At 58.3% G+C, this 57671-nt stretch carries 52 protein-coding genes and 3 pseudogenes (2 of these 55 cut by a window edge); 44 read left to right on the top strand and 11 right to left on the bottom strand.

Annotated elements, in window-relative coordinates:
* A protein-coding gene (gene nodU / locus A3AS_RS0120250; protein WP_018319389.1) for a nodulation protein NodU crosses the window boundary here: on the bottom strand, positions 1 to 337 show its 5' portion. It extends 1472 nt beyond the left edge of the window; only the first 337 of its 1809 coding nucleotides appear in the window; the start codon lies at positions 335 to 337; the stop codon falls past the left edge of the window.
* A gap of 1135 nt (positions 338 to 1472) precedes the next feature.
* Between nodU and A3AS_RS0120245 the strand changes: the two genes are divergently transcribed.
* From A3AS_RS0120245 to A3AS_RS0120215, 7 genes are all read left to right on the top strand, one after another.
* Positions 1473 to 1850, top strand: a complete 378-nt coding sequence (locus A3AS_RS0120245) for a nuclear transport factor 2 family protein (protein WP_018319388.1) — start codon at positions 1473 to 1475, stop codon at positions 1848 to 1850.
* A 545-nt stretch (positions 1851 to 2395) separates the two neighbouring features.
* On the top strand, positions 2396 to 3910 hold the full coding sequence (locus A3AS_RS0120240; protein WP_026202173.1) for an amidase: 1515 nt from the start codon (positions 2396 to 2398) through the stop codon (positions 3908 to 3910).
* 205 nt (positions 3911 to 4115) lie between these two features.
* Positions 4116 to 5291 (top strand): sugar ABC transporter substrate-binding protein, encoded by a 1176-nt coding sequence (locus A3AS_RS0120235; protein ID WP_018319386.1) that lies wholly within the window; start codon positions 4116 to 4118, stop codon positions 5289 to 5291.
* Positions 5292 to 5357: 66 nt separating this feature from the next.
* Positions 5358 to 6320, top strand: coding sequence for an ABC transporter permease (locus A3AS_RS0120230; protein WP_018319385.1), 963 nt, complete (start codon positions 5358 to 5360; stop codon positions 6318 to 6320).
* Complete coding sequence (locus A3AS_RS0120225) at positions 6317 to 7858, top strand: sugar ABC transporter ATP-binding protein (RefSeq protein ID WP_018319384.1); 1542 nt, start codon at positions 6317 to 6319, stop codon at positions 7856 to 7858. The genes A3AS_RS0120230 and A3AS_RS0120225 overlap by 4 nt, the downstream gene beginning before the upstream one ends.
* Positions 7859 to 7898: 40 nt before the next feature.
* Entirely contained in the window at positions 7899 to 8867 is a 969-nt protein-coding gene (locus A3AS_RS0120220) for an ABC transporter permease (RefSeq protein WP_157644331.1), read from the top strand.
* A 928-nt stretch (positions 8868 to 9795) separates the two neighbouring features.
* Positions 9796 to 9999, top strand: coding sequence for a hypothetical protein (locus A3AS_RS0120215; RefSeq protein WP_026202170.1), 204 nt, complete (start codon positions 9796 to 9798; stop codon positions 9997 to 9999).
* Between the two features lie 399 nt (positions 10000 to 10398).
* On the opposite strand, the gene A3AS_RS0120210 is transcribed toward A3AS_RS0120215, so the two are convergent.
* Entirely contained in the window at positions 10399 to 10971 is a 573-nt protein-coding gene (locus A3AS_RS0120210; RefSeq protein ID WP_020508706.1) for a hypothetical protein, read from the bottom strand.
* A 140-nt stretch (positions 10972 to 11111) separates the two neighbouring features.
* Here A3AS_RS0120210 and A3AS_RS0120205 point away from each other — a divergent pair, with 140 nt between their 5' ends.
* From A3AS_RS0120205 to pyk, 5 genes are all read left to right on the top strand, one after another.
* Positions 11112 to 12365, top strand: a complete 1254-nt coding sequence (locus A3AS_RS0120205) for a Tm-1-like ATP-binding domain-containing protein (protein ID WP_018319381.1) — start codon at positions 11112 to 11114, stop codon at positions 12363 to 12365.
* Positions 12352 to 13182 (top strand): phosphoenolpyruvate hydrolase family protein, encoded by an 831-nt coding sequence (locus tag A3AS_RS0120200; protein WP_018319380.1) that lies wholly within the window; start codon positions 12352 to 12354, stop codon positions 13180 to 13182. The genes A3AS_RS0120205 and A3AS_RS0120200 overlap by 14 nt, the downstream gene beginning before the upstream one ends.
* 28 nt (positions 13183 to 13210) lie before the next feature.
* A complete protein-coding gene (locus tag A3AS_RS0120195; protein ID WP_063707587.1) occupies positions 13211 to 14989 on the top strand; it encodes an FAD-dependent oxidoreductase in 1779 nt (592 codons plus the stop codon).
* A gap of 354 nt (positions 14990 to 15343) precedes the next feature.
* Positions 15344 to 15814, top strand: a complete 471-nt coding sequence (locus A3AS_RS0120190) for an Lrp/AsnC family transcriptional regulator (RefSeq protein ID WP_018319378.1) — start codon at positions 15344 to 15346, stop codon at positions 15812 to 15814.
* A gap of 117 nt (positions 15815 to 15931) precedes the next feature.
* A complete protein-coding gene (gene pyk / locus A3AS_RS0120185; protein WP_026202169.1) occupies positions 15932 to 17344 on the top strand; it encodes a pyruvate kinase in 1413 nt (470 codons plus the stop codon).
* Between the two features lie 492 nt (positions 17345 to 17836).
* On the opposite strand, the gene A3AS_RS0120180 is transcribed toward pyk, so the two are convergent.
* A complete protein-coding gene (locus tag A3AS_RS0120180; RefSeq protein WP_018319376.1) occupies positions 17837 to 18502 on the bottom strand; it encodes an RraA family protein in 666 nt (221 codons plus the stop codon).
* A gap of 21 nt (positions 18503 to 18523) precedes the next feature.
* Positions 18524 to 19732: an aspartate transaminase gene (locus A3AS_RS0120175; RefSeq protein WP_026202168.1), complete on the bottom strand. Its 1209-nt coding sequence runs from the start codon at positions 19730 to 19732 to the stop codon at positions 18524 to 18526.
* A 142-nt stretch (positions 19733 to 19874) separates the two neighbouring features.
* Here A3AS_RS0120175 and nac point away from each other — a divergent pair, with 142 nt between their 5' ends.
* The 15 genes and pseudogenes from nac (at position 19875) to A3AS_RS0120105 (ending at position 30862) form a co-directional block, all read left to right on the top strand.
* Positions 19875 to 20813, top strand: coding sequence for a nitrogen assimilation transcriptional regulator NAC (gene nac, locus A3AS_RS0120170; protein WP_018319374.1), 939 nt, complete (start codon positions 19875 to 19877; stop codon positions 20811 to 20813).
* A 110-nt stretch (positions 20814 to 20923) separates the two neighbouring features.
* Complete coding sequence (locus A3AS_RS0120165; RefSeq protein ID WP_018319373.1) at positions 20924 to 21364, top strand: acetyl-CoA carboxylase biotin carboxyl carrier protein subunit; 441 nt, start codon at positions 20924 to 20926, stop codon at positions 21362 to 21364.
* Positions 21365 to 21367: 3 nt separating this feature from the next.
* Positions 21368 to 22720 carry an acetyl-CoA carboxylase biotin carboxylase subunit gene (gene accC / locus A3AS_RS0120160; RefSeq protein ID WP_018319372.1) on the top strand — a complete coding sequence of 451 codons (1353 nt, stop codon included), beginning with the start codon at positions 21368 to 21370 and terminating at the stop codon, positions 22718 to 22720.
* Entirely contained in the window at positions 22717 to 23376 is a 660-nt protein-coding gene (gene pxpB, locus A3AS_RS0120155; protein WP_018319371.1) for a 5-oxoprolinase subunit PxpB, read from the top strand. The genes accC and pxpB overlap by 4 nt, the downstream gene beginning before the upstream one ends.
* On the top strand, positions 23373 to 24359 hold the full coding sequence (locus A3AS_RS0120150; RefSeq protein ID WP_018319370.1) for a biotin-dependent carboxyltransferase family protein: 987 nt from the start codon (positions 23373 to 23375) through the stop codon (positions 24357 to 24359). The genes pxpB and A3AS_RS0120150 overlap by 4 nt, the downstream gene beginning before the upstream one ends.
* Positions 24356 to 24775: a hypothetical protein gene (locus A3AS_RS0120145; protein WP_018319369.1), complete on the top strand. Its 420-nt coding sequence runs from the start codon at positions 24356 to 24358 to the stop codon at positions 24773 to 24775. Before A3AS_RS0120150 ends, A3AS_RS0120145 begins: the two co-directional genes overlap by 4 nt.
* Positions 24772 to 25566, top strand: a complete 795-nt coding sequence (locus A3AS_RS0120140; protein WP_018319368.1) for a LamB/YcsF family protein — start codon at positions 24772 to 24774, stop codon at positions 25564 to 25566. Before A3AS_RS0120145 ends, A3AS_RS0120140 begins: the two co-directional genes overlap by 4 nt.
* 83 nt (positions 25567 to 25649) lie before the next feature.
* Complete coding sequence (locus A3AS_RS0120135; RefSeq protein WP_018319367.1) at positions 25650 to 26417, top strand: SDR family oxidoreductase; 768 nt, start codon at positions 25650 to 25652, stop codon at positions 26415 to 26417.
* Positions 26418 to 26448: 31 nt separating this feature from the next.
* Positions 26449 to 27132: an amino acid ABC transporter permease gene (locus A3AS_RS0120130; protein WP_018319366.1), complete on the top strand. Its 684-nt coding sequence runs from the start codon at positions 26449 to 26451 to the stop codon at positions 27130 to 27132.
* A gap of 2 nt (positions 27133 to 27134) precedes the next feature.
* A pseudogene (locus tag A3AS_RS0120125) lies at positions 27135 to 27407 on the top strand (ABC transporter permease subunit); the annotation flags it as partial.
* Entirely contained in the window at positions 27394 to 28170 is a 777-nt protein-coding gene (locus tag A3AS_RS43630) for an ABC transporter substrate-binding protein (protein WP_049814932.1), read from the top strand. The pseudogene A3AS_RS0120125 and the gene A3AS_RS43630, both read left to right, overlap by 14 nt.
* A gap of 151 nt (positions 28171 to 28321) precedes the next feature.
* A complete protein-coding gene (locus A3AS_RS47430; RefSeq protein WP_157644329.1) occupies positions 28322 to 28615 on the top strand; it encodes a hypothetical protein in 294 nt (97 codons plus the stop codon).
* Between the two features lie 654 nt (positions 28616 to 29269).
* On the top strand, positions 29270 to 29863 hold the full coding sequence (locus A3AS_RS45300) for a DUF6088 family protein (protein ID WP_084674866.1): 594 nt from the start codon (positions 29270 to 29272) through the stop codon (positions 29861 to 29863).
* Positions 29853 to 30533, top strand: a pseudogene (locus A3AS_RS45295) (nucleotidyl transferase AbiEii/AbiGii toxin family protein); the annotation flags it as partial. The gene A3AS_RS45300 and the pseudogene A3AS_RS45295, both read left to right, overlap by 11 nt.
* 128 nt (positions 30534 to 30661) lie before the next feature.
* Positions 30662 to 30862 (top strand): annotated as a pseudogene (locus tag A3AS_RS0120105) (cold-shock protein).
* A gap of 176 nt (positions 30863 to 31038) precedes the next feature.
* On the opposite strand, the gene A3AS_RS0120100 reads toward A3AS_RS0120105, so the two are convergent.
* Positions 31039 to 31872: a hypothetical protein gene (locus tag A3AS_RS0120100; protein ID WP_157644328.1), complete on the bottom strand. Its 834-nt coding sequence runs from the start codon at positions 31870 to 31872 to the stop codon at positions 31039 to 31041.
* Between the two features lie 124 nt (positions 31873 to 31996).
* On the opposite strand from A3AS_RS0120100, the gene A3AS_RS43625 reads away from it, so the two are divergent.
* The 3 genes from A3AS_RS43625 to A3AS_RS0120085 all read left to right on the top strand — a co-directional run bounded on the left by A3AS_RS43625 (position 31997) and on the right by A3AS_RS0120085 (position 33014).
* Positions 31997 to 32194, top strand: a complete 198-nt coding sequence (locus tag A3AS_RS43625) for a hypothetical protein (RefSeq protein WP_018319360.1) — start codon at positions 31997 to 31999, stop codon at positions 32192 to 32194.
* A 119-nt stretch (positions 32195 to 32313) separates the two neighbouring features.
* Positions 32314 to 32685 (top strand): type II toxin-antitoxin system RelE/ParE family toxin, encoded by a 372-nt coding sequence (locus A3AS_RS0120090; protein WP_018319359.1) that lies wholly within the window; start codon positions 32314 to 32316, stop codon positions 32683 to 32685.
* Positions 32685 to 33014, top strand: a complete 330-nt coding sequence (locus tag A3AS_RS0120085) for a DNA-binding transcriptional regulator (protein WP_049814935.1) — start codon at positions 32685 to 32687, stop codon at positions 33012 to 33014. The genes A3AS_RS0120090 and A3AS_RS0120085 overlap by 1 nt, the downstream gene beginning before the upstream one ends.
* A gap of 1583 nt (positions 33015 to 34597) precedes the next feature.
* Here the strand turns inward: A3AS_RS0120085 and A3AS_RS43620 are convergent.
* On the bottom strand, positions 34598 to 34984 hold the full coding sequence (locus tag A3AS_RS43620; protein WP_018319356.1) for a hypothetical protein: 387 nt from the start codon (positions 34982 to 34984) through the stop codon (positions 34598 to 34600).
* Between the two features lie 1938 nt (positions 34985 to 36922).
* Between A3AS_RS43620 and A3AS_RS0120050 the strand changes: the two genes are divergently transcribed.
* Complete coding sequence (locus A3AS_RS0120050; RefSeq protein ID WP_157644327.1) at positions 36923 to 38497, top strand: hypothetical protein; 1575 nt, start codon at positions 36923 to 36925, stop codon at positions 38495 to 38497.
* A gap of 10 nt (positions 38498 to 38507) precedes the next feature.
* Positions 38508 to 39188, top strand: coding sequence for an HAD family hydrolase (locus A3AS_RS0120045; protein WP_026202166.1), 681 nt, complete (start codon positions 38508 to 38510; stop codon positions 39186 to 39188).
* Positions 39189 to 40260: 1072 nt separating this feature from the next.
* Here A3AS_RS0120045 and A3AS_RS0120040 read toward each other — a convergent pair.
* From A3AS_RS0120040 to A3AS_RS0120030, 3 genes are all read right to left on the bottom strand, one after another.
* A complete protein-coding gene (locus A3AS_RS0120040) occupies positions 40261 to 40845 on the bottom strand; it encodes an aminodeoxychorismate/anthranilate synthase component II (protein ID WP_018319351.1) in 585 nt (194 codons plus the stop codon).
* The gene (gene pabB, locus A3AS_RS0120035) at positions 40842 to 42236 is read right to left on the bottom strand and encodes an aminodeoxychorismate synthase component I (RefSeq protein WP_018319350.1); all 1395 of its coding nucleotides are present in this window, start codon (positions 42234 to 42236) and stop codon (positions 40842 to 40844) included. Before pabB ends, A3AS_RS0120040 begins: the two co-directional genes overlap by 4 nt.
* A 113-nt stretch (positions 42237 to 42349) precedes the next feature.
* Positions 42350 to 42709 (bottom strand): Dabb family protein, encoded by a 360-nt coding sequence (locus tag A3AS_RS0120030; protein WP_018319349.1) that lies wholly within the window; start codon positions 42707 to 42709, stop codon positions 42350 to 42352.
* 834 nt (positions 42710 to 43543) lie between these two features.
* On the opposite strand from A3AS_RS0120030, the gene A3AS_RS0120020 reads away from it, so the two are divergent.
* The 11 genes from A3AS_RS0120020 to A3AS_RS50080 all read left to right on the top strand — a co-directional run bounded on the left by A3AS_RS0120020 (position 43544) and on the right by A3AS_RS50080 (position 55281).
* Positions 43544 to 44179, top strand: a complete 636-nt coding sequence (locus A3AS_RS0120020; RefSeq protein ID WP_018319347.1) for a dethiobiotin synthase — start codon at positions 43544 to 43546, stop codon at positions 44177 to 44179.
* A gap of 395 nt (positions 44180 to 44574) precedes the next feature.
* The gene (locus A3AS_RS50085; RefSeq protein ID WP_084674864.1) at positions 44575 to 44796 is read left to right on the top strand and encodes a hypothetical protein; all 222 of its coding nucleotides are present in this window, start codon (positions 44575 to 44577) and stop codon (positions 44794 to 44796) included.
* Between the two features lie 161 nt (positions 44797 to 44957).
* Positions 44958 to 48020: a TrlF family AAA-like ATPase gene (locus A3AS_RS0120015; protein ID WP_018319346.1), complete on the top strand. Its 3063-nt coding sequence runs from the start codon at positions 44958 to 44960 to the stop codon at positions 48018 to 48020.
* A gap of 64 nt (positions 48021 to 48084) precedes the next feature.
* Positions 48085 to 49350 carry a DNA repair exonuclease gene (locus A3AS_RS0120010; protein ID WP_018319345.1) on the top strand — a complete coding sequence of 422 codons (1266 nt, stop codon included), beginning with the start codon at positions 48085 to 48087 and terminating at the stop codon, positions 49348 to 49350.
* 3 nt (positions 49351 to 49353) lie between these two features.
* Positions 49354 to 51783, top strand: coding sequence for an AAA family ATPase (locus A3AS_RS0120005; protein WP_245283231.1), 2430 nt, complete (start codon positions 49354 to 49356; stop codon positions 51781 to 51783).
* Positions 51755 to 52618: an ATP-binding protein gene (locus tag A3AS_RS49105; RefSeq protein ID WP_245283230.1), complete on the top strand. Its 864-nt coding sequence runs from the start codon at positions 51755 to 51757 to the stop codon at positions 52616 to 52618. The genes A3AS_RS0120005 and A3AS_RS49105 overlap by 29 nt, the downstream gene beginning before the upstream one ends.
* A 49-nt stretch (positions 52619 to 52667) precedes the next feature.
* The gene (locus A3AS_RS49100; protein ID WP_245283229.1) at positions 52668 to 52850 is read left to right on the top strand and encodes a hypothetical protein; all 183 of its coding nucleotides are present in this window, start codon (positions 52668 to 52670) and stop codon (positions 52848 to 52850) included.
* A 264-nt stretch (positions 52851 to 53114) separates the two neighbouring features.
* Positions 53115 to 53282, top strand: a complete 168-nt coding sequence (locus A3AS_RS0120000) for a DnaB-like helicase N-terminal domain-containing protein (protein ID WP_157644326.1) — start codon at positions 53115 to 53117, stop codon at positions 53280 to 53282.
* A gap of 109 nt (positions 53283 to 53391) precedes the next feature.
* Positions 53392 to 53979, top strand: a complete 588-nt coding sequence (locus A3AS_RS0119995; RefSeq protein ID WP_018319342.1) for a hypothetical protein — start codon at positions 53392 to 53394, stop codon at positions 53977 to 53979.
* A 69-nt stretch (positions 53980 to 54048) separates the two neighbouring features.
* Positions 54049 to 54957, top strand: coding sequence for a restriction endonuclease (locus A3AS_RS0119990; protein ID WP_018319341.1), 909 nt, complete (start codon positions 54049 to 54051; stop codon positions 54955 to 54957).
* Between the two features lie 33 nt (positions 54958 to 54990).
* Positions 54991 to 55281: a GIY-YIG nuclease family protein gene (locus tag A3AS_RS50080; RefSeq protein WP_371260688.1), complete on the top strand. Its 291-nt coding sequence runs from the start codon at positions 54991 to 54993 to the stop codon at positions 55279 to 55281.
* A 165-nt stretch (positions 55282 to 55446) separates the two neighbouring features.
* On the opposite strand, the gene A3AS_RS47425 is transcribed toward A3AS_RS50080, so the two are convergent.
* On the bottom strand, positions 55447 to 55725 hold the full coding sequence (locus A3AS_RS47425; protein ID WP_157644324.1) for a hypothetical protein: 279 nt from the start codon (positions 55723 to 55725) through the stop codon (positions 55447 to 55449).
* A gap of 34 nt (positions 55726 to 55759) precedes the next feature.
* On the opposite strand from A3AS_RS47425, the gene A3AS_RS45280 reads away from it, so the two are divergent.
* The gene (locus A3AS_RS45280; RefSeq protein ID WP_084674863.1) at positions 55760 to 55945 is read left to right on the top strand and encodes a hypothetical protein; all 186 of its coding nucleotides are present in this window, start codon (positions 55760 to 55762) and stop codon (positions 55943 to 55945) included.
* Between the two features lie 503 nt (positions 55946 to 56448).
* Here the strand turns inward: A3AS_RS45280 and A3AS_RS0119980 are convergent.
* Positions 56449 to 57671 carry the 3' portion of a hypothetical protein gene (locus A3AS_RS0119980; RefSeq protein ID WP_018319338.1) on the bottom strand. Its footprint extends 145 nt past the window's final position, so the window shows 1223 of its 1368 coding nt (coding positions 146–1368); its start codon lies beyond the right edge, outside the window — the gene reads right to left on this strand; its stop codon occupies positions 56449 to 56451.

Below are 57671 nucleotides of genomic sequence, written 5' to 3'. Positions count from 1 at the left end.
CATCGAGCCTAAGGCCAAAGCCGTCGCGTGAGGTGAGAAGGCCCTCGGCATGGCGTTCAACATAGGACGCGCCTTTGAGTGTGACAGGTGCCGTTCCGCTGAGGACCTGGTACTGAGACTCCACCTGCCCCACCCAGCCGTCGACGACGAATTGATCAATGTCCTGCACATCTAGACCGTGTTCCGCCAAAGCCATGACGATTGCATCGAGATTGTCGATCGTTTGATAGCGCGGATTGTTGTTCCGCTTCTCCTGCTCGATGCAAAAGATGAGCCGTCCGTCCTCGATCAGCGCGATCGCTCCGTCATGCGTCAGCTTGATACCGCAGATGCGCATAATACCTCCACTTTAATGCCAGCAATTCGATCAGTTAAAGATCAAGTCTGGACCGAGAGCACGCGAGTAAGCAATCGTCGTGGCCAGACTCTTCCTCGCGCCGCACGGCGGGATCCCTTCGTAGTTTCAAAGAGCGTGCCAACAGCCAGTGCTGCTTTCTTTTGCTTATTCCTATCCAGGGCGTGTCGCGTAGAGAACGGGATGTCCTGACACCGACAGTGGCGTTGCAGATGCTCCGTCTTGCTTCGATGACGCATCGCAATTTTTGTCAGCGCGCGAAGCCGCGTTATTTAATGCGATGGAGAGCCGTGGATTCGAGATCGGCTGTTTGCGGCCTCTCCGGCCAACGCCCTCCGCGCTTAGGCGCCAAGCAGCGTGATTAAGGAGGGCGATGACGCGTCAGGACACCCGCGCTTGCGTGGAATCTCCGATAGGCGCTGGGGAGCGGGACGGTACGCAGCTTGTCCTAAGAAGCGGCAGCTGCTCGGGGATACGTTGATGCGTCGCACGGAGCTGCGCGCCGAGTAAGTTCGAACGCCGCGAATACTTCAGGCCACACCCGTCTTGATCGAGGCATGCTATGTATCGCTTACGACTGTGCTGCGATTTGAGCGAGCTGAGCCTCTCTGCGCCTGGAGTCTACACGGCGCGAGACGACTGCAATTCCCTTTCGCCGCGTTCGGACAATCTCGCCTGAGACAATCGTACCCAGACTATAGAATGTCACATCGACTATGAGATCTGGTCACCGTATGCAACGATAGAGTTAGAAATCTGGCTTCGCCCGGCCAATTGGGTCACCGACGAACTCCAGCATACCGGGCGTCACGCAGTTGCATCGCGGTGCGCTTTGTGCACTGTTCCTGGTCGAGAGTATCCTTGCGCGCTCATCATACATTGTGATGCCTAAGGTGCTTTTTGCCCTGAAGCCGCACTGTAGCTCGATGCGATCGTGTGCCTCACTGTTCCTCGACAACGCACGCAATATTGTCAGCCTTTACTCCTCCCGCTAAACTGGTACGTGCTCCTCAGCATGAGTGAGAAAGCTCAGGTCAGGCGCTTTATCGCGAGCAGACGGTCTTGCCGTTACCGGAACGTGCGTTCTGGCAATCAACTTCTCAGATCGAGATTCATAGTGAACGACGACTGCTTGATGAGGGACATCCGCGAGTTTCTAGGCCTCTGGCAGCGAACCTTCAACGGGCATACGCCGGATCGCCTGGTTTCGTTGTACACAGATGATGCGATCCTGCAGGGTACATCGAGTGCTAAGCTCTACATCGGGGCCAAAGAAATAGGCACTTACTTTCGCGGCGGCGCTACCGTGAAAATGGAAGTATGGCACTCTGTCACGTTGGCGCACAACGTTGTCCTGGTTGTGGGAAGCTATGTCTTTTCACAGGTATCGAAAGGCCATCAGAAATCGACGCCGGCGCGGTTCACCTTCGTACTACGCCGTCAGGACGGCACGTGGAAGATCGTGCATCATCACTCATCTGCCAGCCCAGATTGAAAGCCGAACCAAGCTACGCGGTGTCGCAGAGTTTGGGACTGGAGTAACAAGCTCAAGCGCTTCTCAGGATTCTACCCATACAGCTGTAGGGGTAGTCTTGCCGCTCGCGCTCAGGGGTTTTTACGAACTTGCTAGGTTGTAGGCGGTTCCTCTTTAAGACGAGAGGCGGCTATACAAGTTCTTCGGCTCTTCATTTTCGCTATGTGATCTGACGACCATCACGTAGCGGAGGGAGCCTACCTGCCGGCTATTGCTCTTCTTTTTGATTGATGCGTTCACGTCGGCAGCGCAAAGGAGCGGCAGTAACGCTTCTGCCGAGCCAGTTATGGCACCGCACCTACGATCCGACCCAATGCGCAAACAAGCGCTCTAGATGGCATGCGTGCGAAAACTTCTGCTCTGCTTCGCCACTTTCTTGGCAAAATTACCCAGATTTACCCAGTGTGAGCAACTGACGTCAGGTTCGACCAACCTGCAGTCGACTAGGCTTGCCGAATTGAGCCCATCGCAGAGTGGGTCTGCCCTTGAAATTACAGGAGCGCCCAGTGTCAGTTGTCCCGCCCACACCCGCCCAGTTGCGAGATATCGCCTCACAATGCGGCCTTTCACTTACCGAGAAGGATATCGTTTCCTTCCGCGGACTTATCAACGAATCTCTCGAGGCCTACAGATACATCGAGGCCGTCCCGGACGAGCTGCCTCCGGTGAAATATGCACGCACCCCAGGGTATCAACCGCCGGCAGAAGAAAATCTGCACAACGCATGGTACCGCAAGGCGAGGGTCGAAGGAGCGCCGAGCGGAAAACTCAAGGGTAAGACCGTCGCTCTAAAAGATAATGTCATGTTGGCTGGGGTGCCAATGATGAACGGCTCGGCGACGCTCGAAGGATTCGTACCAGATATCGACGCAACCATTGTCACTCGCATGCTTGATGCGGGTGCCGAAATCGCAGGTAAAGTGCATTGCGAATGCTTTTGCACATCCGGCGGTAGCCATACCGGTGCGCTCGGACCGGTGCACAATCCTCATAAAATGGGCTACTCCGCGGGCGGCTCGTCTTCGGGTTCGGCCGTTGTCGTAGCGCTTGGCGAAGTCGATATGGCGATCGGCGGCGATCAGGGCGGCTCAATACGCATGCCATCGTCGTTTTGCGGTATCTACGGCATGAAGCCCACCTGGGGTCTTGTCCCCTATACCGGCATCATGCCCAATGAGCTGACGCTCGACCACACAGGCCCTATGACCGCAACGGTCGCCGACAACGCGTTGCTCTTGGAGGTAATTGCTGGAGACGATGGATACGATCCACGCATCAAAGCGCCGAAAGTCGAACAATACACGAGAGCACTCGGTCAAAGCGTCAGCGGATTGAAGATCGGCGTTCTGAAGGAGGGCTTCGAACAGCCGGGGGCGGAAGCTGGTGTCAATGGAGCAGTTCGTGAAGCGGCCAAGCGCTTCAAGGATCTGGGGGCCTCGGTTGAAACGGTCTCTGTACCAATGCACCTCCAAGGTGCCGCAATCTGGACGCCGATCGGCACCGAGGGCGCCACACAGACCATGATGTTCGGCGACGGCTTTGGTACCAGCCGATCAGACCTCTTTTCACTGTCACTCATGGACTTCCATCGAGGGTGGCGCCAGAAGGCGAACTCCCTGTCCGAGCAGGCCAAGTTGTTCCTGTTGCTCGGCACTTACGTAAACAACACCTACGGGCCGCGATTCTACGGCAAGGCTGTCAACGTCTCTCGCCGCCTGGGCGCAGCTTACGACAGGGTCTTTAAGGACTACGATCTCCTTCTTCTACCGACGACGCCGATGAAGGCGACGAAACTCCCTCCACATGACGCCAGCCGAGAGGAGTATATCACGCGCGCGACGGAGATGTTCACCAACACGGCTCCGTTCAACATCACGCACCATCCGGCGATGTCGCTGCCGTGCGGAATGGTGGATGGCCTTCCGGTGGGCCTGATGCTCGTTGGTCGCCACTTCGACGAAGCAACCATCTACAGGGCGGCACACGCGTTCGAACGGATCGGAGACTGGAAGAAGATGTGACTAGAGCAATGATGCCGGCCACAACGGACCACCGCGGCGTCCGCGGTACCTTGTGAAACTCTCCGCTTCGCCGGGATGACCGTTCTGACGATAGGCAAACACGTTGTGTGTTCCGATTTCTTCCATCGCGAATACGCGCTGGCTTGCCGACCGACCTGAAAGAAAGGCAAATCCATCTACAACCAAGTACGAGGAGGGTCAATCAATGCGTAGACTGTCGACTTACCTTTTTGCTACCGCCGCATTCCTGGGCGTTGCGGGTGGTGCGAGCGCTGAGGATGTCCTGTCTGAAGTTTCCACATTAGAGAACGAATACTTCAATAACTGGTCGCAAGGCGCCGAACAGGCCGCAAAAGCCCTCGGTCTAAACTATCGCATCCTTTCAGGCAAAGGTGATGCGGCAAAGCAAATCGAAATCTATGAGGCCCAATTTGGTGCTGGTGTCAGGATCACGTTCGGGGAGAATCTCGTTGCGGCCAACATAAAGCCCATCGTTGAGATGGCGAAGAAGGTCGGTGCCGTGCATGTTGCTGTTTGGGAGTCGTTGCCTGGTTTCCATCCTTTGGATGCGGGCGCCGACAACTATGCTTTTGCAACGTTTTTCTCGCCGGATGATGTCGAAAACAGCTACAGAATTGCCAAACTGCTTTTTGACAAGATCGGCGGAAAAGGCAATGTCGCGCACATCACTGGTTTTCCCGGGGTGGATGCAGACATCTCCAGAACAAAGGGTTTCGATAAAGCTCTAGCCGAATACCCCAACATCAAGGTCGTCGCGCGCCAACCAGGAAAATGGAATCAGGTTGACTCTCGCAAGGTCATGGAAGACCTGTTAGTGGCGCACTCCAAGATTGATGCTGTCTTCGGGCAAAACGACTCGATTGCACTGGGCGCGATGCAAGCCGTCGAAGACGCTGGTATGCACATTCCGATCGTCGGCCTCGACGGCAATCGAGAAACCCTCAAGCTGGTGAAGGAAGGCCGCATTCTTGCGACAATGGGCTTTACCCCACAGTGGCAAGCGGGTTTTGCGCTCGTGCGGGCATACGATGTCGCTAAGGGATTTAAGCCGAGCCCATGCGAACGCATGATGTACACGGGAGCGACGCTGATAACCGCTCAGAATGTCGACAAGTATCAAGCGTTTCTCTCCGGCGAGAAGCTTCCGTTTGATTGGAGGAAAATGTCGCGGGTCCTTCGTCCCAGCGATTGGGATGCTCAAAACCATGTGTGGCCGATCGACGTGAAGACGTACTGGGGCGCTCGCACGCCGGTCGGATACAAATTTCCGAAGGCTTATCAAGATGCCGTTGACTCCGGCTGCGTGGATCAGCTCAAGGCGGAGTATAACGATCACTATAAACAGCGAATTCCCGAGTGATCGCTTCGGATGCCCCTCCCTTTGGAGAGGGGCATCGTGTTTACCTCACGCTGACGGATCGCAAAAATGCTAGAAGTGTCGCTGGTTGGGCGCAGAGATAGCGAGCTATGGCGGCGTGCCATAACGATCTTCGTCTTTACAATCGCGATTATATCCTTTGGTGTCGCTGCTCCATCGTTCTTTACCGTCGCAAATATCAGGGCAATCGAGCTATCGAGTTCGGTCCTCTTGATCGCATCCATCGGGGCGACCTTCGTGATCCTGATGGGCTCTATCGACCTATCGATCGGAGCGGTTGCTAGCTTTTGCGGCATGCTGGTCGCCCGGCTAGCACCAGAGCTGGGTTTGTGGTCAGTTCCTATCGCGTGTTTGGTCGGCTTGGCGTTTGGTGCGATCAATGGGCTGGTCTATGTCTACCTCAGAATTCCCTCGATTCTGGTGACGCTTGGAGCAGCAACGACCATTTCAGGAGCGGTACTCTTCATTTCAGATGGCCGGTCCTTATCAGTATCGAACGCGGCTGTGATCGACATGGCCCAGGGCGCACTGGCCAATATGGTCCCCAACGCGGTACTGGTTTCGGCCGTGATCTACGGTGTTGCGATTCTCGTAGGTGATCGCACGCGTTTCGGACGAATGACGCTCGCGATCGGAAGCGACGAGCAAGTAGCCGCGCTCATCGGCGTTAAGGTCAATACGATCAAAATCCAGGCGTTTGCATTGTCCGGCTTTCTTGCAGGAGTTGCCGGAGTCCTGTTGGCCGCTCGTCTGGGATCCGCCACAGTCACAATGGGCAGTTATATGACTCTCGACACGGTCACCGCAGTGGTCGTTGGCGGAACTGCGATTAGGGGTGGGCTTGGCAACGTGCGCCTGACGATAATCGGAGTTCTTTTCATAACGATCCTTTCAGACGGCATGAACATTCTCGCCCTGCCGCCCTACCTACAAACAATCATTCAAGGGACCGTCATTCTGCTCGCTGTTCTTCTGAACACCAATCGCGCGAGCGCGGAGGACGTGAAATGAGCGGCGTGCCGACGCCCATCTACACGATGCGCAACGGGTCGAAGCGCTTCAATGGCATTTCCGTGGTCGAAGGGATTGATCTCGATGTATTTCCGAACGAAATAGTTGGCATTGCCGGAGAAAACGGGGCGGGCAAATCAACGACCCTCAAAATGATCGCCGGCATCCATACGCCGAACACAGGGAGTATGAGACTTTTCGGCAAGAGCTTCAGGCCGACAAGCTATACTAAGGCCGTTGAGGCCGGGATTTCGATGGTCTTTCAGGAGCAGGCCCTTATTCCAAGCCTAGCTGTCTACGAAAACATATTTCTCTCTTTAGAAGCCAACTTTGCCAATCCGATAGGCATCGTCGACAGACGAGCGATGACAGCCGTGAGCGAAAGACACCTCAAAGACCTCGGTCTTGACTACATCGACCCGTGCCGTCGCACAGGCGATTACGCTTTTCACGATCGGCAGATGATTGAGATTGCCAAGGCGTTCGTGTTGGCCGAGTATTTCCACATTGATCACCCAATCATCCTGCTCGACGAACCGACAGCTGCAATCGGCGAGCGAGAGATCCGAATTCTCTTTGAGTCGATTCGGCGGTACCGTCGTCGCGCGTCATTCGTACTCATTACACACCGTCTTGCGGAATACGTAGAGCTTTGCGACCGCATCTACGTGTTCAAGGACGGGCGAAATGTTGGCGAGTTCGCAGGAGAACAGATCTCCGAACAAAGCCTTCATCGGGCGATGGTTGGCCGAACGCGAGACGACGAATACTTCATGGAGAAGCGCCAGCTGAAGCTCGTGGGGGCGCCCATCGCGATCTCAGTCAAGGGTCTAAGCGGCCACAACGTCCAAAATGTCAGTTTTGAGGTTCGCAAAGGTGAGATCCTTGGAATTGGTGGCCTCGTCGGATGCGGCAAGGAGGCTGTAGCCAAAGCCATCGTCGGATTTGAACCCTTTCCCTCAAACGGCACCATCGAAGTGGGCGGCGAAGCGTTGCCACTTCGCGGACGGGGAAAAGCGGCGATCGTGCGCGGGATGGGTTTCGTCCCCAAAGAACGCAAGAGCGAAGGCATCGTGCCTTACATGTCGGTTCAAGCAAATATGTCTTTGGCCTCGCTTCCGCTCGTCTCGCGCCTGTCCGGCTTCATTTCGCGCTCCCGAGAACGGCTTCTCGCCGAAAAGTACATCAATCGCTTGCGTGTGAGATGCAAAGGGCCAACACAGCTTTGCCAATTCCTCTCCGGGGGTAATCAACAGAAGGTGGTGATAGCTAAATGGCTGGTCCGAAAGGTTCAGGTGCTGGTCCTCGACAATCCCACGCGCGGCGTCGATGTCGGCGCTAAACAAGAGATCTACGGCGTCCTGAGGGACTTGGCTGAGGAGGGCGTAGCTATTCTTCTGGTCACAGACGATCTGCCTGAGCTTATTGGAATGTCAAACCGCATCCTCGTGATGCGAGAGGGAGAAATTCAGTTCGTGTGCAACGCGCCTGCCGATAACAAGCCAACGGAGCAGGAACTTGTCCAACACATGGTATGAGCCGCAGACGACTGGGTCGAGATCAGATGTAGAAGTAAAAGTGCAGATCGCCCAGTTTTATAACCGTCACCGTCCCATTATAAATGCGATAGGGCCATTGTTGCTGCTGATGGCAATGGTCGCGGTGTTCGCGCTGATAAATCCGCGCTTCTTAAGTTGGATAAATCTTTTCAATCTGATGCGACAGTCCTCGATCCTGCTGATCGTCTCAACGGGCATCACATTTGTGATTCTCATGGGAGCGCTGGACCTTTCCGTTGGAGCCATCGTGACACTTGTGGCAATTTCGTCTGCGGTTCTGATCCGTGACTTTGATGTAGGTCCGGCCGGAATAGCCGTCGCTGCCGCTGGCATTGGAGCGCTGTGTGGCCTCGTAAATGCAGCGCTCGTCCTTCGACTACGGCTGCCTTCTTTCGTTGCCACACTAGGCACGATGACTATTCTTGGCGGCGTTTCCACGTGGATCAGCGGCGGTGGCAACGTGTTCTTTCAGAGCCCGAACCTCACGTGGATTGCTTCCGGTTCTGTGATCGGTCGTATTCCGAACTCGGGAGTGTTGGCACTTCTCATTTTTGTCGTCGCTTCGTTTGTCGGTGCGAGAAGCCACTTCGGAAGAGCCCTTTTTGCGATCGGCGGTGGTAGCCTAACTGCTCGACTTTCAGGGATTGACGTTCTTCGGACCAAAGCCGTCGCTTTTGTTGTCTCCGGAATGCTTTGCGGAGTAGCGGGCTTGCTACTTGTCGCTCGGACATCAACGGGAACTTCGCGCATGGGAGACGATCTGCTGCTCCAGGCGATCGCCGCAGTGGTGATGGGCGGAACCGCGCTATCTGGAGGTTCAGGCGGAGTCCACCGGACGTTGACCGGTGTTCTGGTGATCGCCGTGCTGCAAAATGGTCTCAATATCGCAGGCGTGCATACATACCTCCAAATCATGGTGACGGGCCTCATCGTAGTTCTATCTGTTACAATAACTCTCGATCGATCGAGGTTAGCCTTTATTAAATAGCGGAGCATTGTAGTGCCGATACGGACCGATAATTGCTTCCTTCTGACTCGCGCCATCTAAACGCGTGTTGGGGCGAAAAACAGGATCGTCGGCCGGATCATCCGAGCTGTTTGGGAAAAGGTGCGTCGGTCGACATCGCCCATTAGGCTGCTGATGGCGGTTAGAAGCGAATGGCGCGCCGAGAGCTCCGTTTCTAGATGCGTCAGTCGAATGCCTATCCAACTTGTTGCCGGCCCGATGTCATCAGAAAATGCCGATCTGTGAGAGGCAGCTCGCGCACATATTGCATCGGCGCGCGCATGCGAGTCCGGGAGTGGCTTCGGATTTGAAGAGCTGTCGGACCCGTCTCTCTCCGAAACATCGCCTGTGGAAGCACGCATTTGCCGCTGAGAAACCTTTGGAGGCAATAAGCTCGCCGGCGTGTTGTGCTGACGAATTATCGGTTGCTCTTTCACAACCGCGCGGGCCGGTCGTGCCGGCGGCCATCTGTTAAGTGAATCGTGCCAGTGCGACTCCGCAAATATCGCGTTTCTAGAGCCGTGGGAAGGTAACTGTCGCGTCAGACCTGGAAGACAGCTGCGCCTAATATGGTCGGTTTACCCAACGTTACCCGGACGCTGAGGTCGCGCGCCGTGACCAATCCGACATCATTTGAATAATAGCGATCGGCGGCCAGAATTCCCTTCTGATCTCTTGGGTCCGCTGGCAGACCGGTTCGTCTGCTTTCTCCCAAGACTTGAGCCGCTGCCGGAGAAATCCGGCAGCGGTATTTTTTGGAGCTTCACCACCCCCACTTTGCGGTCGAGATTTGAGGTGATCGCAGCCAGCCCGATGGACGGACAGCGTAACGATAGTTGTGCCTGATACAGCGCGCCCCGTTGCACCGTCGCATGTAACGAAAAAGACGGGCTACGAACAAGATCATGGGATGGAGGAGCACCGGAAAGGATGTGACAAGTGCATTCAGGCTCATCCGACGCTCGAAAAAGCCGACGAGTTCATCGAGTTAGAAGCGCGCGCTGTCCCGCGTCCCGATGCCGTGGACCCCCACCGCAAAATCGCGCGCTCGGAAATCTGCGATCCCGTGCGGTTCGTCAGCGGCGTCACCACGATCGCCTCCATATCCCTGTGAGAATAGCCGCAACGCAGTTAGACGGGGCCGTCTAGCTAATGCCTATTGCAATGCCAGCTGCGACTGATTCCGCCGATAGCGACGAGATCACCTCGCAGGGCGCCCCAGCGTTGCCGGTCCCGAGCAGGAAATGCACAAACTGCGCTGAATTCCCTCCCTAGACCGTGAACCTGCTGTTGACGCTCCCAGATACGCATATCAGGGGGTCCTGAGACCGCCGTTGAGCGCTTCCGCACTAGCCGAGCGGAAAAATGCATTCTCTCGAGCAAGAACGATTCACCGAGGGCTTGAGACCAAACAGATTTCATCACGGAAAGGCGGCCGGTCTTCTGGCGTCATAGACAAACCCCTGCTCAGGAAGCTGCGGAACTTAGAGAGCAGTCCCGCTCGTCACTTTGCTTAAGTTGGCCGCTTCGAAGTCGTCCCATCCAAAAGCGCGAACATTGGTAATGACGATCCGTGCTGGCCAAGGCTTACCAGCTCCATCTCCTCGCTCATCGTCCGTGTAAGAGCCTCTGCTGGTAGATGGATGAGTCCGTCCAGATGGGAGCCAAGTCGCTTCTCCGCTGCGGTAATTTCTGAATCGCTCGCGATGGCAAACAACGCCTTGAAACCATGGCTTGTGAACCATTCCACCTGTCGAAGTTCGAGCTCCTGTCCGGCATCAACAGGTACGCCCGCCGCCGACCGCTCGATCATAGATGCGGGCGGGAAATTGGCGACGCCGGTGATGCCGGCATCCTTCAACGATTCGGCAATATCCTCCCAGCAAGCGAAGGGGTCGATCATGAGTATCGCCGCATAGACATGAGGAGCGGACGTTGCCTTGTCGAGGGTTAGCAAGTCTCGCAAAAGACAGTCGTTCCAGTCGAGGATTGGCAGGGTCGCCATGACTAGCAGCGAGCCTTCTGGAAGGCTGCGCAAAGAGGGCGCGTAGACTTGCAATTGTGCGCCTTTAGCTATGTCCGACATGCGTGTAGCAAGTCTGCCGGGAACTCTCGCTCTCACCGTTTCTACCCAATGTTACCCATTTGGACGCCTCACCGATCTTATACCCGGTTAGAGCCGGGTCTAGACCACCTGTTGTTAGGAATGGTTCTGGGAGGAAGATCGTGTCTCACCATTGTACGGACGACCACAGGTCGGCCCGGGATGGTAACCTGTCCGAACTGGCGACCGGATCCACGACTACAGACGCGGTCGCGATCGTGGCCACCCTGGATACCAAGGGCCGCGAGGCGTCTTACCTTGCCAACATTATCGAGGCGTGCGGCCGCAAGACCATCCTGATCGACGTCGGCACTAAGAGGGATGACGGCGACAAACAAGCCGATGCGAAGACCCCCACCGAACTCTTGAAGCAGATTGCTGAAAGGACGCGCAGTAAGGTTGGTGACCTCCTGGGATCAGGAACGATCAGCGCGATTATCGGGGTTGGGGGTGGCAAGGGGAGCGCGGTTTTCGGCGAGGTTGTGTCTGAGCTGCCTTATGGCTTTCCGAAACTTTTGGTAAGCAGCGCAAGGCCTGCGCTACTCGCCGAATTGGCCACTCACAGCGACATCATTCTCTATCCGACGCTGGTCGATCTCTTCGGCATCAATGTCTTTACCATAAGGGTGCTCGAGAACGCAGGGCGTGCCATTGCGGCCACGCACTACGTTCCCGTCAAAGTTGGACGAGACAAGAAGGTCGTTGCGATCACTGCCTTCGGCGTGACTACGCCGGCGGCGAATCAGTGCGCAGCGCGGCTTGCCGACGCCGGCGTAGACGCAATCGTCTTTCCGGCTAACGGGGCGGGCGGCCGTAAAATGGAGCAGCTGATCGCAGCTGGTGAATTCGACGCCGTCATCGATTTGACCACAACGGAGCTCGCAGACGAAATCGTTGGAGGTACCGCAAGCGCCGGTCCGGATCGGCTCAAGGCAGCGTCGCGGCAAAAGATTCCGCAAGTGATCGCGCCCGGTGCGGTCGATATGGTCAATTTTGGCCTGCCATCGAGCGTTCCCGATCAGTTTCGCGGTCGCCAGTTCTACGCCCATACGCCTTACACGACGCTCATGCGCACAACTGCGTCTGAGAACGCGAGCATTGGCCGGCTCACGGCAGAACGGCTATCGCGAGCAAAAGCGCCCACAATGGTCCTTTGGCCCGCGAAAGGCGTATCCGATTACGACCGCCAAGGCGGCATCTTCTACGATCCGGAGGCCGACAAGGCTTGGCTGGATGGGCTCAAGGAACATCTCTCCGCGCCCGTCATGGTCCGCGACCTGAACTGTCACATTAACGATGGCGAGTTCGCCGAGGCTGCCGCGGCATGGATCCTGGAACAACTCACGCAAGAAGGTTCATCCCATGCGGATGTTTGAGCGAACGGAAATCCTTTCCAGGATCGAAGGACAGGTGGCGGAGCGAAAAGCAATTCTCGCGGCAGGAAGTAGCTGCGGCCTGGTCGCGAAATGTGCCGTTCTCGGAGGTGCCGACATGCTGGTGGTCTACTCGACCGGCCTGTCGCGTCTGATGGGGCTTCCCACGAGCCGGATTGGCGATTCCAACGCACGCACGCTGGAGCTTGCGGCGGAAATTCGTAACGTGGTGTCTTCCGTGCCGGTGGTTGGTGGTATCGAGGCTTGGGATCCCCTCCGGCTCGATCTCGATGCTCTTTTGGACAAGTTCTGGGCTGCTGGGTTCTCCGGCGTCATCAACTATCCGACGATTTCCACCATGGGTGACAACTGGCGTGACCGCCGCGGCCGCGTCGGCCTCGGCTTTGAACGTGAGGTCGAGCTGATCGCTCTCGCGCGCAAGAAGAATATCTTTTCGCTCGCCTATGTCGCAAGCCCTCAGGACGCCAAAGCGATGGCAAGTGCAGGGGCCGACTGCATCGTCCCACATGTCGGCGCAACGCGCGGCGGCCTGGTCGGTCATGAGGACGGGCAATCCATAAAGGAGGCTATCCGGCGCATCAATGAGATCAATGCGGCGGCGCGAACCGTCCGGTCGGACGTCCTCTCGCTTTGCCATGGTGGGGCAATTGCCGAGCCTGAAGATACGATCGAGGTCTATCGGGCGACCGAGTGTGTCGGCTTTGTTGGCGCGTCCTCAATCGAAAGAATTCCAATTGAACGGGCAGTGAAAACAGCGACGGCGGAATTCAAAGCTGTCCCGCTTCCGCAAACTCATTGATGTTCACTGCAACATGCAGCGAGGCCGCATGAACACACCAAATAACCGAGCTAAATCGGACACGGTCGCTTTCGCCTCCAAAGGAGGGACGAGGCCGGATCAGGGCTGGGACACAGATGTCCTCGTGATTGGCAGCGGCGCGGCTGGACTGTCGGCGGCGCTCTATGCGGCAAAGGCCGGACTGCGCGTCATTGTATGCGAGAAATCTCCGCGACTTGGCGGAACGACGGCCCTGTCGAATGGCATGATCTGGGTTCCTTGTTCTGCTCAGGCGCGCGCGGCTAACAACCATGACACCATCGCCAATGCGAGGACATACCTGCAGCATGAACTCGGCGTTCATTATCGTGCGCAATTCATTGATGCCTATCTTGAAGACGGCCCGGCGGCGCTAACCGCGCTCGAGAACGGCACGAGTGTCAAGTTTACCTTGGCCTCTACGCCCGATTATCACTCGAGCCAACTTGGCGGCGCTGATACGGGACGGGCACTGAGCCCCGCCCCCTATGATGGGCGGCTTCTAGGCAACGACTTCGATTTGATTGGTGACCCCATTCGCGTTGTGCTCGGGGGCATGATGATCTCATCGAGTGAGGTGAGAAGCTTTCTCAATCCGCTCCAATCTGTTGCGTCGCTCAAGCACGTCTTAGCTCGCCTGAGCCGCTATGCGCGGGATCGGCTCAGGTTCAGGCGTGGTACTGAGCTCAGCGGCGGGAATGCCTTGATCGCGCGGCTGCTGGTGAGCCTGCGCGAGTACGGCGTAGAAATTTGGCCATCTTCTCCAGCGCTCGAACTCATGAAGGAAGGCGGGCGCGTCACGGGTGCTGTTGTCAAGCGGATCAACCTTGACATCCGCGTGCGCGCCTCGCGTGGTGTTGTTATCGCAACCGGCGGCTTTGCCCGGAACGCGCAGTTGAGGGCGGACCTCAGTGGTGCACACCAGCATGACGTTACGTTGGCCCACGCCGATGTTAACGGTGACGGCATTGAGCTTGCAACCACGCTCGGGGCCGCCATTGACAAAGATGTCGCATCCGCCGGCTTCTGGACCCCAGTCTCAATCCTGAAACGCGGCAGCGGCTCGCAGGTCGTGCCATACGGCTGGCTCGACCGCGGCCGTCCTGGGGTCATTGCTGTCGGTCCAAATGCCAGACGCTTCGTCAACGAATCGAATTCGTACCACGATATTTGCCTGGCAATGTTTGAAAACGGATATCCAGCAGATAAGCGATTCTACTTCATCTGCGATCACCAGTTCGTGCGATTGAGGGGCATGGGACACCTGCTGCCATGGCCCTGGACGTTGAGCATCGGTAAATATGTCCGCCTTGGCTACATCAAGGCAGGTGAAACGATTTCGGAGCTCGCAAAGCAGCTGGGACTAGATTCCGCTGTGCTTCAGAAGACGATCGAGGAACACAACGCGCACGCCGCCCAAGGACGCGATCCCCTCTTCAAGCGTGGGGAATCGGCTTTCAATCGAACGCTCGGCGATCCGACCGTGGGAAAAAATCCAAATCTTGGACCAATCAAAGACGGACCATTTGTCGCGTTGCCGATCGTTCCGGCAACGCTTGGCACGGCGACCGGATTGGCGACCGACAGTTACGGAAACGTCCTGGATGCACAAGGCAACGCAATCCAGGGTCTTTATGCTTGCGGCAACGACATGACGTCGCCGATGCGCGGAATTTATCCCGGGGCAGGCATAACAATCGGTCCGGCCATCGTATTCGCCTATCGCACCGTCAACGCAATAATGCTTTCCGCCGATCAGGAGCAAAAAGCCGTCGCTTCCGGAGCTTGACCGTCTATCACACTCGTGTGTTGGCGGGGAATATGTGCTCGGGTCCAGGGCGCGCATCGATAGAACTGGAGTCGGACAGCCTTCATCAGCAGCTCTCAGCGGACGTGGCTCCCGACCCGCTTGGCGGCCGGTCCGAGCGTGGTGAGCCCCGGCGGAGGGGAGATCGCCGCACCACCTGTCTTCGATGTTATCGCAAAGAGCTGGGCTCCCATAGGTGTTCCAAGGCACATGACAACGGGAGAAATCGATCGTTCAACAGCTAGGCTGCGTACTGACGAATCGAAAATGTCAGGACAAGCCGCGCAGGCGTCTGCTTCCCCGACGCGATCGAAATCCGCCGGCCGCGAGGCAGTGATGCAACTCGACAAGATCGATTTTCGTCTTCTTGATCTCATCCAACGAAACAATCGCCTCTGTAGTGAACAACTTGGAAGTAAGGTCGGCCTATCCGCATCCGGAGTTCAACGTCGGCTGAAGCGCCTTCGATCCAAGGGTGTCATAGAGGCAGACGTTTCCATCATTTCTCCAAAAGCAATTGGACGGAATGTGACGGCAGTGGTTCTCATCTCCTTAGAGCGCGCGCGTGCCGACACCATCGATCGTCTAAAGCGGCAAATTCGCAAGATGGCTGAAGTGATGAGCGCATTCTACGTTACAGGTCTGGCCGATGTCGTCTTGCTAGTTACCGTAAACGATATGGAAGATTACGAGCGGTTTGCCCGGCGTCTTACAGACGAAAGTTCAGACATAAAGCGGATTGAAACAATGGTTGTCATGGATCGGTTCAAAGCAGGATTCACTTTGCCAATAGCGTCCATCGCATAGTGTTAATCGACTGCCGATGAGGACATTGGCTTGCACAACTGCCGTCGACCGCAGTCCGTAAGGGTCGGCTTTGGACTTTATGTTAGATCGATCACATTCTTTCAGATGGGGGATACGTTGCGTCGCTCGCGTCACGCCAAGATCGTAGCAACCGTCGGTCCGGCAAGTGCCGAGCCTGAGAAGATACGTGCTCTCTACCTTTCCGGGGCAGATATCTTTCGGCTAAACTTCAGTCACGGAACCCACAAAGACCACGCCAAGAGTTATGTGTGTATCCGCGAACTCGAGCGTGAATTCGGCCGGCCGATAGGCATTCTGCAGGATCTCCAAGGTCCAAAGCTCCGCATCGGCTCCCTTGAAGAAGGCAGGCTGGTTTTGCGTGCTGGTGAAACGGTCCGCTTTGTGATCGACGGAGCCAAAGGAGAAAAGCAATCGATACCCTTGCCTCATCCGGAGATTTTTGCAGCCGTCCATCCCGGACAAGAACTTCTCATTGATGATGGCCGGGTGCGCTTGAGGGTCACCGAGCCAGGAGACGGAGAAATCGTTGCGCAAGTGGCGGTCGGAGGCCTGGTCTCGGACCACAAGGGGGTCAACGTGCCGGGGGCCATGCTCGACTTATCTCCGCTCACCAAGAAAGATCGCGCCGACCTTGCGTTCGGTATTGATCTTGGGGTCGACTGGGTGGCCTTGTCCTTTGTTCAGAAACCGTCCGACCTGATCGAGGCGCGCGCCATCATTGGCGAGGCCGCAGGTTTGATCGCTAAGATCGAGACGCCGATGGCGCTCGATCGTATCGACGACATCATTGGGTTGTCGGACGGCGTTATGGTGGCGCGCGGTGATCTTGGTGTCGAAATCCCAGCCGAGGAGGTCCCTGGCCGGCAAAAGGAGCTCGTGCGCGCCTGTCGGCGTGCCGGAAAATCCGTCATCATCGCAACGCAAATGTTGGATTCCATGGTGGCTGGGCCGACGCCGACGCGGGCGGAAACCTCAGATGTCGCGACCGCCATCTATGATGGAGCCGATGCTGTGATGCTATCTGCTGAATCGGCAAGCGGGGCCTACCCGATTGATGCTGTTGCCATGATGGATCGCATCATCAAAAGCACGGAGCGGCATCATCTCTATCGGTCGCTGATCGAAGCTTCTCGAGCTGACGTGGACAGTACCCCTTCGCATGCCGTCGCGGCCGCAGGGGCAGACCTTGCCGCTACAATTGGCGCCAAGGTCATCATCGGCTTCACGGCAGGCGGGACGACGGCCGCTCGGATCTCGCGCAGCCGGCCGCCGGTGCCGATCCTTGCCCTTACTCCGGATGAGAGAGTGGCTCGGCGCATGAGCTTGTTGTGGGGGGTGCACAGTGCGGTGTCCAGCGATCCTTCTGGCTATGAGGAGATGACGCGCATCGCCTCGGCGGCCGCGCACCACGAGGGCTATATTCGATTGGGTGACTTGGCTGTGATCGTCTCTGGAGTGCCGTTTGGACTTAGAGGCGCGACAAACAATCTTCGCGTTGTCGCTTGTTAAGACAATGCCCTTGATTCGCGCTGCGGAAGACCACCCGATCGCCATATGGACCACGCTCAGGATTCAGCTGTGACGGGACGCCGATATTGCTTGAGTTCGAGGCGGCATCAGCCTTCCAAGCTGAATACGAGGGTTCGATTCCCTTCACCTGCTCCACGGCACGATTTTTCGCGCTAATCTACGATATGATGCGATCGCGTTCGCTCGCCGGTTGCCCCTGGGGCTTCATCGGCTGTACCCAATAGCGCCCCATGCAAAGGTGAGGCTCTGCAAGATGCCCAATGATGGATTGGAGCGAGAGGCCAAGTTTTTCAATTGGTTAGAGATCGTCGTATGCACGGCGTGTGCACCGGGAGATCAAAAAAATTCTTATCACATCCTATATGAGCAAGGATTTCCGCGCTGGGCTGATCCTGAAACGGCAATGCGACCGGCTCTCGAGGAAACGGCGTCAAATGATGCGCGGCCGGGAGGTGCAACACTGCGTAGCATTCAGTTCGCGCAACGCGCCTCGAGCGCATCGACAAAGGCGCGATCCCATCGGCCCTCGCGGATCGCGTCGATGGTGCCTTGCTCTTTTTGCTCCTGCGCCAATGCTTTCTCGATGACCGTTGCGGCCAGGGACGGTGGGAATGCGAGGAGTCCGTCCTGGTCCCCTACGATGATATCGCCCGCGTTCACGGGCATGCCGCCGACAGTGATCGGGACGTTGATCGCTCCGGGACCATCCTTGTAGGGACCACGATGAGTCACGCCGCGCGCATACACGGGAAAAGTGCGTGCACGGATTTCCCCGACGTCGCGAATGGCGCCATCGAGCACCATGCCGGCAAGCCCGAGCGAGGCTGCTCCGAGCGTCATGATCCCGCCGACCAGTGCGTTGGAGATATCACCGCCGGCATCGACAACCATCACGTCGCCGGGACGGCAGAAGTCGTAGGCACGAAGGATGGCGAGGTTGTCGCCGCCGCGGGTCTTCACGGTCACGGCAGTGCCCACCATCGGCGCCGGGGAGTGATAGGGGATTAGCCCAACGCTGCCGCAATTGCGGTGCAGCTGGTCGCTGAGCAGAGCGACCGCGATGGTCCGCAATTTCGCGATCACCGCGGAATCCACTTGCGGAGCCGAGGGATTCTTTTCGATGCCGGTGTTTGACATGACGTGTTTCCGATCGGGATGCTAGCGGAGTTCGGAGACGGCGTGAGCGATGCGGTTGATGCCGTCGTCGAGCACATCGAGGGATGCGGCGATCGAGATGCGGAAGTACGGCGACAATCCGTAGGCGCTACCTTGGACCACGGCGACGCCAACGCTTTCGAGCAGATACATCGCGACGTCGCCGTCAGTTTCCAGGTGCGCACCGGCAGGCGTTTGTCGACCGATCAACCCGGCGCAATTGACGTAGAGATAGAACGCGCCGTCGGGTGGCAGGCAGCTCAAACCCTCGATCTGGTTGATATGCGTGAGCATACGATCGCGGCGGGTACGGTAGATTGCGACGCTTTCGGTAACGAAGCTCTGGTCGCCGTTGAGCGCTTCGACGGCGGCAGCCTGACTGATTGAGCAGGCGTTGCCGGCGGCCTGTGACAGCAGCGTCTTCAGCGCACCGATCAGATCGGAGGGCCCGGCGATCCAGCCGATCCGCCAGCCGGTCATCGCGTAAGTCTTCGACACGCCGTTTACCGCAAGCACGCGGTCCGCCAGTTCGGGGGCAGCGTTCAGCAGGTGCGGCGTTGCACGGCCATCGAAGCGGATGTGTTCATAGATGTCGTCCGTCATGACCAGCACGTGGGGATGCCGTGCGAGAATGTCGGCCAGCTTGCGATATTCCGCCGCCGAGTAGCTTGCGCCCGTCGGATTCGACGGCGAGTTGATGATCAGCCATCGCGTCTTGTCCGTGATCGCAGCTTCGAGTTGCTCTGGCGAGATCTTGAAGCCTTGGCTTTCCGGACATGCGACGATCTTCGGAACGCCCTCGCAGGCGATCACCATGTCGGGGTACGAGACCCAGTAGGGAGCCGGGATGATCACCTCGTCCCCGGCCTCGATCGTCGCCTCCAATGCGCTATAGATGCCGCTCTTGCAACCATTGGTGACGATGATGTCGGAAGGTGAGTAGACGAGATTGTTCTCGCGCTTCAGTTTGGCTGCAATCGCCTCGCGCAGATCGACGGATCCTGACAACATCGTGTAGCGGGTTGCGCCCTTGTCCATCGCCTTTGATGCCGCGGCGCGAATGTTCGCAGGGGTATCGAAGTCCGGCTCGCCGACGACAAGGCTGACGATGTTCCGGCCCTCACGTTTCAGCGCCGTTGCCCGATCGGCCGCCGCCGAGCTGGGCGAGGGCTTGATGCGCCTCACCCGTGCGGAAATACGAGGATGGTTCATAGTGATTGACCCTGGCTAAGCGAGGTGCGACGCTAGAGACAGAGCGCGGCGCTGGCCAACACGAGTTCAATCTGGCCTGATAGGCATATCTTATGGATGCTCTTTTCCCGATCGGGAGCAGAATACAGTCCCAGGGGACGACGTGAATCTCAGGCGGCTGCAGTATTTCGTGAAGATCGTCGACGTCGGCAGCCTGACGCAAGCCGCCGATGTGCTGCATGTGGCGCAGCCCGCGCTCAGTCAACAGCTCGCAACCCTCGAAGGCGAGGTGCGTCAGCAGCTTCTCGTGCGCACCAAGAGCGGTGTGGTGCCGACCGAGGCGGGCAAGGTGCTGTATCGCCACGCCCAGCTCATCCTGCGGCAATGCGACCAAGCGCGAGCCGACATGAATGCGGCCGCGAAGAACATCTCCGGTGCCGTGGCCGTGGGGCTCGCGCCAGGGACTGCCGCGGCAGGACTGGCTCTGCCGCTGCTACGCACGGTGCGGGCTCGACACCCCGGTATTTTGCTCTATTTGAACGAGACCTACGGCACCACGCTCTCCGAGCTCGTGATGAATGGCCGAATGGACTTGGCGGTTCTCTACGGCGGCAAAACCGCCGTCCACGGCCTCTCATTCCAGCCGCTGCTGCGGGAGCCGCTTTACCTCGTCGGCCGCGGCAGCATGGTGGCGCCGCCGGCCGAAGTGCCGCTCGCGATGCTGGTTGACACCGATCTTTACCTCGCGCGTCCGTACAACGTCGTCCGCAAGATGGTGAACGACGCTTTCGCTGCCATCGGCAAGGTGCCAAAGGTCGTCGCGGAAATCGAATCCGCCAGTACCCTGACTGCCGTGATCTCCGACGGCCTTGGCGCCACCATCCTGCCCGAATCGATGGCGCGGCAGGTCGCATCCTCCTGTGATGCCTGGCAATCGTGCATCATCGAACCGGTGATCGAGGCGCCGTTGGCGCTGTGCCAGTCCGATCATTTGCCGCTCTCCGAACCCGCACAGGCGATCAAGGAAATCCTGCTTGAGCTTGTGGCCGGTCTGCCGGGCCATCTGATTGCGCATGAAGAGCGATCTCAGAATGCGTCATAGCGCTCTCTTATAGGGGCAAAGCCAATCCGTCTTGGTCGGCAGGAATCGATGGCGCTAGCGTCGAGGCCGGTGTTGCGCATGCAGCGCCACGATACTGTGGGCGGCGGAACATGGATTTGGACCGGATCAAGACCCTGATCGATGCGATGGCTGCGTCTGATCTGAACGAGATGGAGTTCAGGGAAGACGGCTGGTCGCTCAGACTGGTCCGACGGGCGCAGCCTGGCGATATGGTTCGCGCACCGGTCGAGACGGTCCCATCCGCAAACGCCAGACCGCGGCCAATTCGCGCCGAACCCGGTGTCGCGCCGAAGCGAGAGGCGAAGGTCGCAGCGCCTTTGTTCGGTATTGTGCATCTGCAACCGGCGCCGGATGCGCCCGTCTTCGTTTCGGTAGGGCAGGCTGTGACGGCTGGAACGCCACTCTGTGTCATCGAGGCGATGAAGATGTTCCACGAGGTTCGCGCCGAACAGGATGCCACGGTGTCGGCGATTTTGGTTGCTTCCGGTCAGGAAGTCGAGGCCGGCCAAGAACTGATAAGGTTGGCGTGACCCATGTTTGGATCGGTTCTCATAGCCAACCGGGGAGAGATTGCCCTACGCATCCAGCGGACCTGCCGGCGTCTCGGACTGCGAACGATCGTGGTCCATTCCGAGGCCGATCGAGAGGCGCCGTATGTGCGTCAGGCCGACCTGGCTCTGTGCATCGGACCCGCCGCGGCGGCGCAGAGCTACTTGAATCAGAAGGCGATTCTGTTTGCGGCCGAGGTCAGCGGAGCCGAAGCGATCCACCCGGGCTACGGATTTTTGTCCGAGAATGCAGGCTTTGCCGAGCAAGTCGAAGCCGCGGGCCTGACATTCATCGGCCCGACTGCTGCGAGCATGCGCGTTAGGGGTGACAAGATCGCGGCCAAGCGCGCCATGAGAGCGGCAGGCGTTCCGTGCGTCCCCGGTCCCGATGCGGCCCTGACTGACGATCTTGATGTCGTGCGCGCGACGGCGGGCGAGATTGGCTATCCCGTGATCCTGAAGGCGGCTGGTGGCGGCGGCGGTCGCGGCATGCGGATGGTGGAGAGCGAGGGCGGCCTGCGCGACGCGCTGCTCCTGACCCGGGAAGAGGCGCGGCGGGCGTTTGGCAACAGCGAAATCTATGTCGAGAAATTCCTCGGTCGGCCGCGCCACGTCGAGATACAGGTGATCGCCGATATGTACGGTGACGCGGTCTGGCTTGGTAGCCGCGATTGCTCACTCCAACGGCGACATCAGAAGGTCATCGAGGAAGCGCCAGCCCCGCGGATCGAAGATGCGCTGGTCCGTGAAATCGGCGAGCGCTGTGCGGAGGCTTGCCGGCAGATCGGCTATCGCGGCGTCGGCACTTTCGAATTTCTGGTCGAAGATAACGCGTTCTACTTCATCGAGATGAATACGCGCCTCCAGGTCGAACATCCCGTCACCGAGATGACCGCTGGAATCGATCTTGTCGAGGCTCAGATCCGTGTGGCGCAGGGTGAGCGGCTGCCGTTCAGGCAGGGCGACATCGCCTGTCAAGGTCATGCGTTCGAGTGCCGCATCAATGCTGAAGACCCTGACAGCTTCGTGCCGTCACCCGGTGTGATCGACATCTGGCAGATGCCGGGCGGGCCTGGCGTGCGCATCGACAGTCACGCGGGTGCCGGTTACCGCGTATCGTCTTACTACGACTCGCTGCTCGGAAAGCTTATTGTCCATGGCGCGACGCGCGATGAGGCGTTGGCCCGTTTGCGCGTAGCGCTCGACGAAGCGCGGATCGAGGGAATTGCAACAAACCTGCCGCTGCACCGGCGCCTCGTTGCCGACCCCGATTTTATCCGCGGTGGCGTCAGTATCCACCATCTCGAGGCGAAACTTCGCCAGAGTGGGCAGCCATGACGACGGATCGGCCTCGCACAAGCCTGCTCGGGACGACGGCTCTGCTGTTTGAGGCGCCCGGCGAGACTACGCTCGAAACGCAGCGGCGGATTTGGGCCATGGCGCAGGAGGCTGCCGAATTTTCCGGTGTGTGCGAGGCCGTGCCAGGCATGAACAACCTCATGCTGGTCTTTGGCGAGCCGCCGCGACGACCGGAAGAAATCGAACAAGGGCTCATCGAACTCTGGAACGGCGTCGAGCCGCTTCCGATTGCCGGGCGCTGCATCGATCTGCCCGTCGCCTATGGCGGCGAAGCCGGACCGCATATGGCCGATGTCATCGAACACACCGGCATGAGCGTCGATGAGATCGTCGAACGCCACAGCGCGCCTACCTACACCGTATTCGCGCTCGGAAGTCATCCCGGCTATTGCTATCTCGGCGGCATGGATGAGCGTATCGCGACGCCGCGCCGCAAGGTGCCGGTGCTGAGGATTCCGGGCGGAGCGGTATCCATCGGCGGTAGTCAGACCGGCGTGTCTGCCTCCGACGGACCCAGCGGATGGAATACGATTGGCAGCACACAGGTCGCGTTCTTCGATGTGAATCGCAGCCCGCCCGCACTACTTCAGCCGGGCGACAGCATCCGCTTTAGGGTTGTCCGGGTATTGCGATGATCAAGATTTTATCAGCAGGCGCGCTTGCGACGGTCCAGGACCTCGGCCGTACCGGTGGCCTCAACCTTGGCGTTGGGGTATCGGGCGCCATGGATCCGCTCGCGCTTGCCGGAGGCAATATCCTGCTGCGTAACGAGGAGAACGCCGCAGTCATTGAAGTTCCGGTTCTTCCTTTCAAGGTTCGTTTCGAGCACTCGACTGTTTTTGCTGTCACCGGCGCCGACTGTGCGGCAAGGATCGATGAGACGGCAATATTGCCGTGGTGGGCGCATCGCGCCCAAGCGGGGCAGGTGCTGTCGCTTTCGCTTCCCAAGCAGACGACATGGCGCGCGAGCCGCGCCTATCTGTGCGTCGCGGATGGCATTGACGTGCCGGCCGTGCTCGGCTCGCGCAGCACGCAGTTGCGAGGCTCGTTTGGTGGCCACGAGGGGCGGCCGCTCCGCGATGGTGACGAACTGCCGGCCGGCCGTTCGAATGGCCGGGCCATGCCCGGCTTCGGTCTGACGCCGCCCGGGCTGACGCTTCCGCTTGAAGCCGACGGTGTGCCCGCCGTTCGCGTGTTACCGGCCGCCGAGTACGACTGCTTCACCAGTTCATCGCACGATGCATTGTGGTCCACCGCCTGGAAAATCACTCCGCAGAGCGACCGCTATGGCTACAGACTTGCCGGCCCTGAGCTCAACCCGCTGCGTCCGCTGGAATTGCGCTCACATGGCATCGTGCCTGGCGTCATTCAGGTGCCCCATAACGGCCAGCCCATCATCCAGATGCGCGATGCACAGCCATCCGGCGGCTACCCCAAAATCGGTACGGTGATCGAGGCAGACCTCTGGCGCCTCGGCCAGGCGCCGATTGGGAGCAGCGTCCGCTTCATCCGCTGTAGCTGGGATGAAGCGCTGAGCGCCTCGGCGGATATCCGCCGCTGGCTCGCAAACGCCCGTCGTCTCGTCGAGCTTCACTGCGGCGAAGGAGGAGACCGATGAGCAATCCTCTCGATCACGTCGACCAGATAAGCGTTTGGCTCAAGGACGCCGGTCTCGCACTGCTCGAGCTGCGCGGTCCGAGCGCCACGTTGCGCTTGGTGAACGACGGTGCATCGGTACGCGTCGTTGCTGGCGAGGAATCCCCGTCCGTCGACGCGCCGTCAATGACCGTCCGCGCGCCATCGCCGGGCATCTTTCTCGATCGTCACCCGTTTCACGAGCATGCAATCGCCTTGACCGACACCAATGTCAGGGCTGGCGAGCCTCTCGGCTTCCTGCAAATCGGTCCTTTGCTTTTAGCCGTGCCTGCGCCCCGGTCAGGAACGGTGACAGATATGCTGATCGACCACGGAACGATCGTGGGTTACGGCACGCCGCTGTTCCTACTGCGCCCGATTGAAGGTGAGGCATCATGAAGATCGATCTCAACGCCGATATGGGCGAAGGTTTTGGTCCGTGGCCGATGGGCAATGACGAGGCGCTGCTCGACCTCGTGTCTTCGGCCAACGTCGCATGCGGCTTTCATGCCGGTGATCCCCTGATCATGCAGCGCACGGCGGAGCGCGCCAGGGCGCGCGGCGTCGACCTGGGGGCGCATGTCGGGTTTCCGGACCGTCAGGGATTTGGCCGGCGCGTGATGCAGATCGACCCCACCGAGCTCGCCGCCATGGTCACTTACCAGCTCGGCGCGCTCGACGGCATCGCGCGGGCTGTCGGGCATCGCGTCACGCATATGAGCTTTCACGGTGCGCTGGGCAACATGGCTGCTGCCGACGCCGATCTTGCTCGACCATTGGTGCACGCGGTCGCCTCGTTTGATCCCAATCTCCTGATCGTTTCCTCGAGCAGTAGCGCCATCGAAGGGGCGGCGGCACAGTGCGGTATCAGGGTCGCCACGACGTTCCTGGCTGACCGGGCCTATGACGGCGAGGGCCTGCTGGTGTCTCGGGCGAAGCCCGGCGCGGTCATTCACGACGCCGGGGTGGTTGCCGAGCGGGTCGCGCGTCTGCTGCGTGACGGCGTGGTCATTGCCTCCAGCGGAAAGGCGCTCGCCATGCCGGTCAAATCGATCCTGCTGCATGGGGATACCCAGGGGGCCGTCGAGCTGGCCCGAGGGATTCGGGCCTCGATCGAGGCTGCGGGCGGCGAGATCGTGCCGGTTTCCCGGCTTGTGGCGGGCTCCGACGGGCCCGCTGGGCGATCATAAGGGGACCTTATCCCACCACATTTAATCCGTCTTGGCGGGAAAGTTACGCGATCGTTTAGCGTGTTGAAAAGGCGAGGAGCCCGATGCCATTCTCCGATTACAGGACTGCTCTCGTTACCGGCGCCTCGTCGGGCATCGGTCTTGCGGTCGTCGAACGCCTGGCGCGCGAGGGCCTCAAGGTTCATGCGCTCGCGCGGAGCGCGGATGCGCTGAAAGCCTTGGCCGATCGCACCGGCTGCATCCCGCATGCGATCGACGTCCGAGATATTGCGGCTATCACCAAGCTTGCTCAGGGTCTAGAGGTCGACGTGCTCGTCAACAGCGCGGGCGTCGATCGGCCGAAGAAATTTCTCCAGGCGGATGCGGAGGACATCGACCTCCTGGTCGACGTCAACCTGCGCGCGATCCTGCATCTCTGCCGCCTGCTCGTGCCGGGCATGGCTCAGCGCGATCGCGGCCACGTGGTGAACATCACGTCGATCGCCGGCGCTTACAACTTTGCGGGCAACTCGAGCTATCACGCGACCAAGGCGGCCGTCAGCATGTTGACCAGTCAGCTCAGGGTCGATTGCTTCGGCAAGCGCGTGCGTGTCACCGAAATCTGCCCCGGCCGGGTTGCAACCGACATCTTCGCCCATGTCCACGGCGACAGCGCCGAAACGCGTGCGAACTTCATCGAGGGCTTTGAACTGCCCGAGGCAAAGGACATTGCCGACGCGATCGCATTTGCGATTGCCGCGCCGGTAGCGGTGAATGTCGGCTACATCGAGATCACACCGACCTTGCAAGTGCCGGGTGGCTTGTCGACCACTCGCCCCGAGGGCTCTCCAAAACCCGTTCTGCCGACTTAGACGAGGGGCACGCGATGAAGGGTTTCGACTCATGGCCGTCCTGCTCAATCCGGAGTTCAGCCGGATGCTGGTCCATGGGATGAAGATGACCTTCATCATCTTCATCGGCTCATGGCTTTTGGCGATGAGTCTTGGAATGGTCCTGCTTGCGATCCGGATGCTGCCGAGCCGGATCGCCAGCGGTTTCGTCGCGATCTACGTCTCCTACCATCGCAATGTGCCGACGCTCGTCCAGCTCATGCTCTGGTATTTCGGCATTTCGAGCCTGCTGCCGGACTCTGTTCAGATATGGCTCGGCGATCACAACGGCGAAGCGTTGTTCGCTATCATTGCCTTGGGGTTGTGCCAGGCCGCGTATTTCAGCGAGAATCAGCGCTCCGGTCTGCGCGCCGTGCCGAGGGGGCAGTGGGAAGCCGCCCGTGCCCTGGGGCACAGCTACGTCGGAGCCATGACCTACATCCTGCTGCCACAGGCCGTTCGCAACGCGATGCCGGCGCTGGTGAACCATACGGTCTCCTTGTTCAAGAACTCCAGCCTTGCGATGGCGATCGGCGTCGCCGAGCTGACCCACGCAGTCAAGGAGGTCGAGAACCAGAGCTTTCGTCCGTTCGAGACCTACCTGATTGCCACGATTGTCTATCTCGTCTGCTCGCTGTTGCTGATGTGGCTTGGTCACCATCTCGAGCAACGCAGCCGTATGGCAGGAGCGGTCTGATCATGTCGCTGCTCCCAAGCATGATCGAGATCGTCAGAGACAACTGGCTCTTGCTGCTCGTCGGCCAGTATCCGAACGGCCCACTTGGCGGTATCGCGGCCACCCTCATTCTGTCCGTCCTCGGCATTGCCTTGGCCTTTCCCCTGAGCGTCGTGATGGCACTGGCCAGCCTGTCGCCGTGGCGGGCGCTGCGCTGGCCGGTCATGGCCATGGTCTACATCACCCGCGGCGTGCCGCTGCTGCTGATCATCCTCTGGATCTATTTCGTGCTGCCAACTTTCGGACATCATCCAGCGCAAGGAGCTGCGCTGCGGAACCTTCGCGGACGTGCCTCCATTCGCGGCGCCGGATGCCAAGGCACGTGAGATGGTCGGCTTTGATGTCGACCTCTGCAAGGCGATTGCCCAACACTGGGGCGTTGTCGCCAAGGTCACGCCGCTTTCGGTCGAGGCGCGTGTGCCCGAGGTCAAGCTCGGTCACATCGATATCACGGTCGCGAACCTCGCTTACACGCTGGGGCGCGCCGAGCAGATCCAGTTTTCCGATCCCTATTACATCGCCAAGGAAATGCTGGCAGTGAAGGCGAGCGAAGCCGGCACCGCCAAAGCCGACTTCAAGGGGAAGCGGCTAGCGTCGACCAAAGGATCGACGTCGGAACTCGCAATCAAGCTGAACGAATCCGACCCGCTGACCTTCGTCGACACCGGTTCGGCCTTCATGGCCGTTCAACAGAACAAGGCGGTCGGAATGGTGGCGAACACCATGACCATTACCAAGCTCGTCAGCCGGTCCAAGGAGGCGGGGCAGCCGCTGAAGATGATCGAGGAGCCCATGGTGCTGCAGCCGATCGGCATCGGCATGAAGAAGGACGAGCCGGCGCTGCTCGCAAAGGTCAACGAGACCCTGCTGGCCATGGACAAGGCTGGGGAGATCAACCAGCTCTGGGACAAATGGCTCGGTCCGAGCACCGAGTTCAAGATGACGCGTACCGACAAGGTCGCACCGCTCAGCCAGCTGAAGTTCACGCCGCTCCCATGAGTTGGGAGTTGGCGCTGCGCGCCGATGCTGCTGTTGGCGCTCTGCACTGGGCCATCAAATCCCCACTACGCATCGTAAGAGTGTACAATAAAACGTCCAACAAAACGTCCAACATCGAGAGCGTAATGTCTGCTTAAGTGATTGTCTTGCAATGAGAATCACCCAGATAAAATTTGGAGCGGAGCGCTTCACCCGCTCCAACGATTTCAAACACTTGCGCGCATCAGGTTTTGCCATTCCTACAAGCCGGGCTGCGGTATTCCTACAAACATTCGCGCAACGTTCGCCAGATCACTTCGGTGCGCTGGTCTTCCTGGCCCGCCGCTCGATGCGCTTGAGCATTTTGATTACGACGCGTGCGGCACTCCTGCGGTGCCGGACAAGCGGATCTCGCGCGGCCGCCGCGCCCGAGGTAGCAGTCTACACTCAAACACTGAGCGACTAGCGATCGATCCTCATCATCGCCTCGTTGTGGACGACGACGAGCCGCATGCCAGCCCGCAAGATCATTGAGCCCGTGTTTGGCGGCCGGGCACACGGGAGCGGGGTTAGGTTCATGTCCTTGATCTGGAGGCTGCGGTCGGATCGAGCACACGGGGTTCGGTAGCTATGCCTTGGATCGCGGCTATCCAGGCGAGAACGAGGTCGAGCTCCAAGCCCGCGGCCAACATGGGATGCCGACACCGGGAACGGTGCGTAAGTGCACTCGCTGGTCTTGCCGTATTGTCGCGACGGGGCGGCGGATGTGGCCGGGGCAAACACAGACGGCGCAATTTCATTGTCGCTGAGGGCCGGTGTCGATGTCTGTTTTCCCGGGAGCTGGAGATCTCTGGCGGGCAAACGAAACGTCGGCAGAGCTTCATTCGGCGTGAATGGGGGATTTGTTTTCGCTGGCTAGCGACAAATCGCGAAAGTGAGGAGTTCCCGGGGGCACCCTCGCGGGGATCTCTTTTAGGGGGCTTGCTTCTAAAAAAAAAAAACGGACCAAGTCGGCCCTATTTTGACTAAGTACCTGAATTTGCATTAAAATTTTCTATAAATCAATCCCCTTGTAGGCTGTCAGAAGTTCTCCTATGTTTCTGACACTGGAGCGTGAGCCATGACCCACCTGAGCACCCGGATTCTGGAAGCAACTAAAGAATTGCCCGAAGGCGCACCGATCGCTGCCAAGGCGCTTTTGCATCTTGGAAAGCGTGCTGCCGTCGATCAGGCTCTTTCGCGTCTTGCCGAGCGAGGAAGACTTCTGCGCGCGAGACGAGGGATATATTTGCGTCCAGTTGAAAGCCGTTTCGGAGTTAGAGCTCCATCAGTCGAGAAAGTCGTCGAGGAAATCAAGATTCGCAGCGGCGAAACCATCGTTTCCAGCGGCGCGGCGGCGGCCAATCATCTTGGTTTGACGACGCAAGTACCTGTCCGTCAGGTTTATCTGACCTCTGGTCCTTCCCGCAGGCTCTGCCTTGGTAAGCAAGTCGTTGAGCTCAAGCATGCACCGCGTTGGCAGCTTGCCCTGGCGAACCGACGTGCAGGTGAGGTAGTGCGTGCGCTTGCCTGGGTGGGCCCACAGACGGCAGAACGAGCATTGAGGTTCGTCAGTCAGAAATTGACCCCGACCGAAGTGAAGGAGCTGAAGTCTGCTGCTTCTTCCTTTCCGACTTGGCTTGCCAAGCCGGTAAGCGAACTCCGTGTCGGATAGATTTCTAAAGCTGTCTGACGCCGAGCGCTAAGAGGCGCTCGGCGTTGCTGCGTCCAACTCAGGTCGTCCGGCACATCTTCTCGAAAAGGATGTCTGGGTCGTCTGGTGCCTGAACGCGCTCTTTTCCTCGCCTTTAGGCGAACATCTCGTCTTCAAAGGCGGAACTTCGCTATCAAAGGCTTACGGTGCGATCCGCCGTTTTTCGGAAGATGTCGATCTCACCTATGACATTCGAACGATAGCTCCGGATCTCGTGAACACTAGCGACGATAATCCGGTCCCCCAAACTCGCAGTCAGAGCAAGAGGTGGAGCGCGCAGGCACGAGAGCGCCTCCCGGTCTGGGTGAAGGAGAAAGCATTACCGGTCATCGAGCAGCGGCTGGAGGAAGACAAACTCAAGGCAGCCGCTGAGGCCCAGGACGACAAGATTTTCGTAAGGTACGATCCATTGGAGACTGGCAGTGGCTATGTAAGTCCCGCCGTTATGCTCGAATTCGGAGCACGATCGACGGGGGAGCCGAGCGAACTCCATGATGTGGTCTGCGACGCAGCGGAATATCTCAAGACCCTCGAGTTTCCCACCGCCAAGCCAAAAACCATGAAGGCAGAGCGCACTTTCTGGGAAAAGGCCACGGCGATCCACGTCTTTTGCGTCCAAGGCAAACTGAAACCGGCCCCGCCGCAAGCGATTGAGGCCGCGGGCGCTTGGCTCAGATATGAGAGTTGCGCGAGGCTCTTGATGATGGCGATGCTCTTCGCTAGATCGCGTGAGTTCAGTTTGGAGATATTGCCGTGGCAATGGGTACTGCGAAGTGATTCAACGCGACCAAGGGATATGGCTTCATCCAACCGGAGGACGGCGGAGCTGACGTCTTCGTGCACATCATTGCCGTCGAGAAGGCCGGCTACACCAACCTCGCGGAAGGCGCCTGGGTCAGCTACGAGCTCAAAGCCGGACGTTCTGGTAAGATGAGCGCAGAGGATCTCCGCATTGGCTGAAGACGTCAGCCCCGAGGAACACAAGCCAGGTTCATCGGTGTTCTGAATCGGCTTCCGGCTTGTCCGAGAAGCATCGATACGGCGTCAGCATAATCCTCCGGTGCCGCTGAGGCCGCTTCCTTGTCCACACCATTGTGACCGACTGGATAGTTAAACCTACGCGGCCAGTCGCGCCGTCAGGCCGACATTGCCGCGAGAGTTGCGACAAATCTCTCTGCGACATCTCCGCGCGAACATTGGATGCGCTCGTTCACGCCGGCTGCGGAGCGCATATCGATCTCACCGTAAAGACAAATCGGTAGCTGCCGATTGTTGTTGAAACGCCGGTCCGGACCACCCTTGCGATTCACATAGCGCCAGGTCTGGTCGACCACGATGGCGTCTTGAGGTGGAGTCTCTTCCTCGATGAACCGAGCATTTCGGAAAGCGAACTGTACATCCTGGTAGGCGAAGGCGGCAATCGTCCTGCCGGCAGTGACGAGGATGGCGTCAGGCGTCAGGTAGAAGGTCTCTTTTCCAAGTGGCAGCTTCAGGAAATCGATGTTGCTTTTGACCAGGTGCGGCTTGTCTCTGCCCAAGGAGATCGGGTGCCGTCGTATCAGCTTCGAGGCACCAGCATTGCGCTTCCAATCCGCTTCCTGCATCTCAAGAGGGACGTTCCAGATGCCGCCGCAACTGGCCAAATCGTGAAAGGCCGAAGCGAGGGTTTCAAACCGCGACGAATACTCCGCTGACAGTTCGTACTCGAGCGACACGGTGCTGGATTGGCGGCCATGGATTGCGAGCGATCCGACGATCAGAACCACGCCGGCCGTCAGGACAAAGGCCGCGACCGGGGGGACGCCGGAAGCTGAGCCGGCGACCATCAGAGCGCCAACGGCAAAGAGTGCGGACAGCATCGTGATTAGTATCTTGTACCGCCGCCATCGCGATCGGGCGGCCGCCAAAGTTTGCACAATACCGATGGTTGAGTTGGCGACCAGCTCATCGATCGGAGCACTGTCGATCACCGTGCCCCCGGCGCGTGGTAGGTATGCTGGTGGCCCGGGTCATGAGAGCCTCTCTCAGATCGGGTAGAGCCGAGGAAAAGGTTCAGACTTCCCCTCGGCTTGTTTTTAAGATAATCTTTTATTCATGGCGAAGTTAATAAAAGATAATCTTAAAATCAGGCGCGGCAGGCCGGCCACCGGCGGAGCTGCGCCGCTGGTCGGTGTCCGAATGCCGAACGAATTGCAGGCTGAGGTTCGGGCGTGGGCCAAAGACCAGCCGGACAAACCAAAGTTGGCAACCGCCGTCCGCCGGCTGGTCGAAATCGGGCTGAAAAGGGCCTGATGTGCGTGCAGACCACCTGCACGGGATCACCGATTGCGCGACCTATTGTCAGAGGAACTTGACATGACTACGTGAGTTACGTAGTTATGCATGGTACGTTAATTACGTAGTAACATGCCATGCATACTGTCGCCCAAACGAAGGCCTTCGATGCTGCCGCAGATGATGCCGGCATGTCTCCGGGGGAGGTGGAAGAACTTGTCTGGTTCCTGATGGAGAACCCTACAGCCGGTGACGAAATCTCAGGGACGGGGGGATGTCGCAAGGTCAGATGGGCTGGCAGAGGGAAAGGCAAGAGCGGCGGATTTCGCACGGTCACCTTCTACTCGGGTGAGAGTATGCCGGTATTCCTTCTTACAGTTTTCGGAAAAGGTGAGAAGTCAAATCTGACCGCCGCAGAAAAGGCCGCGTTGAAGACCCTAACAAAGGCGATCGCGACCGAGTACAAAAACAAAGTTGAGAAGTTGGCCAAGAAAGCGGGAGTAGCATGATGAGCAAGAAGGCTTTTGACAAGATCGCAGCTGGCCTCAATGAGGCGCTGGAGATCGCTCGCGGACGTGCGAAGCCTACGAAGCTTTATGTTCCGGCCGAGATCAAAGTTCGCGATATTAGGAAGAAACTTAACCTGTCTCAGGACGACTTTGCTGCCGAGTTCGGATTTACAATCAATCAAATTCGAGATTGGGAGCAAGGCCGTTCGCGGCCGTTAGACGGTCTGCGAGCTTACCTTATGATCATTCAGCGTGATCCCCAGGCCGTTCTAAATCTTCTTCAGCGTAGCGCCGCTGCGAAAAAGCGGAGTGCTAGAAAGGCGGCGTGATCTACAATGATGACCTGTTTTGACCCGAACCGGCATTGCAAATGTGATCTACGTCGTCATGGGAGGCTGCGCTAGGCAGAGACCAGATGAGTATCGATCAGCATGTCCGTCGACAGATCGAACAGCAAAATCGCTGGTCGCTTGAGCTTCAGCGAATGAAGTCGTTCACGACTATAAGCGACCTCTACCAGCAGCAGGAAAAAGCGAGAGCTCAACTTGATTTAGCTAAGTTCGCAGGCATGAGTTTGCCATCGGATGGCTGTCTCGTGACGAGCAGACTGATGCAGGAAGCCGAAGACGCTCGCCGTCTTTGGAGCAGCCTTCACCAGGAGGTCCAGCTAGCGACGTCCGTCATCGCGTCGGCTCGGCACACATCGGTGTATACAGCCAACGCTATTGCAGGGCTATATACTCGCCTCTGTCGAGATTCATCGAATCCTGAACCCACTGGAACGACGTCCGGCGCGTCGTCCAGACACAATCTTGGACAGGAACAGTCCCGCGATTGCCAAGTTTCCCGATACCCTTCTCGGAGGATGACCCCGATTGACTCCAGCTCCAATGCCCCCAGCTGAGGCCGCCTTTGGGCTGCCAGGGCAATCTTGTCGAGCTCAGTGAAGGGGGCGGCTGATGACGAGCGTTCTCCCCAGCACAAGGCCCGTGTATGTCCCCGCGACTCCGTCCCAAGAGCCTTGGGCCGGATTGGTTACCAGGCCTATGTGAGGGCGCATTGCGGGTTATCTCGCGCAAGGGTTACGACGCAAAGCTACTCATTGGCAACAAGCATTGAATCGACCGTTTCGGCTTATGTACCTCTGAAGAACCGGCAATCCTTAGAGAATATGCGAGACCTTCGGCACCAGTTGCTCAAGCTACAACCCACATCAGTCGTTGACCCGACTGACTCTCGAGATGCTTTACTTGAGGACCTCCGAGTGATCGAGGATGGACTCGAGCAGTTCCAGCTGAGGCCGTAACGGGGGCACGCCAGTTCACGCTGGCAGATCTACGTGTTAACCAGCAGGCGACGTGGCGATCGTGCGGAACGTCGCGGCACCGGCCGCAGGGGTTGGTCCAAAGCGGCTCCTGCGGTCGTTTGTTCTGTAACGTCCGGAAGTGTCTCCATTTCCAGAAACGAATGTTTTCTTGGGGACTTAAGGGGCTGATAACCGAACGACAGTGCAGCCGTTGCTGAGGCTATGGGCCCGGCCTCCTAGGCACACCGGCCCGCGTTGCTCAAGGCCGCCTCAGTTGGGCGCCGTTCTCTTGATCTAGCTCAAGGGATGCCCCCCTCTGCAGCAGTCCATCAGGCCGCGCCTGCCGCGCCGCTGGCAAGGCGCTCGTGGTCGACGATTTCAAGACGGATCAGCGTCGGGCAGGGCAACCGAAACTGATATCGCAGCCATGTTCGAGGAGCGGGCGATTACCGTGGTTGAAAAGCCGCCGCTCCTCATTGCCTCGACACTGGCTCGGGCGAGCCCCTAATCGTCGGGCTTCAGAAGGGCAACTTCCACACGAAATAGAGAAGCGCAGCAATGGCCCCCCAGAAAAGTATGCCGCGGAAGATGAAAGCGAGCGCCATGTTAATCGCCGTCTCGTCCAAGCCGCTGCGCCATGGCGATTCCATCGATCGCGTCTGCCAGCCCTTCTAAGAAAACCCGATACCACGCATCATCATCGGGAAGCTCCCACTCTCGTAGGCTGCCGACGAAACGGGTCAGAGCAATAACGCCCGCGATCGTGGTTGGCGTTGAACGGATGAGCACATTCGCATGCTCCGCGAGAGCATGGTTCCTTTGACTGCTGATTTCGTCGGCGGCATCAAACTCGAGCCCCTTATCGAGCTTCGCCGATACAGACAAGGCCGCATCATAATGCGCCGACAGCTCGCGATGACGCTCGATCACTACGAAGATTAGATCCCGATCGGCTGCAGCAGTCGACTGGGTGGAAATTTCCTGCGATGACAATGTTGGCCCCGAGCAAGTAGCAGGCCTACGTTAGCATTGCGGCCATGATGATAATCAGCGTAGAGGGTCCTTCATCTGCGGTATTTCTGCTCGATCGGCTTGGGCATTCAGACGAGGTCACCGGCTCCATTTGGAGGTCGAGGTTTCGGGGACGAGGGCGCGCGCCTTACTCGCGCCGGAAAACGGCTCCGCTCCAGCCATTCCCGGCGTAAAGCTGCATATTTTGCGCGTATCAGAGGTTGTTATCCCGCATCGGCTGCGCTTGGATACGCTTCCACATTCGAAAGGGGCGGGCGAAATATGAAGTTGATTGCAATAGTTGCCGGTCTGTTGCTGCTCGGCGTGATCGGACAAGCAAACGCACGCGGAGGACATGGAGGGCGCGTCAGCTACGGCGGCGGACATCACACTACCAGTCATGGCGGCAGCTATTTGGGCGGATCCGGCTCATCACACCGTGGCGGGACTTATGTCAATTCGAGAACTGGCAACCGTTACGGCACTCATCGATAAGGAGCGAAGAGGCAGGACTCGAGACGCGACCATTCGATGGGGCTTTTTACGCGTGGACAACAATGGAAGCCGACGTTTCGGCTACGAAGCCGTCAGGGTCCCGGAAGGGGCTTTCTAACTGCGCTGTCTTGCTCTGGGGCGTGATCGGACTCCTCTTCAATGCGGGCACTCTCTTCGGCCGGGCTGGCTCGGTTGGGATCGGCACTTCGGTTTATGTGAAAGCCATCCTCATTTGGATTGGCGGTATGGTTCTGTTCGGTTTGGGAGCGCTGCTCTCGCACAATGACTTTGATGACGAGCGGCCACTGCCAGAAGACGCAGGCGATATTCGGATAACGCGCTAGAACTCTCTAGGGTGAGGGCCGGGATGAAATGCAGCCCGGAGTGTCCGAACGCATGAGAGGCTCAGCCGCGGTTCTTCACCTTGGTCCAGTGGTTTTGTCCTGCGTTACAGGATGGGACTTAACGCCGATGAGCGTTTCGTCGAGCGAAATGGCAGACTGCCGTCAAGCAATTCAAAGCTTTATGAAAACCTATTGCGTAGCGAAGATCTTGCGAGGTGTGCTGCGCTGCTTAAAGCATCACACCTCAACCCCGGCCGCTGGCGACGCTAGGCCCTTGAAGTTCGTATGAAGAGCGATTCGAGGATGAGGTAGACCGCTTTCGGATCGGTCTGCCTAGAGACCAGATATGATAGGATGTCGTGGCGGAGCTCTGGCGTGAGCCGCAGTACGAACAGCTCTTTGCGATCGATTCGATTTTCCTCGTACCAGCAGATGACAGCTAAGCAAAAATAAAGCGAGCACGACATCGCGCGCCGCAACTAAGTCATCTCGCGCAGCCTTAAGCTGAGCTTGGTTGCCTGCGAGGCGATATTGAAGGTCCATTTCGAACCGCCCGACGCCCTCGGAATGACCGGCTTGGGCAATGTTTTGCCGACCTTGGATTTGCGGATCCGGAGACTGAACTCATGAAGGCGAACGTCCTCTTCGAGATCGACGAGGCGATCAAGAAGAGCTGGCTATGGAAAGGACGCGCACATTGATCTCGCCGATCGGTTGGCAGATGTGGCGGGCACTGAGCTGCGCGTTCATGACGACCTTCTGAAGCATGCATCTAGGCGAATCAGTGATGCCTTGTTGGTCGTCACATGCGCTGCCGCGCGATGTTGGCTTTGTTATTTCTCATACGAGCTCGTCGCGCTTCAGACGGATTGTCGCGAAAACGCCAGCTCATTTGTCCGGACACAGAGATTGCGAGAGCGGAAATCTCGACACCTGTGGGTTTGATGGTCTGGTCAAATTGCTGAGCGCTGGGTGCTGGTACGAAGCTTGCTTAAGGGCAGGTCCATCTCTTCTCGGATCGGCGGACCACATCCGCCTTGTGACGGGCTCGGGACGGGGACGCTACAAGAAGGTTACCAGCATGTCAGGTATCGCTGCCGCTTTTCTATTGCCTTGGAGCAGTTCCAATCAGACTGTTTATGATCGGCTCAAGCACATGCTTCCGAAGCTCTCACTTCGCGGACAGGCAGGAGTCGGCATCGCCGCCTTCATGCACAACAAAGGCGTTCGATACAAAACCGCGACTCGGCCATCACACGAACTGCGTGCGATCGACAAGGATGAGCAGGATCTGGAGTTCACTCCCCATGTTGCAATCGCTCATGTTTGCGGTCGAGTTTGCACAGAGGGTGAGAGCGACGATCAACCAACTCCCAATCGCAGGGCCACCTCTCGTCAACTGACAATTTCGTTGGACGGAGCGTTAGTAAATGCTCGAGAGATTAGGGCAGAACTGGTTGCCCAAGGTCGCACCTTCGCGGGTCGGACGGATGCCGAACTCTTGCTCAAGCTAGTTGAACACATTTGTGAAAGGGATTATTGGCGCCAAGGCCTGCCAGTCAACTATGAGAACGTTTTTCGTGAGATTGATGAGCGCATTGATGGTGCTATTAGTGCGCTTTTGCTGGACACCGAAGGAAATCTGATTGCGTTCCGCAATAGATATGGTTTGCGTCCTTTGGAGTTCATGCAGACCGACGATGGATTCTTGCTCTTTGCGTCGGAAAATTGCGCCTTTGCCGGACTTCGGGGCAAGTCAGACCAAATCGTCCCCGGCTACATCAAATATGTGGATGGCAAAAAGGGGCATTGCCTCGATCGTTGTGTCAGCGATTCTCAACGCGCCGCCAAGCTTTGCGCCTACGAAACTCTTTACCTCGGAAGTCCGAATACGTCGATCCAGGGCCGATCTCACTTCGAAACTCGTTACAGTATCGGTTTCTCGCTGGGTGATCTTATTGCGCGTCGGCTTCCCACAGGGCCGGACGCCACCCCGATCATCGTCGCGTCCATGCCTCATACCGGAGGGCCCTACGCTGACGGCTTATTTTCATCTCTCGTAGCATGCGGGGTTAGCGCCGAACGGCGTGAAGTCATCGAGACTCAAATCTCTGAACGAACTCTCATCGGCCCAAGCAGGGAGCGCAAGCGCCGCATTGCTCACAAATACCGTCTGGCTTCGACTGACGTCGACAAACGCACGATACTTATCGCCGATGAAGCCCTCATTCGGGGCGATACCAGTCGGACCGTAACGAATATGCTTCTTGTGGCGGGTGTCAAAGCTGTCCATTGGGGAATAGGCTCACCGCCTATCGTGGCTCCAAATTACTACGGCGTGAATATTGAAACCATCGATGAGCTGGCCTTCTGGCGGACATGGAAGGGACTGTCCGCTCAACAGCGGAAGCAAAGCCTACTATTTAAAGATATCGAGCCGCATGTCCTCAAAACCATCGAGGGAAGAATTGCGGCCTCGATCAATGCGGCAACTGTGACTTACTTACCCTTCCCGCGTCTCACATCGCTGCTGCCGCGAGGGAGCGAGGGAATAGATTTGTCACCCTTTACGTTCGAAATGCCAACTCCTGCAGGGCAAACGCGCGCAAATAGAGACCTGCATAACTTGGTGGCTGACCACTATAGCGCTGCCTGAGGCCCGAAGCATGAAGCCAGTTTTTGTTTTTGATTGGAATGGCACGTTGCTTGACGATGCCAATGCGCTACTGCAAACGACGAACACTATCTTGGAGCGCTTCGGACGCCCGACGATCGATCTGGACACCTTTCGGGATCATTCCGATGTCCCACTCTCCATTCTTTTCCGAAATATTGGAATGTCAGAAGAGGAAGTCGCAGCCGTAGATCACGATGGCGGCGCAATCTTCCATGATACCTACGAGCCGCTAGCCGATAAAGCGGAGTTACGCATAGGTGCGCGCACAGTGCTGGAATTGGTGCGCCAAGAAGCGGCTTCATCCATCATAGTGAGCAACCATATAGTCGCGCCACTTGTTGCTCAATTGCAAAGGCTCGGAATCGATCGCTACTTCAACGGCGTCCTGGCCTTTGAAAGCCGTGCCACGCAGTATAAAACGATGAGCAAAGGGGAGAGACTTCGGCGATATATGGAGCAAAATGATATAAATCCCGAGTCAACCTTCATCATCGGAGATATGCCAGTAGAAACAAATATTGCACGAAGCCTTGGACTGATAAGCATATCCATTACCGGTGGATTTGTTTCCGAGTCGCGCTTGCGAGCTGCGAAGCCGGACCACATCATCCACAACTATCACGAGCTGTTACCAATCGTTCAAACGCACGGCTTTTTTCTAAATGGATAGATGCTATGTGCGAACGCGAGACACCGCACTTAAGCCGGCGGCGAGAGGGGGTAGGCCTTCTCGGAGTGGGCGCATGGGACAGGCCTGTGGTCTCAGCAGCTCGGCTTACCAGAGTGAAGGTGACGAGAATCGGCGGGGTCGTTGAGTCGGACTGTCCTGAAAGATCTGTCCTGCGGAGCCGCCGCCGGGTGACAGAGGCGATGGGCTTTAGGATAAGATGGATTGCTCGCTCCACCTGCCGAACGCGTGATTATTTACTGCACAAGCTCGTACTTCTGCAATCACTCAGCTCAGAAGGCGCGATTGTACGGATAGACTTGACGCTCACGACCGCGAGTTCCGGCCATTCAAGAAAGGCTCCTTGAAAATCCTGCAAACAGACAGCGACCTTGGCTGAGTGAGCTCGGTTCGGCAATCATCTGAAGGTGATAGGGTGAGAAGGTGCGCGATCTGTTGCGATCACTGCAATGGATTGCCCACTTGGCAATTCCAAGGTTTCTTATACGTTCAGTTGACCTCAGGCTATAGAGAGAGGGGGCATTTGACCGTGAATTTGGAACTTCTGACAGCTCTGAAGAAAGGTCGCGAAGGCGCGGCTAAAGCTGTCTCGCAACGATGCGCTGCAGGTGTTGATAAAGGAGGGTATCAACAACTCTCGCGGCAGATTGACGAAGCAATATGGTGGCCGACCTTGAAGAAGGTTCGCACTCCCCGTCCTAAATGAGTCGTTCTGCGACATCGCTGGCGGTGGGTTTCCAGGGTGCGAGCCACAGGTCGGTCTTCGCGGAGGAAACGCCCGTTAGGGCAGCGGTACCGCGAGTACCGCCTAGGCCGCCAATCTCTTGATGGATCTCGAATAAACGTTTTCGCTAAGAAGCCAGAACATGTACCAAATGGGCGTGATGCGAAGAGGCTGACGCGGCTCCAGGTAATTCAATTGAGGCTGCACCAAAAGAGAAAGTTGCGTACGTAGCGTAACAACTGAGCTATTCCGCTTTCTGGTTACATCTTGTCCGACCTCTGCGGCGCGATTCACGAATACGCAGCTCGCCATTTGACGACGTCTCCGATCTCACGCTTCGAAACTGGTCGCCAATCGCAAGAAATTCATAAGCAAAACGTGCCCTTGTTGAGTAAGTACTGACTCGGGGTGGAATTGCACGCCATAGGTTGGATGATGCCGATGTGACAAAGCCATAATCTCACCTTCAATTGAACGGGCTGTAACCACGAGATGCTGCGCGTCTGACTCCTCGAGTTCGACCGCCAGAGAATGATAGCGTCCAACAGGAAGTGGAGACGGGAGTTCCTTGAACAACCCTCGGCCGTCATGCGTTATGTGTGAGGCTCGGCCGTGCATGGGACAACGCGCGCGCGCCACGCGACCGCCGAAAACGCTGCCAATACACTGGTGCCCAAGACAGATGCCAAGAATTGGAACGCGACCCGAGAGTTCGCGGACAACGGCAGTGGATATGCCGGCCTCCATTGGCGTGCACGGCCCGGGAGAGATCACGATTGCACGCGCCTGGAGCGCGACGAGATCGGTGAAGCTGATCGCGTCATTCCGGACGACTTGCGTCTCTTCACCGAGCTCGCGGAAATAGCGCGCAATATTGAACACGAAGGAATCGTAATTGTCGACGATGAAAATCAAAGCGCACCAGAGGGATCGGCACCAAAGGCGTGGAAGAGCCGCTGTGCCTTGGCAAGGGTTTCCTCATACTCGGTTTCAGGATCCGACATCGCCGTTATTCCACCCCCTGCATGAAATACAGCTAGGTCGTCGTCGATCATCACGGTGCGGATCGCAATGTTCGTGTCCATCTGTCCATTGAATCCAAGGAAACCGATCGCCCCGCAATAGACCTCTCGCGCCACTCCCTCGATGTCCGCAATGATCTCCATTGCTCGCACCTTCGGAACGCCGGTAACGGAGCCGCCCGGAAAGCAGGCGCGAAGCAGACCGACGGCGTCTTTGTCCGCAGCAAGTGCGCCCCTGACAATCGAGACGAGATGGTGCACCGACGCATAGGATTCCAGGTTGCACAGTGCGGTAACCTCGACCGAATTGTCGGTACAAACGCGTGACAGATCGTTGCGCAGCAGGTCGACGATCATAATGTTCTCGGCGCGATCCTTCTCGGACGCAAGAAGGAGTTCGGCACGGCGCCCATCTTTCGCGGAATCGGCGGAACGCGCGATCGTGCCCTTGATCGGGCGCGTTTCGACCTGCCGTCCGTCAAGTTTCAGAAATCGCTCAGGAGAACTCGATGCGACCGTCAGCTTATCGTAGCGCAAGAGAGCTGCAAACGGTGCCGGGTTCAATAACCGGAGCTGGCAATAAAAGGTGAGCGGATCGAACAGGGGCGAAACCCTGGCACTGAAGCGTTGCGCGATGTTCGCCTGGAATATATCTCCAGCCAGGATCAAACCGAGGACGCGCTGGACCGCTGCGATGAAGCGTTCACGGCTATAGTTCGAATGCCAAGCGCCCGTCGTGCTGGGGATTATGATCCTCGGCGACTCTGGCCTGGCAAGCAGTGCTGCAAACTCGTCGGCCCGACGACGCGCGCGATCGGCCCGTCGACTGGGGTCCTGCTCGGGCCATCCGGTCGAGACGATCCAGCACCTGTGGTCCTTGTGATCGAAGCTGACCACCACATCGTAAAAATGCAGGATTGATTGAGGTAGTCGGAGGCCGAGAATTGACGGCGGCGGCAGCCGCTCCAGTGTTCGGTTCAGATCGTAACCAAGGAAGCCGGCTGCGCCGCCCTGGAATGGGGGGAGATCGGGGCGATGCGCTTCTTTGTATCTCGCAAGAAGGCCGCGGAGGACCTCCCATGGATCGCCTGAAAGTGCCTCTCCATTCCAACTTGCCTGTCCATCGGCGACCAAATAGGTGCTGAACGGCTCGCAGGCCAGATATGAGTGGCGCCCAAGCAGCTCATGCCCTGCCGCGCTATCGAGAAAGGTAAGCTGCGGCCGATGCGCAAAGCATCGCAGCGCCTTGACAGGCTCAATCCACTGCAACTCGCGGATGTGCATAGGCTATGTGTTACCGACGATTGGCAGGTTGTGAGGCCCGCGCCGCATGATGCCTTTCCGAACGAGGGCTATTTCCGTCCGATGCGTACGAGACTTTGCGGCTGGTCATCAAGCTACTCACGGCCAGCTGGTCCGCTGCGCCGAGCGACTTGCGTTAGCCCTGCCGTTCCAGCGAAATGCACGTCTGTTGACAGCTCATAGTCAGCGGCAAAGCGCAACTCCCGGAGTGGCCGTACGCATCGGATCGCTTCTTGATACAAATTGTGCGTTTTGTACGCAGCGAGATCCGTCTCGCTATCAAACTCTCCATACACCACGACGTCGATGTCATTGCCGAGCTGATCACTCTTGCGGTTGCGCGCAATCTCGAGCCGGCGTGCATATGGGATTGAGGTCAGAACCGATAGACCTTCGACGATTTGGTCGATACCGGCCTCATCTCTGGCTGTGAAGAAGACGATGTGACGGATCATGGTGGCCGCAAACGTGACGCCGCAACTTGGCCGCGTTCTTACCTCGGGATGAGGCTCGACGCAATGCTGGAACGGCGTTGATGGCAGAAGAAGGGGCGCTCGGGCGACGCTCGGCCTTGCAGCAGAGGCTCGCAGAATTTCCAATTGAGCAAGATGTGTGAGTTGGTCGGTACCCAAATGATCTGAAATGTGGCGTTATTCTGACTCGGCGGCTCGATGAATGCCCGCGCGCAAAACGCGAGAACGGGCAATACTCCGTTGTGGGTGATACCGTCGATCAATGTTCTCCGGAGAAAACTTTTCAGCACTATCTCAGCGGCCTCATACCAATTGAACATCAGTCACCAATCGTAGAGCTGGGGTCCGAAACGTACGGTTCTGCATCTATTAGGATACATCGTGCCGGACGTGAATGCCTTCGTCCGATCCGGACAGTATTTGTGCGCCGAAAACAATCTCGACCTGTCACAACGCATGACACACAACTCAAGGAAGCGCGATGGTCTGCGCGCGAGACTTCTATGGTTCAACCTATCAGTCGGCCATGCGGGGCAGGCCCATTCAGGCCAGGGGCATCGGCAATGAACGTCATCGGTGTCTTGCATAAATTGTGCGGCCGCTGCCTGGCGTTGAGAGAGTAAAAAGTGGTCGTAAGTGCGCTGAGTTGCCTTTTGCTCGACTCGCTGGAAGGTCGGGTCGCACGCCGAACGTAGACTGCCGATCTTCCCAAGCGCGAGGCGGGGCCTCCCGACTGGCGCACGTTTGTGAACTGACACTGAAAATCGTGGAGGATGAGATGCGTACACTGCAGGAGGAGACAAGAGGCAAAGCTCGATGAGCCAGCAGCGGATTGTGGTGACCGCTACGGGCGCCGGCATCGGGAAGACGGTGTTCTGCGCAGGACTTGTCAATCTCCTCGGTGCGAAGTTTTGGAAACCGATTCAAGTCGGCGTCGAAGGAGAAACGGACACCGAGCGCGTCGCCCGGCTTGGCAGCCTTCCGTCGGATCACATCGTGCCTGAGCGTTACCGGCTGCAAACGGCCGCTTGGCCCTACAGTTCCGCGGAGATTGACGAGGTTCGCATCAAAACGGAGTCGATGGACGTGCCGGACACCGGAGGGCAGCCGCTCGTGATCGAGGGGACCGGGGGACTAATGGAGCCGCTGAATTGCGGCTCGCTTTACATTGACCTCTTGGAGAGATGGCGACTTCCTATCGTGCTCTGCGCGAGCACAACTTTGGGCACGATTAATTGTTCACTGCTGTCCATAGAGGCGCTCCGAAGACGCCAGATCGACATTCTTGGAATCGCCTTCGTTGGCGAAAAGAATTCGGATGCTGTGAGGGCGATTTGCGAGATTGGACGGGTGCGGTGGTTAGGCCGACTGCCCTGGATTGCGCCTCTGTCGGCAGACACGCTGCAAGCTGCGTTCAAGACCTCCTTCTTGCGCGATGATTTCAACCCATGACACTAAAGATGAAGTCGTTGATCTGGCGACCGCCATCTGGAATAGTAACCGATACTCCATCAGACCCGGTCATTTTTCTCGGCACGTGCTCCTCCTTCTCGTTGGTGTGCGACAGCTCATCCGCCACTCTCCGATTTGCCCTTAATGGTAATAAATCGGCAACCCGGTATTCCCGCGGGCGCATGCGGTAAACAGGTGTTCAAGTACATCTGCATCTGCCAGCTACGGTTCGTGCGCGGACCGCGGAAATCGTCCTCGAGTTCGGAACGTTCAAGCAAACCGAGCCGCCAGGATCCAGGCCTCTCGTTGCCAACTCCGGTTTGTGAGCGCTCCCTTGACGCCATCGTCGATCTCTCCGACGGAGAGGTGTTGAGCTTCTTGAAGCTACGACTAAGCTGGACGCGCTCGCGGCACCGGCAGATGAGCTTGCTTCGCTGCCAGGCGAGTCGGAGCTTCAGGCAGCAATAAACGATGCATTGGCGGCGAGGGATCCGAAAGCAATCGTTGAGGCGTTGCGCTCGCGCGGCATGAGCCGGGTTGCGCGCGAGACTGGCTTGGTGCGCGAGGGGTTCTATCGCGCATTCAGCGCTGACGGGAAACCAGAGTTCACGACGTGATTCGCGTTATGAATGCAATGGGATTTCAGCTTTGCTGCCCGAAAGACCACAGCTTAGCCCGGTGGGCTTGGTTGCTCGCCGACTTTGCTCGGCAAAGGTTGAACGAAGGAGAAATAGGCAGTATCGCATTGGCTTTGAATTGCAGGTTGTGGGGGCGAAGGATGTATTCGAGGGGGTCAGAATGGCGCGAGTGGGACTTGCATATCCACTCGCCAGCGTCATTCCATTGGAACGGTGACCGGTTAGGGTCCGATGCGGATAGAAACAACCAGCTCGTCGATGAGATGATTCGCGCGTTGAACGAGGCCGCGCCAATCGCGTTTGGTCTCATGGACTACTGGTCATTCGACGGCTGGTTCGCATTAAAATCCCGACAAACCCAGCATGGTGCGCCAGCACTCGAGAAAACGGTGTTCCCCGGCATAGAGCTGCGCCTGTCGGCTCCCATGGAGGGCCGTCTTAATGCGCACGTCCTTTTTTCTAATGAGATTAGCGACCAGCATCTTCGGGATTTTCTGTCGCGTCTGGAGCTCGAGCTCATCAATCAGCCTCTCTCACCAGATGCGCTGATTGCGTACGCCCGATATGTCGGCGCCGATAAGCTCGCTAACCATAATTTTGATAAGGGCAAGGTCGCGTCGGATCGAGACGAAGCGTTATGGGCCGGATGCACAATCGCTGAGATAAAGGTGGACTCCTACAAGGAGGCGATCCGCCACGTGCCCGGGGATCACGCGGTGGGCTTCATCCCCTTCTCTACCTTTGATGGGCTCGCCTCAGTCAAGTGGTCGGAGCACTATGCCTATGCGCTGGGTCTGTTTGAATCCTCGCCGATTTTTGAGACGCGAAAGCCCGATGAGTGGGCGGCTTTCTGTGGCGTTGCGACAGAGGGTAACAAGAAGTGGCTCGCAAATTTTCAAGCTGCATTAAAAGGGGTTCCGCGGTTGGCCGTCTCCGGCAGCGACGCTCACTGTTTCCGTGGAGATGGTACCAACAACAAGCGCGGCTATGGCAACTTTCCATCCGGGAAACGCACCTGGATCAAGGCCGATCCAACCTGGAAAGGGTTGCTGCAAGCTCTGAAGGAGCCTGCCAAGCGTTCATTCCTGGGAGAACGGCCACCAAAGCTGGATCGTATCAATCAGAACAGGACATTTTACATCGACCGGGTTCGCATCGCCAAAGCTGAGGACAGCGTTCTTGCCGAAACTTGGCTGCACGGAACGGAAATTCCTCTGAATCCCGATCTCATTGCGGTCATCGGCAACAAGGGAAGTGGAAAAAGTGCGCTGGCCGACATCATCGCGTTGCTTGGCAATTCCCAACAGAGCGCGCATTTTTCCTTCCTCAAGCGGGATCGCTTCCGCGGCAAGGCAGGCGAGCCGGCCCGTCAGTTCGTGGGGGAACTGTCCTGGCTCGCTGGCGACCCGAGCGCGAAGGGCCTTGCCGACGATCCGTCGGCCGAACGTGTCGAACTAGTTCGGTACATACCGCAGGGTCGTTTCGAGGCCCTCTGCAATGATCACGTCTCGGGCAAAACCGACGAGTTCGAGAAAGAGCTCAGAGCCGTTATTTTCTCACACGTGCCGACCGACGTTCGCCTCGACGCTCTTGATTTTGATCAGCTCATCGAAAAGCAGGAGAGCGTCTTCCGAGCCCGGGTGAATGAGCTTCGCAAATCGCTGCGCGCGCTCAACGAGCAGATCGTCAACACGGAGGATCAGCTTCATCCCAATGTCCGAAAAAACATTGAGGAGCAAATCAAGCTAAGGGCGAAGCAGATCGAAGAGCACAACGCCATCAAGCCGGTTGCGGTCGAACCGCCCATGGAGGAGCTTTCCTCAGATCAGAAGCAGGCAAGTGAGCGGCTCGCGGAGATCGCTGCGAGTTTGCAGACGCTGGCGGCGGAAAGCAAGAAAGCCGGAGAGGATCGGCAACTCATCGGGAGGAAGCTGCGGTCGCTCCGGAACATCAACGAGCGCATTAGCTTGCTCGAAAAGCAGTTCGAGACCTTTGCAGCAGAGATCACCGTCGACCTCGCCTTGGTTGGGCTGAAGGCGGAAGATCTGATCACGCTGACTGTAAACCGCCCACTGTTGAAGGAGCATCAAGAGTCGCTTGCAACCAGCGACGGCGAGATCGTGAAGAAGACCGAAAACGCTGCGACCACTCAGGCTGCGCTCGTCGAGGAACAGGAACTCCTGTCGGAGAAGCTGAACGAGCCACAACAGAGGTATCAGGCGTATGTACAGGCTCTGAAGGAGTGGCAAACGGCGCTAGAGACGATCGAAGGGTCGGACACGGAGCCTGAAAGCCTCAAGGGCTTGCAGCGTCGCGTGGCCCAGATTGATGAGCTGCCGGCTCTTCTCGCTCAGAGGCGAGAATCGCGGCAGCAGATCACCAGCCAGATTTTCGCCGTTCTCGAGGAACAGCGGGCTGCTCGTGAGGCGTTGTTTGCCCCGTTGCAGCACCTGATACAAAGCAACTCACTGATCCGAGAAGAGTACAAGCTTCAGTTCCAGGCGAGGCTTTTGGGCTCTCCCGAAGCTATTGCGACGAATCTGTTCAGCGCGATCAAGAAGAGCAAAGGGGAGCTTCGAGGAGAGGACGAGAGTTTTGCCGCAATACGGAGCCGTTTTGAAAGGTATCGGTTTGAGAGTGCGGTGGACGCGATCGGGTTTGCCGAAGACATCGCCACTCTACTTGCCGAGAGTGCGGAGTCCGCAAGCAGTATTCCCGGTATCCGCTCGCTTATGCGCAAGGACAAGGATCCGGTCGACGTCTATAGCTATATCTTTGGTCTTCAGTATCTCGAACCGAAATACACTTTGCTGTTCCAAGACGCGCAGATCGAGCAACTATCGCCGGGGCAGCGCGGCGCTCTCCTTTTGATCTTCTACCTACTCGTCGACAAGGGCCGTAACCCGATCGTGCTCGATCAGCCGGAAGAGAACCTCGATAACGAAACTGTGGTGAGCTTGCTTGTGCCGGTACTTAATGAGGCAAAGAAATCCCGCCAGATCATCATGGTGACGCACAATCCCAATCTGGCGGTGGTGTGCGACGCCGAGCAAATCATTCATGCGACATTTGATAGGAAGAATGGCGCGCGCATCTCTTACCATTCGGGTTCGATCGAGGATGGCATCATAAATCGAGCGGTGGTTGATGTGCTTGAGGGTACTAAAATCGCGTTCGATAACAGAGGTCAGAAGTATCATTGAGAGCAGGCTTGAACATATTGATCGAGCCACTCCTAGATGCGGACGCGGTGGTGGGTGACAGCTAATGTACCGCTTCGTTCACACGGCAGACATTCATCTGGACTCGCCGCTGCGCTCGCTCGCGCTTCGTGATCCGAGGTTGGCGGATGTGATCGGTAATGCCACGCGGGGAGCCTTCGTGCGGATCATCGAGCTGTGCTTTGAAGAACAGGTCGATGCGCTACTGATTGCAGGCGATCTCTATGATGGCGACCAAACATCAATGAAGACGGCGCGATTCCTCGCCGAGCACTTTCGCCGCCTCGATGCAGCGGGTATTAGGGTGTTCATCGTCCGCGGCAATCACGACGCCATGTCGAAAATCACGAAAGAATTGGTGCTGCCCGATTCGGTGAAGGTGTTCACGGGGCGCGCTGAGGCCATGGAAATCAATCGCGCGCCTGGCTGCACCCCGATCGTGATCCATGGGTTGAGCTTCGCCCAGCCGCATGCACCCGAGAGCCTGCTTGGCAGGTACAAGCCAGCTATCGAGGGGGCGGTTAACATCGGCATCTTGCACACCAGCCTCGGCGGAGCGCCAGGCCACGACCTCTATTCTCCCTGTACTATTGCTGATCTGAGCGCCACGGGCTTTCGCTATTGGGCGCTCGGCCACGTACACAAGCGTTCGGTCGTCGAAGGGGCGTGCGCCATCGTGATGCCGGGTATGCCGCAGGGCCGGGACATCAACGAGGCTGGGCCCAAATCCGTGACGCTCGTGACCATCAAGGACGATCGTTCGGTCCATATCGAGGAGCGCGCCACCAGCGTCGCGCAGTTCGAGCGCGTTCTGGTGGATGCGAACGGAATAGAAGACTGGCGCGAGCTAGCGTCTGCCATATCGCGTGCCTTGGAAAGCAAGCGCAACGAGGTTAATTCAGATCATCTCGTCGCACGGGTTAGGATAGAGGGAGTAACTCCGTTGGCTTGGCGGATTCGCCGGGACACGGATCTGCTGAAGGCGGAGGCGGACGACAGAGCCTCGGTCATCGGGGCCTGCTGGGTTGAGAAGTTGGAGATCGTCTGCCGTCCGGCCGAGCGGGGCGAGGAGCCATCCGAGGATCCACTCTTCGAACTCCGCCGCGTGATCGAGGAGGACATACTCACCTCCGACGCCTTCCAGAACGAACTTGTCGGCATGGCTCAGGAGATAAGAGCGCAGCTCCCGCCGGAAAGCCGCGACGTCTTCGGCGCCGATGAGGTGTCGTTCCGGCACGCGCTCACGCGCCTGGCGCATGACGGAGCGGAAAGCGTGATGGCGCGCCTTGATCCTACCGGCGAGGGTGCCTGAGACATGCGCCTGCGCCGCCTCGACCTCACCCGGTACGGGAAATTCACCGACCACAGCATCGATTTCGGCGAGCGGCCCACCGATCAGCCGGACCTGCATGTCATCTACGGACCGAACGAAGCCGGCAAATCGACCGCCTTTACCGCGTTTCTCGACTTGCTGTTCGGAATTGCAACGCAGAGTCCGTTCGGTTTCCTCCATCCCTATTCCACCATGCGGATTGGCGGGGCGCTGGAGTTCGACGGCGAAAAGCGGGAGTTCGCGCGGATCAAGCGGCCGCAGAACAGCCTGCTTGACGCCGATGAACGCCCTATCCCGGAAAGCGCAATTCGCGGCGAACTCGGCGGCATCGAGCGTGACGCCTATCGCACCATGTTCTCACTCGACGACGAGTCGCTCGAGAAGGGCGGCGAAAGCATCCTGGCAAGTAAGGGCGATCTCGGACAATTGCTGTTTTCTGCGAGCGCAGGTCTTTCCCATCTCAGCCAAAAGCTCATCGATGTTAGGGCCGAGGCAGATGGCTTCTATAAATTCCGAGGGCGCAGCGGCGTACTCGTGGATCTCAAGGCGCGGCTCGCGGAGTTAAAGGCAAAGCGGGAGAAACTCGACATCCTGGCCTCGGATCACGCCCGGCTCGTTGAAACCCGGGATCGGTCCAAGACACACTATGATGAGGCCGTCACCGAACGCACCTGCGCTCGTGGACGCATCGACCAGATCCAGCGCCATCTCGCCGCACTCCCGCGGCTTGTGGCGCTGCGCCGCATCCATGAACGCCTCGCTCCGCTTGCGGATGTCCCCGATGCCCCACCAGGCTGGGCGAATGAGGTGCCCGGGTTGCAGAAGGAGGAGATCGAGCTGGGCGTCCAGACGAACGCCACCGCTGACGAAGTCGAGCGGCTTGCGGACGAGATCGCGGCGATCGCGGTGGACGAGGCTGCCCTGCGGCTCGCTGAACGGGTGGAACGGCTCGCGGAACTGCGCGCACGCCATGTGACCGCGGAGAAGGACATTCCCGAGAGGCGGCTGCAACTCCGGGAGATCGATCGCGTCATTTCGACGATCTTGCAACGGGTCGAGCGCGAAGAGGAGACGGAGCCCCGCCGCCTCGTGCTGACGGCGGCCACGATCGGCCGACTGCGCGAGCTGATCGAAGCCCGCTCGGGCATCGACGCCTCAATCCAAAACGCCGCTGCGGAACTCGCCGAGGCGTGCCGTCGCCTCGACGAGATTGGGGAGAGGGCTCCCGAAACCGGCGGCGATCCACAGACCGCGCGGGAGCGGGATCGCTCAATGGCGGAGCTCGCGACCACTGTCGAGGCGCTGCGTTCCGCAGATCATCATGTTCGGTATCGCCTGGCCGAACGCGCCCGCGTCACCGCATTTGAGGTGCTTTCGGATCGCCTGTCAGTGCTGCGCCCCTGGCAAGGGACGGCGGATGACCTCGTTGCCATGCCCTGCCCCGGTCCCGACACGGTGCAGCGCTGGAAAGCTGCGCATGGCAATGCGGAAGCCGTGCTCGTCCGACACCAGAGCGAGATTGAGCGGCTGACGACCCAGCTCTGCCGCCTCGAGGCGGAATGGGCGGGCCTCGCCTCCGTAACGGGTGTCGTAACTGATCAGGAGGCTGCCGAGATTCGCAGGCGGCGCGAGCAGGCATGGGCGGCGCATCGGCACGCTCTCGACCTCGCATCGGCCGATGCCTTCGAGGCAGCGATGCGCCACGACGACATCATCAGCGCCGGCCGGTTCTCGCATATGTCGGAGCTCGCGAAGCTGCACCAGAGCGGGCAGGCGCTGGCCGTGACGCGGGCCGACCTTGAGCGCGCCGTCGAGCTGAAGGACGGCGCCGCCGCGGCGCTGGGACGCCTCGACGTGGAAGTGGCGGAAGCTGTCCGCACAATGACAACCTCCTTCGTTTCGGTGCCATCCCTGCCGGAGCTCGAGGATTGGCTCGTCCGCCGGGAAAGAGCGCTTGAGGCACGGGAAGCTGTCCGGAACGCCGAGCAGGATCTTCGCGCTGCGCAGTCGGATGCTGGCGCGGCGACGCAGCGGCTGCGCGCCGCGCTCGGTCGAGCCGGCCGGCTGCAAGAGTCCGATGCGGATTTTGACGCGCTGGTCGCCAGTGCTCAGGCGGCGCTCGACCGTGAGGCCGAGCTGTGCCGCCTGCGCGCCGAGTTGGACGGGCGCCAGCGTGACGTTGATTTACGCGAGCGTGCGGCCGAGCTGGCTGAATCTGATGAGCGAATCTGGGCCAAGGCATGGTCCGCGACCTGCCGTGGCTCCTGGCTCGGTGAGGCGCCTGAGGTCCCGGCCATCGGTGGTCCGCGAGGTCCTCGTTGCGATCGCCGATCTTGCGCCGGCGCTCGAGAAGCGAGCAGGTCTCGTCGACCGCATCGAAAATTTGGAGAAGGACCAGGCGACGTTTCGTGACGAGGTGGTGGCCCTCGCGGGCTTGTTGGGCGTCCCGGTCGGTTCGGCGTCTGTCCTCGAACTGGCGCAGCGCATCGGCGAGAAGGTGCGTGAGGCAGACGCCGAGAGTGATCGCCGGAAGAGGGCTATCGACAGGCTGGAGGAGGCAAAAGGACGGCAGCGCTCATTCATAGAAAGATTAGCGATCCACAATGAGCAGAAGCATCGAATGATCGCCTTCTTCGGTGTCACCTCTCTGGCGGCGGTGGCGGATAAGCTGTCCGACGTCGCACGGCGCGGCGAGCTTTGCGGACAGGCCGAAGATACAGAGCGCGAAATCCTCGAAGCGATGCGGACGCGCGATCTCGTCGCCGCCGAGGCCGCACTCGATGCGGCGGATCGATCGGCGCTGGAGGCGGAGTTGATCGAGCTGAAGGCGCGCTTCGAAGACCAGGACACGCGCTGCCACGAGCTTTTCGCGGCATGCTCGGCGGCGAGAGATCAGGTCGAGGCGATCGGCGGTGATGCCACGGTCGCCGCCATTGAAGAGTGCCGCCGTACGACGCTGCTGGAGATCGAGGACGGCGCGATGCGCTATCTCCAGCTCCGCGCTGGCATAGCGGCGACGGAGCATGCGCTCGCCAGTTATCGCGAGCGCCATCGCAGCTCGATGATGATGCGCGCCTCGGCGGCGTTTCGCACCATAAGCCGCGGCGCTTATACGGGACTTGCTGCCCAACCCAGCAAGGACGGGGAGACGCTCATCGCGCTTTCCGCTGCGGGTGGCTCGAAAGCGGCAGACGAACTCTCGAAGGGTACGCGGGCTTTACCTCGCGCTTCGGGTTGCACGATATGATGAGTTCACGCGTGGTCGCAGCGCTGTGCCGTTCGTCGCCGACGATATCATGGAGACGTTCGACGATTTTCGCGCCGAGGAAGCCTTCCGCCTGTTCGCCGAGATGGCGCAGGCCGGACAGGTCATCTACCTCACTCATCACCAGCACCTGTGCGAGATAGTTCGACGCGTATGCCCGACGGCGCAATTGCATCGCTTGGACGCGGCGGCGCATCAATTTGAGTTCGCCTGAGCGTTTGCGGCGGCCGAATTAGCTGGAGGGGCGACCGTAACCTCGCTATCTGCTGTGTCGCTCTGAAAATGGGACCGAATGAAATGGGATGCCGTTTCGGAAGCGACGTGCGATTCGTGGTGTTGTGCAAGACCTGTTTTCGATTAATTTGATCTAAGCAGGCTTGGCTGTCCCGGGAGCGTCAACGGTAAGCTCCCCCGTGCCATCCGATTCTCGTTGATGCAGAATCGGTTGGCGACTAAGCACATCGACATTCGAGTCAAAATGGCGAAGATGACGTTCCGGCTCGAACAGATGTCCGAGATGTCGGTTCCCAGGATGCCGCATAATATTGAAGCCGAGCAAGCCTTGATCGGCGCGATTTTCCTCAACAACGACGCGGGACGGTCTCTTGTTGCGGTAATGCTGGGCTCACTCGATGGTCCGGCTTAGCCCTGGAGCGGTTCTCAAGTTAACGCCCTAACATCTTTACCGAGTGCATGATGCCTATTGCAATCATTCCATGGCCATGCCTAATCCATCGGCAACATGGGGGAATTGTATGAAGGCATTCTCGATAATTGCCGTGTGGCTTGTGACCGCCGCAGTTGCTCAGGCCGAAGAGGCCGCGCCAAGCCGGATCGACAGCATCACAAAATCTGCGCGAGACATGATGCCCGCCATGCCGTCGCTGCCATCCGTCTCCCTGCCTTCGATGCCTGACCTTTCGCTTCCGGACTTCTCGGATACGACTGGTAAGATGATGACGGAGTTCAATGCATTCGCCCAGCAAGTGGGCGATGCCCTGCCTGTGCTCGAACAAATGGGTTACGAAGTCACCACGTTTAAGGTGACATGGGGCCTTCCGCCGAAAGCTCGGCTTCGCTTGAAATCAACCGGCAACGCCGACATTCAGAAGGTAAATGCCATTGTTGCCAAAGCGACGAACGGCGGTGTGCTCGTTACGGCCCTCATAACGAGCGCGGCAACCGCAAAGCGGATTCAAAGCACCATGAAACTTGGCACCTCTTATCTCGACGTGGACTTTGCTGTCCCGCCTCGCGTCAACATGAAGTTCGTAAGCCCCAAAGCGAACGAGAAAGAGGAGTTGCCGCGCGACACTGACGATCTAGAGATTAGCTGTAGGTAGAAGCATTGCGAACTCACGAGTGGGGCAGGCGTGTTTGATAACCAAACGAATGGAATTAGGACATGGCTAGTGGGCCTCTTTGCCTCGGCCATCAAACACACCACCCGGCCGGAAGATCGGGCGCTGGCGATACATTGGCTAAGCCTGTCACGCGAAGTCGTCGCGAGCGACGCTAGCTCCATCGATAAGCTGAAGCAACTAAATGCACTGATCAACTCGCGCACCGCTATCGTAGCTATGGCGAGAAGTATTTCCGAAGTCACTTCGAATTACCGGAAGTCAAACCTTCCGTGGTCGATGAAGATCGCGCTGCCGGCAACGCTTGCTGCGATCCCCCTAATCGGAGGTCATGCTGCCGGCATAGCAGCGTTTGGCGGCGCTCTGGGCGTCCCAGTACTCCTGCTGGTCTTCCTCGGCACCGCTGGTATCACGTCGATCATCGAAGCCGTTGTAACAAGTCCCGAGGCCCGTACCCATATCGCTGACATCATCGACGTCATTGTTGAAGATGAACGACTGCGTCGCACCAGCGCGCAAATGAAGGCTGTAATGAAGGAACAGCCGCTCGACCCGACCAGATTCTCGATGCCAGTAGAGGAGATGGCGCTCCGAGAACACCTGCTCAGAATGGACCCATTCAACTTCGAGCAACATAGCATGAGCTTCTTCCACAGGGCCGGCCTCGAAGCTTGGGTTACTCTAAAATCGAATGATTTCGGTGTTGATGGTTTTGCCACTCACCCTGACGGCCTAATTATCGTCCAGTGTAAACGCAACTCATCGTCCAACAAAGTGGGACGTCCAACCATCCAGCAATTCAAGGGGGTTGTAGAGGAGCAGCACGCTCATCGTGGCTACATCATCACCACGTCAACCTTCACAGATGAAGCGATCGAATCTGCCGCGCTCACGAGCAAGATCGCGCTCGTTGCGATGGATGATCTGGTGCGATGGCACGCGGAGCCGCCGCATTTCTAGCGAGTCATGTGACCGGGTCTCTACGCTGTAGCCATGAGCAGCTATACTGGTCATCTGAGTCGCGGAGCGCGGATCAAAGATGACGCAACAGTCTGGCCCCAACATCGATCCTTGCTGGTCAAGATTCCCCGAAATAATTGCGGCTGGACTTACACGATACGTTGGGGTTGCACTGTGAAGGTCGGCAGAACAACCGATCGGAAGCTGCGTCGATTGCGCGAAGCGCAGACATGGTGTCCCGGCGAGATAGACGAGATAGCTGTGAAACCGTTCTGGAACATTGCGAGGCTAGAGCGTTCCTTGCATACAGCCCCCGCAGCCTGAAGCTGCTGCTCCTCACGCGGTAGGATTGGCTGAGATGTTTCTGCATGGCGATCACGCGATCGTTGGCTCTCTCCAAGCGTCCTTTCTGAGGAACGCACGGGATCAGGCCACCGCGCCTCGAGAGCGGTATGGCAATGCGGGTTACACGAGATCCGGCCAGGGCTGCTAAGCGATCGCCGTCGCCTGCCAGTTGAAGTCGTCGAAGATCGGCGAAAAGACGCAGGAATTAATCGTCAACGCGCCGCTAATTGCATCAATCAAGATCAAATTCTCTCTTACAATAGGAAATCCCGGCGAGGGCGATCGAGTAGAGCGCGCCGCGTCGAAGGAGGCGCACATCAGAGTCACGCTCTGGCGCCTGATAGTCCGTACATACATGGCGCGAGAATCGGAATTGGCGACGCCGCGCTTTGACGTGCGAGCGTGGCGGAAATGGAAATGCATGGGGAGATCCGCGTAACGCCGACAGGAGGCGAAAATGCGCAACGACGATCATGCGTCCTACGACGGTTCAGGAAGGTGCTGCGCGGTATGCGGCGGAAGGTTCGGGCTTATCCGCTACTACTGCTGGCGCACGGCGCTTTGCTCCAGAAAATGCGTCGACCGCTTCAAGGCGCGGCGGGAGGCCGACCACAAATGGCTTCGCTGGTTGCGAACGGCTTGATACGTGGGACCCGATTCGCTGCAGCCGACCGCGCTCCCGGAAGATGGGAGTCGGCAGAATAGCTCTGCCGCAAACATGAAACGCGCGTGACGCTTCAAGAGTGACATGGACGAAACAGATGACAGAGACCTCGGCAACAATCATCGACTTCACTGCTTACAGGATGAAGCGCGCTGCTAAGCTGTCAAACGACATAGTCAGCTCGATAACACCCTATGAAGCGGTCGCATCCCTCTGTTTCTTCTGGTCGTTGCTAGCCTTGATCCCGTTTGGCTCGTTGGATCCGCACGCGTCGAAACAGGAGCATTCGTGAGCAATCCGCAACGCCGTCGCGATGGGCGACGTGGCGCGACGGCAACATCCTGCTCCTTTGTCTGAATTTGCGCCGATAGGGCGGCTGCGCGTCTACCACACTCCAGCAAAGAAGATACGCAGGTCAGTGTGATCTTCGCGGACATGTGCGAGATCATCTTTGTTAGATTATAGCTGGCTTCTCTCAATTGCTAAGTGGGCTGGTTCGCTGGCACCGATCGATATGATCTTTCGGCAACTTCCGCTTCTTGGCTTGCACCCGGATCTGAGACGATCTTCAAAGGGAATTGACCGACCGGCCTTGCGAATTCCGTAGTAACGTTCCCGCCTGCTTTAGCGACCAACGCCTTCAGGCGATCGAACTCGCCGCACCAGATCGTTTCCATGTCCTGGTCACGATTTGCATCGCGAGCTTCGGCCGAGCTGCCGATACCTACAGCGCGCACCTGGAGGAGATCCGATCTCGATCCACCCAGGAGCTCTACTCCGTAGCCAGGATGGGCCGCCTTACGAAGGACAATCTGGCCGTTCTGGACCCAGGCGGTCGCCATTCCCTCCGATACCTCGTATCCAAGGCTGGCAAGGCCTTCGAGCACCGCGCGCCTGCGCTCCGCCGCGGCCATTGCATTGAATTCTTTCTCGATGAGAACGTCGGCACGTTTGACGAGTTCTTGCCGGTTGCTGGGCGCCGGCGAGGCGAGGGTCTCCTCGATTTCGATCAGCAGCGAGGTAGCCACCGCTGACTTCATCACGGAAAGCTCGGCGCGTCGCGCCCGAAGCTCGTCCGCTAGTCGCGCGCTGGCGCGGCCATCCTTCACGGCCGCGGCCAGATCCAACAGAAGGCTATCGGCGATAAGCGATCTTCGAGCCGGAGGCTCTGCTTCCAAGAGCGCGACACGGCCCGAGAATGGGGATGGATCGATGCCAAGCCCACGCAACTCGCCGAGAAGAGCGTCGACGCGTCCCAAGGCGGGATCCTCCATCTCCTGAGCTTGCCCGGCAATCCAGTCCCGCAGGGTGCCACGGCGCTCGCCGGCGCCCAGGCGAGTAGCAAGCTCGCGTTGGCGGTCTGTCGCGCTATCCTGTGCCGCCTGAAAAGGAAGCCGCAGCAGCGCCTTTGCCATGGCCGCTTCCAAGCGCTCGGAAGATTCGGCCAAGCCACTGAGCTCGCTTCGAATGTCGGCGGGAATCTCGACTTTCAGAGTTTGCAGTCTCTGTAGCAGCGCCTCGGCTGCCGCTTTCGAGCGCCTTAATTCGCGGCTCGAACGGGCGGCCATTTCGGCAGCTCTTTCGACCCGGCGCTCGGAATCCGCCTGAAGGAAGGCGATCTCGGCGGCAACCTGTTTCTGGAGTTCGATGAAACGATCGGCCTCGAGCAGGCGACGAAGCTCATCTCGCCGGACTATGACTTTGT

The sequence above is a fragment of the Bradyrhizobium sp. WSM2793 genome, assembly GCF_000379585.1.
In the GTDB taxonomy this organism is placed as follows: Bacteria; Pseudomonadota; Alphaproteobacteria; order Rhizobiales; family Xanthobacteraceae; genus Bradyrhizobium.
Note: the sequence above shows the minus strand (reverse complement) of the source record. Positions and strands in the feature narration are given on the sequence as shown.

Coding starts and splice junctions, on each gene's coding strand:
- A3AS_RS43625 (WP_018319360.1), top strand. CDS start 31,997: ATGGCGAAGTTAATAAAAGATAATCTTAAAATCAGGCGCGGCAGGCCG.
- A3AS_RS0119995 (WP_018319342.1), top strand. CDS start 53,392: ATGAAGGCATTCTCGATAATTGCCGTGTGGCTTGTGACCGCCGCAGTT.
- A3AS_RS0120140 (WP_018319368.1), top strand. CDS start 24,772: ATGAAGATCGATCTCAACGCCGATATGGGCGAAGGTTTTGGTCCGTGG.
- A3AS_RS0120145 (WP_018319369.1), top strand. CDS start 24,356: ATGAGCAATCCTCTCGATCACGTCGACCAGATAAGCGTTTGGCTCAAG.
- A3AS_RS0120150 (WP_018319370.1), top strand. CDS start 23,373: ATGATCAAGATTTTATCAGCAGGCGCGCTTGCGACGGTCCAGGACCTC.
- A3AS_RS0120030 (WP_018319349.1), bottom strand. CDS start 42,709: ATGATCCGTCACATCGTCTTCTTCACAGCCAGAGATGAGGCCGGTATC.
- A3AS_RS0120215 (WP_026202170.1), top strand. CDS start 9,796: ATGGAGGAGCACCGGAAAGGATGTGACAAGTGCATTCAGGCTCATCCG.
- A3AS_RS50080 (WP_371260688.1), top strand. CDS start 54,991: ATGAGCAGCTATACTGGTCATCTGAGTCGCGGAGCGCGGATCAAAGAT.
- A3AS_RS0120195 (WP_063707587.1), top strand. CDS start 13,211: ATGAACACACCAAATAACCGAGCTAAATCGGACACGGTCGCTTTCGCC.
- A3AS_RS0120180 (WP_018319376.1), bottom strand. CDS start 18,502: ATGTCAAACACCGGCATCGAAAAGAATCCCTCGGCTCCGCAAGTGGAT.
- A3AS_RS0120015 (WP_018319346.1), top strand. CDS start 44,958: ATGTATTCGAGGGGGTCAGAATGGCGCGAGTGGGACTTGCATATCCAC.
- A3AS_RS0120050 (WP_157644327.1), top strand. CDS start 36,923: ATGTCAGGTATCGCTGCCGCTTTTCTATTGCCTTGGAGCAGTTCCAAT.
- A3AS_RS0120045 (WP_026202166.1), top strand. CDS start 38,508: ATGAAGCCAGTTTTTGTTTTTGATTGGAATGGCACGTTGCTTGACGAT.
- A3AS_RS45280 (WP_084674863.1), top strand. CDS start 55,760: ATGCGCAACGACGATCATGCGTCCTACGACGGTTCAGGAAGGTGCTGC.
- A3AS_RS49100 (WP_245283229.1), top strand. CDS start 52,668: ATGGAGACGTTCGACGATTTTCGCGCCGAGGAAGCCTTCCGCCTGTTC.
- A3AS_RS0120225 (WP_018319384.1), top strand. CDS start 6,317: ATGAGCGGCGTGCCGACGCCCATCTACACGATGCGCAACGGGTCGAAG.
- A3AS_RS0120085 (WP_049814935.1), top strand. CDS start 32,685: ATGAGCAAGAAGGCTTTTGACAAGATCGCAGCTGGCCTCAATGAGGCG.
- A3AS_RS0120090 (WP_018319359.1), top strand. CDS start 32,314: ATGCATACTGTCGCCCAAACGAAGGCCTTCGATGCTGCCGCAGATGAT.
- A3AS_RS0120235 (WP_018319386.1), top strand. CDS start 4,116: ATGCGTAGACTGTCGACTTACCTTTTTGCTACCGCCGCATTCCTGGGC.
- A3AS_RS0120000 (WP_157644326.1), top strand. CDS start 53,115: ATGGCGAAGATGACGTTCCGGCTCGAACAGATGTCCGAGATGTCGGTT.
- A3AS_RS47430 (WP_157644329.1), top strand. CDS start 28,322: ATGAGAATCACCCAGATAAAATTTGGAGCGGAGCGCTTCACCCGCTCC.
- A3AS_RS47425 (WP_157644324.1), bottom strand. CDS start 55,725: ATGCATTTCCATTTCCGCCACGCTCGCACGTCAAAGCGCGGCGTCGCC.
- A3AS_RS45300 (WP_084674866.1), top strand. CDS start 29,270: ATGACCCACCTGAGCACCCGGATTCTGGAAGCAACTAAAGAATTGCCC.
- A3AS_RS0120175 (WP_026202168.1), bottom strand. CDS start 19,732: ATGAACCATCCTCGTATTTCCGCACGGGTGAGGCGCATCAAGCCCTCG.
- A3AS_RS0120130 (WP_018319366.1), top strand. CDS start 26,449: ATGGCCGTCCTGCTCAATCCGGAGTTCAGCCGGATGCTGGTCCATGGG.
- accC (WP_018319372.1), top strand. CDS start 21,368: ATGTTTGGATCGGTTCTCATAGCCAACCGGGGAGAGATTGCCCTACGC.
- A3AS_RS0120190 (WP_018319378.1), top strand. CDS start 15,344: ATGCAACTCGACAAGATCGATTTTCGTCTTCTTGATCTCATCCAACGA.
- A3AS_RS0120135 (WP_018319367.1), top strand. CDS start 25,650: ATGCCATTCTCCGATTACAGGACTGCTCTCGTTACCGGCGCCTCGTCG.
- A3AS_RS0120200 (WP_018319380.1), top strand. CDS start 12,352: ATGCGGATGTTTGAGCGAACGGAAATCCTTTCCAGGATCGAAGGACAG.
- A3AS_RS0120005 (WP_245283231.1), top strand. CDS start 49,354: ATGCGCCTGCGCCGCCTCGACCTCACCCGGTACGGGAAATTCACCGAC.
- A3AS_RS0120010 (WP_018319345.1), top strand. CDS start 48,085: ATGTACCGCTTCGTTCACACGGCAGACATTCATCTGGACTCGCCGCTG.
- A3AS_RS0120230 (WP_018319385.1), top strand. CDS start 5,358: ATGCTAGAAGTGTCGCTGGTTGGGCGCAGAGATAGCGAGCTATGGCGG.
- A3AS_RS0120210 (WP_020508706.1), bottom strand. CDS start 10,971: ATGTCGGACATAGCTAAAGGCGCACAATTGCAAGTCTACGCGCCCTCT.
- A3AS_RS0120020 (WP_018319347.1), top strand. CDS start 43,544: ATGAGCCAGCAGCGGATTGTGGTGACCGCTACGGGCGCCGGCATCGGG.
- A3AS_RS0120165 (WP_018319373.1), top strand. CDS start 20,924: ATGGATTTGGACCGGATCAAGACCCTGATCGATGCGATGGCTGCGTCT.
- pxpB (WP_018319371.1), top strand. CDS start 22,717: ATGACGACGGATCGGCCTCGCACAAGCCTGCTCGGGACGACGGCTCTG.
- pabB (WP_018319350.1), bottom strand. CDS start 42,236: ATGCACATCCGCGAGTTGCAGTGGATTGAGCCTGTCAAGGCGCTGCGA.